Consider the following 57,671-nt stretch of genomic DNA (forward strand, 5'->3'; position numbering starts at 1 on the left):
TTCCTTCTGGTTCAACTGTCTTAGATTTATGTTCAGGATGTGGTGCAATTGGTTTATCAATCGCTAAACGTCGTCCAGATTTAAATGTTGTTTGCGTAGAATACGATACGGTGGCCTTTCAATATTTAGTAAGAAATATTAATAGATTATCTAGTTTATCTATAAAGGCCCAAGCATTTCAAACTGATTTACGTGATCTTCAATCACTGGATAAATTTAAAGAGTCAGTCTCATTAATTGTAGCTAATCCGCCATACGTACCAGAAAAATACTCAATATTACCAGAATGGGAGAAACATCATCCTTATGTTTCCGTATATTCTGGAGATGATGGACTGGATTTAATTCGTTTGATCATAATTCAATCTAAGCAATCTCTTAAAGCAAATGGATGGTTGGTTATTGAACACCAAGAAAATCAACAAGATGTTATAAGAAATCTATTTTTAAAGGAAGGTTTTTCCCAAGTTAGAACGATTATTGATAATAATTTTTCAGACACAACTGGTCTTTCAGTTATTACTATTGGTATAAATAACTTTTAATCTTCAGTAGTTAATCTAGTGAATAACAAATTACAGGAGTAACACAAATGAATCAGAGAAATGAACAAGATTGGATGACAATACGTAAATCACGTACAACTGGCATTTTGAATCAAGCTATTAAAGAAGATTTAACCGGTTTCACAGTAACGAAGCGTATTGACAAAAAAATCACAACAGATAAAGGTAAAACTTTTACTGAATTTGTTTCATGCTCTTATTTAGGTTTAGAAAACCACCCCGCTTTAATAGAAGCAGCTAAACAAGCAATGAGCAAAACTGGAATTCATCTATCATCATCTCGTGGAGCTATGCGCCCACAATATCTACAACAATTAGAAGAATTATTATCAGAGATTTACAGAGGGAATTCAGTTGTAGTTTTTACATCTACCAGTAATGTTCATCTTGGTGTACTACCATTATTAGGAAGTGGTTCTTTACCAAGTTATGCTATTACTCGCCCTGTACATTGGTTAATAGACAAAACAGCACATGCTTCTATGCAAATTTTACGCGGCATCCTTGAACAATTTGGATTAGTATCAAGAATTGATAGTAGTGATGAAGAATCTATACAACAAGCTTTACAAGACTGTAAAAGAAACAATCACACTCCTATTCTATTGATTGATGGGATTGGTTCTATGACAGGAGTACTTCCGGTAGCAGAATTATCTAATAAGTTATCAGCTGCTGGAGGATATGTATACGTAGATGACGCTCATGGTATTTCTATAGTTGGAAATCATGGTTCAGGTTATTGTTTCTCTTCCTTAGATCATCAATTACCAGAGAATCTTATAATTGCAAGCTCATTATCCAAAGCTTTTGGAGGCTCTGGTGGTTTTGTCGTAGTTAAAGATACAAAAGACGTTGAAGTGATCACTACATTAGCAAATACTTTAGTTTTTGGTCATTCAATTATGGTTCCTATGCTAGCGGCTAATGTTGCTTCAGCAAAAATTCATCTTACAACTGAAATACAAACCAGACAAAAAAAATTATGGGAAAACATTAAGTTATTTGACTCATTAAGCCAAAATAGTCTAATGAATGCTGGTGCTATATCTCCAATTCGTGGCGCTATGTTTGAAAATGAAGCAGATGGTTTTGAAGCTGCACGTATACTACATAACAAGGGTATATTATTATTTCCCGTGTTTTATCCATTTATATCTGAAGGTAAAGCCATGCTTCGATTCGCCTTCTCTTGTGAACATAAAGAAAGCGAAATAATACAACTATCCGAATCTCTGATTGAAATAAAAGATAGAGGGTTAAGTTGGCTAAAACCAGAAGGAATTATTCCACAAGTTTAAAAAAACTGATTTAAAAGCAAACCCATATAAAAAGGAATACTAATATTCATGAATAAATTAACAAAGACAAACCATCAAAATATATTACAACCATATAGGGATTCATTAGATATTATTAATACTAAAATCCTTACTCTTCTTTCTGAGCGCATGAGTATCTGCATGAAAATAGCGAAAATAAAGGCAGAAAAAAATATTCCAATGATGCAACCTCAACGCATAAATTCATTAATGAAACTATTAAAAGAAAGATCTCAAGAATTCAAGTTAAGAGAAGAGTATACAAAATCAATATTTGATTTAATTATTAAGGAAACATGTTATCAAGAAAGTATCTTGATAGAAAACTTTTTAAACAATAAAGATAAATAAAGATGAAAATACTACTTATTGATAATTACGACTCTTTTACACAAAATATCGCTCAATACTTATACGAAGTTACTGGAGTGGAACCCGCTGTAGTGGCTAACTCTGTATCTTATGACGAGTTATTTATAAATAACTATGATGCAGTAGTTATTTCACCAGGCCCTGGTCATCCATCTATATTCAATGATTTTGGGGTTTGCTCTAAAGTAATTCAAAATTCTAATATTCCTTTGTTAGGGATTTGTCTTGGTCATCAAGGAATTGTTTTATCCTTTGGTGGTTCTGTAAACCATGCACCTAAACCAGTGCATGGCTATCGCGACAGAATAAATCATACAAAAGATGGTTTATTTTACAACTTACCTAAACGTTTTGAAGTTGTTAGGTATCACTCTTTAATATGCAATAACTTACCAGATGATTTAAAATGTTCAGCTTGGACTGATGATGGTTTAGTCATGGCAGTAGAACACAAAACAAAACCTATTTTTGGAGTCCAATTTCATCCTGAATCCATTTATTCCGAATATGGACATGAAATACTGAAAAACTTCATTGAAATAGCCAAAAAATATAATGAAAAAAGTAAAAAAAAACCTTGTTCAGTAATTGAATCCTATTTACTGATAGGGGGTAAAATTCATTATACTTTAAATGCCCGTGAATATGAAACAAAAATAGATCCTGAACTATTTTTTATGCATAATTATGGTGATGAAAATTACGCCTTTTGGCTTGACAGTGAAAAATCCGATAATCCAAAATCTCGATTTTCAATAATGGGTGGTAATGATTCTTCGCAATCCATTATTATACGGTACAGCGTTCAAACAGAAACATTAAATATGATCGGCCCAGATGGTGAAACCTGTATTCAAGGTGATTTTTTTTCACAATTATCTATTTTATTAGAAAAAATTGAAATATCTTCACCTAAAGAGCTTCCTTTTGGATTCAAAGGAGGCTTTATTGGTTATCTAGGGTATGAACTAAAATCACTAACAATAGGAGAAAAAAAACACAACTCAGAATACCCAGATTCTTTATTGATATTCACTCCCCATTTTTTTGTTTTCGATCATTTTACAGAAAAAATTTACGAATGTATTTTACTACCTTATGGAGATATTCCCAAATGGTCAACAAAAAACATTCCTATACACAATAAAGAAATAAGGAAAAACATCCCTAACTTTTCTCCTGGGCCTGTAGAATACAATAAAATAGACCTTAAAGACTCTCGAGAAAAATATATAAATAAAATAGAAAAAACACTTCAGTATATTAAAGATGGAGAGTCTTATGAAGTATGCTTAACTAACAGAGCAAAAATGAGTTATACCTATCCACCTTTTTATGCTTATAAAAGAATGCGTCATATAAGCCCGGTTCCTTATGGTGCATATTTATCATGCGGTGATTTTTATATACTAAGTTCTTCTCCAGAAACATTTTTATCTATTGATTCTGCTAGAAATATTGAATCTAGACCTATAAAAGGAACAAGGGCAAGAGGAAGAACAAAAGGTGAAGATCAATTACTATGGAATAATTTGAATAATTCTAAAAAAGATAGGGCTGAAAATTTAATGATTGTTGACCTTGTACGTCATGATCTCAATCATGTATGTACCCCGGGAAGTGTACATGTTCCTGAACTATTCAAAATTGAAAGTTTTTCTTCTGTCCATCAATTAGTTTCAACAATACGTGGTCAATTGAGAGATAATATGCCTGTAATGGAAGCTGTTCGTGCCTGCTTTCCTGGAGGCTCAATGACTGGAGCACCGAAGAAGCGTACAATGGAAATTATCGATTCTTTAGAATCTTCAGCTAGAGGAATTTATTCTGGAGCTCTTGGGTGGTTTTCTTTTAGCGGCGAAGTAGAATTAAGCATTATTATACGTACAGCAGTATTACGCGGTAAATGTGCAGAATTTGGTATAGGCGGTGCTATTGTCGCTGATTCTGATCCTTATGGAGAGTTCGAAGAAACATTGGTTAAAGCTAGTGTGCCACACTTTTGTTTTAGTGATATTAAGGAGAATATGTGAATAACCTTAAGATAGTAATTCTAGGTAGTAACGGTGCTATAGGTTCTTTTTTGGGACGTATTTTTTCTACTTCTGGTCATACTGTACATGGAATAGATAAACAGCTTTCAGGAAATTATACATATTATTCCCAAATAGACTTATTAGATCCTACTTCAAATATTGATGAAATATTCAATGAAGCAGATGTAATAATATTTGCGTTACCTGAAACAGTTGCAATTAAAGCACTGCCATGGGTTTTATCAGCTATCAACGATAATGTATTGATAGTGTCAACCTGCTCTGTTCAAGAACCTTTTTACTCTTCATTAAAAACTATTTCTCCTCAACAACCTTTTATTGGTATTAACCCCATGTTTTCTCCCTCCCTACAGGAGAAGAATCGTCCCGCAGTTTTAATTATCGAAGATATGCATAATGAACATGGCTGGATTGAATTAGTATTGACAAAGTTTCAAATGCGTATTACTAAAATGCGACCAAAAGAGCATGATAAAGTCATGGCGTTATGTCAAGTGTTACCCCATGCACTTATACTAGCATTTGGTTTGGCATTAAAATCGAATTCAATTGATATAAATGTGTTATATAATATCACCCCACCTCCAATGCGTACAATGTTAGCTTTATTGTCAAGACTCTTGGTTAATCCAAAGGAAATTTATTGGGATATTCAATATGAAAATTATATGGCTGTAGAAATTCGTAAAAATATATTAGATGAATTATCTTTGTTAGATTCAATGGTTCAGTCTGGAGATAAGGTGGAATTTAATCATTCCTTAGATGAAATTAAAATAAAATTAGGGGAATGGCTCTATACTAGCTATACTGATTGTCAACACATTTTTCAAAGTTTAAATGAAGATAAGTAAGAAGGAGTGAAAGTGATGTCATTTAGTGGCACTACCAAAACCAATGAGCAAGCGGGACTTCGTAATTGGCTAGGATTATTGATATTAATGCTACCTGTTTTATTAGTAACAGTAGACAATACTATTTTAGGTTTCGCTTTGCCAAAAATAGCAAGTGCACTGGAACCAAGTGCAAACCAACAATTATGGATAATTGACGCTTATGCATTGGTATTAGCAGGACTTTTAGTTTCTATGGGGAGCATTGGTGATCGTATTGGCCACCGTTTTTTATTATTATTTGGTTCATTGGGATTCACAGTTGTTTCAGTTTTGACAGCATTGTCTACATCCCCAGAGCAATTGATTATAGGGAGAGCTGCACTTGGTTTTTTCGGTGCAATGTTGATGCCATCAACTTTAGCATTAATCAGTTCTCTTTTTAAAAATCGTGAACAACGTCGTTTAGCTGTCGCAATTTGGGCAACAACATTAACTGTCGGTTCTGCTCTTGGTCCTGTTGTGGGCGGTATTTTGTTACAATATTTTGATTGGAATTCAATTTTCTTATTAGCAGTACCTGTATTAATACCTTTATTAATTTTTGGTACTATTCTATTACCTGAATCTGATAAAAAGAATACGGGAATTATCGATGTCTATAGCATTTTATTATCAATAATAGCAATGACTGGAATTGTGTATGCGATTAAACAGTTAGCGAGTAATGGATTCGAAATCAGTGTAGTTTTAGAATTTATCATTGGTTTTATTGCTGGAGTTCTTTTTGTCCGTCGACAAAAAAAGCTATTAACTCCTTTGATGGATATATCTCTATTTAGTAATGGCGTATTTACTGGTTCAATCATAGTTAATTTACTCAGTTTAGGTTTACTAATTGGCTTTGTATTTTTTGCTACTCAATTTTTACAAATTGTGCTTGATATGAAACCAATATCTGCCAGTCTTGCTCTAGTTCCTGGTCAAATTCTTGCAATTTTTGTTGGAATTTTAATTGTACCTGTTGCACAAAGAGTCCCTACATATTGGCTAGTACCCGTTTTGTTGGCACTAGCGGGTTCTGCATTTTTCTTAATTGCCTGTATAGGTAGTTATTTAACTTCAATAGTTATCGCTTTTGCATTATTGAACATAGGCGTAGGTGCAATCGCTTCAGTTTCTAATGACTTAGTTCTTTCATCTGTGCCTTCTTCCAAAGCCGGAGCAGCATCGGCAATCAGTGAAACAGCTTACGAGGTTGGTGTAGTTCTTGGAACAACAATTTTAGGGGGATTAATCACCGCTTTTTATCGTTTAAACTTGACATTGCCAGATGGAGTTTCTCTAGAACAAACAGGATTAGCTTTAGAAACTTTAGCTGGAGCTTATGTAGTCGCAGATTCACTGACAGAAAGTCAGGGGCGCCAATTAATTGAATCAGCCTCATATTCTTTTACAAACGCCATTAATACTACTAGTTGGTTAACATCAGTATTAACTATAATAGTAGTCTTTATTTCCTGGAATCTACTGAAAACATCGAAGACAAAGTAAATATTTTTGAAACATAACAATGTAATTATGTTAGCTTAAAAGCAGCATTAAATTTTTTAACTTAATGCTGCTTTATGAAAAACTAATTTCAAATGTAAATTAATATTTAATTTTCCGTTTTCAAAGGATTTAAATTTCATTTAAAAATTACTCACCATCATTAACAAATATATTTTCAATCGATATACCTGGAAAATAATTTAAATTTTATCAAACCCACCATAATATTCTAAAGGGAACTATTATGTTTAATTTAACAGGAAAAATAGCTCTTATTTCAGGGGGAACAAAAGGTATAGGGAAAGGAATCGCAAAAGTGTTAAAAAAATCAGGTGCAATTCCTATTATTTCTGGGACTAATAGTATTAATGGACAAAAAGTAGCAGAAGAGCTTGAAGTTGATTTCATTCCACTTGATGTATCGAACCAAATTGCGTGCAAAAATGCTGTCGACCATATTGTAAAAAAATATAGTCGACTAGATATTTTGTGTTCAAATGCAGGGGTTTTTCCACAACATCATATAAAAAAAATGACTGTTGAAGATTGGGACTATGTCCTAAACATCAATCTTAAAGGAACATTTTTTTTAGTGCAAGCAGCCCTAAACGTCATGGAAAAACAAAATAATGGAAGAATCATTATTACTTCATCAATTACGGGAGAGAAACTGGGAATTTCAGGTTCTAGTCATTATGGTGCGAGTAAAGCAGGACAATTGGGTTTTATGAAAAGTGCAGCTCTTGAATATGCGGAAAAAAACATAACCATTAATGCCATTATGCCTGGTTATATTCTAACGGAAGGATTGCAAGAATTCGGTAACGATTATTTAAAACAGTTTATAAATGAAATACCAATGTGCAAACTGGGAACTCCTGAAGATATTGGTTACACAGTTTGTTTCCTAGCATCAAATGAAGCAAAATATATTACTGGACAAACTATTGTAGTCGATGGAGGAGTGATAATATCATAATTTTAAAACATCACAATAATATATATTATACGTTGAGATTAATGGCATATTTATAGAATATAATTGCTGATAGATTAAAAAACACGTTATGTGATAATTATTGAAACATCTATGCCTCAAAATACCATTTGACATAATGAATGCTATACTTTCACAACAGACACTTATAAATTACTATACATAATTTATGTTACCGTAAAGCAATTACCTCCATTGATAAACAATGGCAACCATTAAATTTTATTGTAAAACGATCTGGAGTATATATGAACGACTTGAAAGGAAAGATAGTTTTAATTACGGGAGCAGCTCGTGGTATCGGACGGGGCATTGCATTAAGATTAGCCAGAGAAGGATGCCACCTTTCTCTAGTTGACCTGAATGTAGATGAACTAAAAAAAGTCAAAGAAGAAGTTGATAAATTAGGTTGTAAATCGGAAATTATAGTTTCTGACATTAGTCAAAGGAATGAAGTATATCAGGCTATTGAATATACATCTGATAAATTAGGAGGCCTTGATGTAATGATTAATAATGCGGGAATATCTCAAGTAAAAAAAATAGCAGATGTACTACCCGAAGATTTAAATAAAATATTAGATATTAATATTGGTGGTGTCATTTGGGGGATTCAAGCTGCTGCCGAACAGTTTAAGAAATCAAATAAAAAAGGAAAAATAATTAATGCAGCTTCTATTGCTGCTCATGACGGATTTGCCATGCTAGGCGTCTATTCTGCGACTAAATTCGCAGTTAGAGCACTAACTCAAGCTGCTGCCAAAGAATACGCCAGTTTCGGCATTACTATAAATGCGTATTGCCCAGGAATTGTGGGAACTGATATGTGGATAGAGATTGACGAGCGTTTTTCAGAGATTACAGGAGTCCCAAAAGGCGAAACATATAAAAAATTCATAGATGAAATTGCATTAGGAAGAGCGCAAACTCCAGATGATGTTGCAGCGTTAGTTGCTTTTCTTTCTAGTAACGATTCTGACTATATTACAGGGCAATCAATTATTACTGATGGTGGTATTATTTATCGATAAATTTTGCAGGAGAGGTTTTAAGTTGAGAATAATGCTGCCAACAAGGCAGCATTCTTATTTCTTAGCAATCAAGGAGACTCAATAATCCCGCTCGGAGGCATAAAGAGACCAGATACGACGAACATGTACGGTGATCTCTTCACGATCGTGGTACAGGTGTTTCGCCTGAATCTGCGCATTCACACCATTTTCTTTCAATTGCTGTTCTATCTTTCGCAAAATATGCGCCACTTCCTCATAACGCTTTTTCATCGGCAACTTAAGATTGAAGATCGCCTCACGACACCAGCTTTGCACCAGCCAATCCGTCATCAGTTGGGCAACCTTGGCGGGTTTTTCAACCATATCACACACCAGCCAGTAAATGTTTTTCGCCGGCGGTTCAAATTTAAAGCCATCCGCGCGGTGATGCTTCACTTGCCCGGTATCCATCAAGCTATCCGCCATCGGCCCGTTATCTACCGCATGAACCAACATACTGCGTTTCACGAGCTGGTAAGTCCATCCGCCCGGACAAGCACCGAGATCCACGGCATGAAGGCCACTGTCCAGCCGCTCTTCCCATTCGTCATAAGGAATGAAAACATGAAAGGCTTCTTCCAGTTTCAATGTTGAACGGCTTGGCGCATCGGAAGGGAATTTCAGGCGAGGAATGCCCATATAAAAACGGGAGTTATTGTTGCTGTAGGAATACCCGACATAGCAGCAACCCGGTGCGATAAAAAAGACATGGATCACAGGGCGATTGTGACTTTCCTTCGCCAGCAACAGTTTTTCCTGCCGCAGGGCATTACGCAGCGGAACCGTAAACTTACGGCAAAATTTCATCAACTCCTTGCCTTCATTGGTATCCGGCACTTCCACGCGCAGCTCGCCCGCCCGTTCAACGACCCCCATCAACATGCCGGTAATCGGCGTAATGCGATCTTCCTGCGGCAAATTTTTCAGCAATTCTCCCACCACCAACATTTGACGGGCAAAAATCAATTCACTGAACGGAATTTCACGGATCAGGCGATCCGCATCATCCGGCTGATAACACTCAAACAGCACATATCCGCTGTTCTCTTTCACACGGGCAAAACCGTAAACTTCTTTTTTACCCGCTTTATCGGTAATTTCTGCCGCACACTCTTTTTCAAAACCCGGGCGGCAATATAAAACAACTTTATTCATGGCTAGGCGCCGATTTCCTTAGACGCAGAGCGCCAATTAATACACATAACCAACCAATAAGAAAACTGAACCCACCGATTGGCGTCAAATAAACCAGAAATTTTAGCGGTAAAAAGGCCAGACAATAAAGACTGCCGCTAAACAGCACGATGCCTGCTGCGAAAAAAATCCCACTCCAACCCCATGGCGTGACGGGCTGGCGCATCGATAAAACGGCCAGCGCCATCATGGCGAGGGTATGCAGCCCTTGATATTGCAGGCCGGTATGTATCCATTCCATCTGACGCGGTGTCAAGACAGGTGCCAACAGATGTGCCCCCATCGCGCCCAATGCCACGTAAAAAAAGCCACTGATCGCAACAAAAATCAGCATGGTTCGACTGCTCATCACACAGCTCCTGTTTATCCGCTATTGGCGATAGCCATTAAGTGTGTTGGGTGATAAACCCTAACCTTTCTTGCTCCGTCGCCGCCTGAGTCAGTATCCATTTACGGAAAGCGGCGATCTTGCCCAATTCTGCCTGATTATCGTGACAAACCAAATAAAATGCGTTCTTACTGACCAAAACATCATTGAATGGGCAAACCAGCCGCCCTGCATCAATTTCATTCTGTGCCATCACATTATTCGCCAGAGCCACGCCTTGACCGTGTACAGCCGCTTGGATCACCATCGCACTATGGCTGAATATCGGCCCCTGCTGCACATTGATCTGCTGCTGCATATCAAGCTGGCGGATATAGGCTTGCCAATCCCGCCGGGATGAATCGTGCAACAAAGTATGCCTGGCGAGATCGGAGGGCGTTTTCAAGGGGCGATCTCCCGTCAACAGTGAAGGAGAACAAACCGGCAACAGGTATTCCGGATACAGGCGATCCGTCCGCAACCCCGGCCAATTGCCCCGGCCATAAAAAATCGCGACATCGACATCATCCGCCAGTTTATCTTCTTCCCGATCCACCGCCTGAATGCGGACATCAATCCCCGGAAAACTCTGGTTAAAACCAGAAAGCCGGGGCACCAGCCACTGAATGGCAAAACTGGGGGATAAGCTGACCGTTAGCGCACCCTTGGCACTGCGCGCCTGAAGTTTACGGGTCGCGTCATTAATGGCGGTAAAAATTTCCTTGATATCGAGATAGTAACTTTGCCCATCTTCCGTTAACAACAGCGACCGGTTACGGCGACGAAAAAGTTTCAATCCCAGAAAATCTTCCAGACTTTTCATTTGGTGACTCACGGCGGCCTGAGTCACAAATAATTCTTCTGCCGCTTTAGTAAAACTTAAATGACGGGCGGCGGCATCAAAAACGCGTAACGCATTGAGTGGAGGCAAACGTTTAGACATGTTCGTTTCTTATGTGATAGTGACGATACCGGTAACTCTTTTCATTCAGATATTAGTTTTTATAATCCGAATCATTATAATTTGTCCATTGATGATATACCAGCAAATCCCTATAGTGTGCGCACTTCCTAAGCCGGAACGAAAAGTCTCTTTGTAGCGATACTCTGAAACTTTTGGCTTTGTGGTTGTGATGTTGTGTTTGCAAGTTGTCTGGAAAACCAGACTTTGTAGCATAAGCTACTGTTTTTTTTCACTTCCTGTACATTTACCCTGTCTGTCCATAGTGATTTTTTTATGCACCGCAATTGCGGTGCTTTTTTTCCTGACGTTCTCCTGTAAAATTCCGCTTCTCTTGGTTAAAGAAAAGAGTGAAAGAAAAATTTATTCTTTATTACACAACGATTAAATTAGCGCCGTTTATGAAAGCTTTTGACTCCGCAAAATTCCGCCAGCAATTTCCCGCCCTGCAACAATCCACCACATTTCTGGACAGTGCAGCCACAGCATTAAAGCCGGCATGTATGATTGAAGCAACTGAACACTATTACCAAAACCACAGTGCAACCGTACATCGCAGCCAACATGCCACCGCGCAGGCCATCACTGCCCGTTATGAGCAAGCTCGTTCACTGGCGGCGGAACTGATCCATGCGCCATTACCCGAAGATATCATCTGGACGAAAGGGACAACGGAGTCGATCAATCTGGTCGCCCAAAGCTACTTTCGCCCTCGCCTGCATGTTGGTGATGAAATCATTGTCAGCGAGCAGGAACACCATGCTAACCTGCTGCCGTGGCTGATTCTGGCTGAACAGACGGGTGCTAAAATCGTTAAATGGCCGCTTGGCAATCAACGCCAGCCAGAAATCGCGACTCTCGCAAACCTGCTGAATCAGAACAGCCGCCTGGTCGCCATCAGCCAAATGTCTAACGTGACGGGTGCCGCCGTCGATTTGGCGCAAGTCACGGCACTCGCCCATCAATATGATTGCCGCGTTCTGGTCGATGGTGCCCAGGGTATCGTGCACGCGCCTGTCAATGTGCAGCAACTGGATATCGATTTTTACGCCTTCTCCGCCCATAAACTGTATGGGCCAAATGGCGTGGGGGTATTGTATGGCAAAAGTGAATGTCTGAATGCGATGTCTCCGTGGCACGGCGGCGGCAAGATGCTGACCCATGTCTCATTTGACGGTTTCACACCGGAAGCCGCCCCTTATCGTTTTGAGGCAGGAACCCCCAATGTTGCCGGAGTGGTCGGCTTTGCCGCAACCCTGGAATGGCTGAAAACCCTTGATATCCCGCTGGCTGAATCCCATGCCATTGCCCTGACGGATTACACCGAACAACAACTCAGCAAGCTGGCAGGTTTTACCAGTTACCGGGCGGCGGGTTCCAGCTTGCTGGCCTTCAATATCGCCGGCATACACCACAGTGATTTAGCCACGCTGATTGCAGAACAAAATATCGCCCTGCGCTCCGGCCAACACTGCGCCCAACCCTTGCTGGACGCCCTTGGCATCAGCGGCTGCCTGCGCGCTTCGTTTATGCCTTATAACAACCAGCAAGATGCGGACAGATTGATCAGCGCCGTCACGTTTGCGCTGTCGTTGTTGGGGGAGTGATAGTGACTGGCTTTTGTACCTCATCCCTCATACGGCATTCTTGCGGTACTTGTTCCTGAGCAGGAACTTAAGATCAATCAGGCTATCGGCCTCAAGGCTGACAACTTCCAGCTTTTGCAGGGTGCCGAAAGGGCGGGTTTTGTCGGCTTGGGTATCCGGCGCATGACCGATTCACAGGTAAATTGCTGCATGATTTGTTTGTTCAGTTCGGGAATAACGGTATAGCCACCCTCGGACAGCACGCCCGTAGACAAGGCGCGGGTCTCTCCGGTCACGATATAGTGACGCAGTTCGTCGAACTGTTTGGCTTCATCGGCATTGAGTGAACACTTTTCGTTTTCGGCTTTGGTAAGCAGGATGCGCATCTGGGTAGCTAAATCGGCTTTTTGCTGGCGTAATTCAAGTAGCTTTTTATGGTGTTTTATGGTTGGTTATTCTGCTTAAGACACTATTTAACATCATAAAAAATGATAAAAAAGCCCCTGACATTCAGAGGCTAAACTTGCGAAAACATGAGGACGGAATATTTACAAAGATTTTCATTTTAAATGACGGTATAAACCACTATTCTGCTAAACTTACTATTCTTTGACTTTTATTATGTAGGTTTTATTAAACTCCCTGCTCCCTGAAAACATTGTTCCTCTAACTCCTCCTCCTACTGAGATATGTATCTCCCCTACTTTTGATGGTTTGCCGATTATCATTAACTTGTTGTAATTATTTGATATTTTTTCCTTGCCATCAAGTGTAAATTTCTCTTTATGAGGACTCCATTTTATTCCTGAATCAGGTGGTTCTATAATAATTGGTGTTTTGGAATATACACCACCGCCTTCTATAAGAATAGAAACATGATATTCCTTGCCTACAGTGGCATCCGGCAGATAGTTTCCTTCGGGATAAACAGATACCGATGTTGAGCTACATGATGATGTAAAAATAATAAAAAGTAACAATATTATTTTTCTCATTTTTATTTCATTGGTTTAAAAACCAACCCTCCAAAAGTATGTTCAATAAAATAATCGTACGAAGTATTTATTTTTACCCACGGCTTAACCTCTCCCCATGAAAACAATGTAATATCAACATTGTTTTCATGTTTTTTTACTTTATCTTTCCAAACAATCCAGTGGTTTTTTCCAGATGTTTCTTTCATATTCTTTAACATGCCAGCAGAAATTAAAGAAATCACATGATAACCTTGTTCAATATAATTATTCAGTTCTTCGATACCCTCTTTATTACTATGCATTAAACTAATATTACTAAACACTTTTTCATAACCCGCTTTTTCAAACCATTCTGTCAATTTTCCCCACATTGTAATACCAGCCACTTCATCATCAACCTCATCATAACTCATAATCATATTTTCTGAATCTCTTAAGCTTGCCAATGTCAACCAATCTAACCCAGATATTCTTTCACCATATTAATTATAAAAAGTACCTTTAGGATGTCGGCAACCCTCACCCGGTTTAATTTCCAGTTGACCAATTTTAGTTTTGCCATATTTCCATAATTCGCGAGCAGCTTGCTCATAAATATCCGGTCTGTCTATTTGCAGGCAATAAAAAAAAGCAGCAGGGCCACATAAACTTGCTCCATTTTGATCCGGATAAGTTCTTTTAGACAACCTATCCTGAATTTGTGATTCAATTTTACGTTTTTCAAACGGATCGTGTGGGTGACCAACTGGATATTCTTTAGCAATAAAAGGTCTTTCAGGAACAGTAATCTTTAGTTCAACGGTATTATCCCCATCGCTGACAGGTTTTGTTTCAATCGTACTTTCAAAATAACAGGCATTCTCCCGTTTTTTATCCGAGCAAGCTTTACCTGATACAAACTCACCAAGTGTATACATCTTTTTAAACGGGGCTTGCAATGCCTGAATTGTATTTGAACCATGCTTACGGTAAAGCATCATTTGCATAATATAAATCACGGAAAGAGAGTCATCTGTTACCTGCGTGACATGCTGTTGTGTTGCATAATTACTCTGTAGTTTCTCCCGAAAAACATCGAGTAATATATGGAAATTACCTTTTGCATCCTGACGATAAATGGTTAAATCGTAAAGTAGGTTTTCCGCAGGAACATTGGATTCTATCTTTGTCTGAACGGTATAGGTCGGCATGGTATTAATCCTTTAAAATGTGAAAACTCAGGTTCTTTTTGTCATCAGTGAGATGCCATTGGGTAAAACCCTGCTTATCTGTCACGCCTTCTTTTATCTGACCATCCGGCAGGCAAACCCGATATTTACGCTGAATTAAAAGGTTGCCTTCGTCATCCGTACAGCGATAGCGGGCATGATGGCGCGAATCTTTCACCGGAGTTTCCTCAACCAACGGTTTAATATTAGAAAATCCAGACAAAAGCGGCCTTTCTTCTTCACGTCCCTGCAACTGCGATATCGCATAGCCTGTTGTCCCTGCCGCGCGATGCGTGAATGATATCGACTTATAATCAAGCTGTACCGTTTCATACGGGATCTGGTCATTGTCATCTATCGAATGCGGGTAGTGACAGGAAAAATCAACGATGGTTGCGCCTGTCAGTTTGATCTCATAAAAAAATTCCAACTGTCCGGCAAGGTTTACGCGGTAACACTTAAAAAGGGCATCCAGCAACTCGTTCTTGTCTATCGCCAATCCCAGCAACGGAGAAGATTTATCAATGGGTTTGGTAAAGCTGACCGGGAGATGATTAACATTCTGATCACGTGTCATCATATGGCTGAGGTGTAATACCTGTATTTCATCTTCCCGCCCGGCCTGATAGCGGTTGCCGATAGATTCGGGGGTTGAACACCCCGCCGAGATTAAGCCTTGTTTCTTGCCCTTTAACGACAAGTAAATAAGATAGGACATTCCTGTCTCCTGTCATCTGATTTTCAATGGATGCTCATTACAGCATCAATTAAACAGGATATAATAGTAATACTTATCTATTCCAGCGTGAATAAAAGATCGCCAGTAAAATTGTGATTAATCTCTATTCTTAAATAAAATCAGATAATTACATAATTTAAATTTCAGATAGCACCCTAATAAAAAAACAAATTGATATACTAAATTTATCTTCTTAGATTCATCCGGCTTTTATTTTCCTGCCAGAAGCCATTCTTCGGCCTCTTCGGAGATCCCCTTTTGTTTTATTTTGAAACTGTGTTTGATTGAGAGGAAAAATCTAAAATTTATTATTTCAATGAAAATTAGATTTAAATCACACTTCTTCCGAAAAGGTTGTTTTTTCCACGACCTTAAGGGAAATTAATTCGATGAAAATTCCAACGTATTATAATGATGATAGCTATTCACCCTTCCTTGCATTGTCATTTTCCGTATCAATAACTTTCGTTTAAAAGTATAGCTGCTATGATCCTCAAATCTTATCCAAGGATAATCAGCAACAAACACACAACAAGATAAACACCCCATGACACAACGCACAGACGCTCTCCTTGCTCCGCATCCTTTTGGCACCGAAATCACGGAGCAACAACTTATTGAAAACTTTCAGCAATGCACATTGTGGGAAGATCGTTATCGGCAGCTCATCGGTCTGGCCAGAAAGCTGCCGCCGTTGGCGGATGAGCTAAAACAACCCAATATCGAAAGATCCGGCTGTGAAAATCGGGTTTGGCTGGGGTATCAACGGCTGGCAGACGGCCGATTGCATTTTTATGGTGATAGCGAAGGCCGCATTGTCAAAGGCTTATTGGCCATTCTGCTGACCGCTGTGGAAAGCAAAACCCCCGAACAGGTTTTGCAAACACCGTTAACCGGGCTATTCCAACAACTCGGCCTTGAGCAGCAACTCAGTGGCTCAAGGCTCAATGGGGTGAGATCCCTGATAAATACCATTCAGGAAATTGCTCACACCAACGTTCATTAGGTTCGTTTACAGCGTATTTTCCCGTTCAGCTTTTGCCACCATTTTTTTCAAGGCGTGGGAGACAGCAACAAAACCAAAGGTCGCCGTGACCATCGTTGCGGCACCAAAACCGGAAGCACAATCCATGCGTTTGGAACCCTCCGCGGTACGCTTGGCCGCACAAACTGTACCGTCAGATTGCGGATAAACTAACTGTTCGGTGGAAAAAACACAGTCAATGCCCAATTTACCCTTGCCGTTTTTCACGACGCGGTAATCGGATTTCAAGCGCTCTTTCAATTTCGCCGCTAAGGGATCTTGCACCGTTTTCGCCAAATCCACCACTTGAATCTGGGTAGGATCAAGCTGCCCGCCTGCTCCGCCCGTCGTCACAACTGGGATCTTATCGCGGCGGCAATAGGCCAACAACGCCGCTTTGGGTCGAACACTATCAATGGCATCAATCACATAACTGAAACCTGTAGACATCAATTCCGCCACATTATCTGGGGTGACGAAATCATCAATACAAGTGACCTGGCACTCAGGATTGATAGCGCGTATCCGCTGGGCGATAACTTCCGTTTTTGGCAAGCCCACATTCTGTACTAAAGTATGCAACTGACGGTTGGTATTGGTGATACAAACATCATCCATGTCAATCAGCGTAATCGCACCGATACCGGTACGCGCCAGAGCTTCTGCCGCCCATGACCCCACGCCGCCAATGCCCACCACACAAACATGTGAATGGGCAAATAATGAAAGCGCTTTTTGACCATATAACCGAGCTGTACCCGCGAAACGCTGAAGATAAGCGTCAGAGAGAGAAAATTGCATGGCTAACTAAATCCCGCATAAAACCGATATCCCTATTGAGACAGGCTATCGATTGATTGTTTAAATTGGCGGGGATCTTACTGGTTTGCCGCCAAAAAACCAGATGGGGCTTTCTTTAATACCCAAACCCGACCATAGTGATTATAAAAACCTGCCATTTCCCCTGCTTTCTCACCAACACCATGATAAATATCGAAATGATGTCCTTTAATCGCGCCACCGACATCCAGCGCCACCATCAGACGCATCCGGTACTGGCCGGTAAATTTCCCCATCTCATCCAGTACAGGGACTTCCGCCAGCAATGCGCTTCCGGGAGGGATCAATGACTTGTCAGACGCGACCGACGCTTTTGCCACCAAAGGCACCGCACTGGCTCCCCTGACGAGGGTATGGGGTTCTGGTTTAAAGAAAACAAATGACGGGTTCTGCTCCAGCAGTTCTTTCACTTCGGCTTCACTGTGCTGCTCACCCCACTGACGAATCGCTTTCATGGACATTTTCCCACTCGGTACTTCGCCACGGTCGATCAGCACCTTGCCAATGCTGCGATAGGGATGGCCATTTTTCCCCCCATAGCCGAAAAAGGTTAACGGACGTCCATCGCCAAAATCAACATAACCGCTCCCCTGCACTTCCATCATAAAATTATCCATCAGAGAATTACTGTATCCGATAATAAATTTCGGGTTCAGGGCACCGCGGTATATCGCGGCGCGACTTGGCAAACGGGAACGTGAGTGAGCCGGCATGCGATACAGCGGATATTTAAATTCACCTTGCCTGATATGTCGTGCCTGCAAAACCGGCGTGTAATAACCGGTAAATTTCACGTTGCCGTAATTATCTTCCCCTTCCATCTGATAGGCCTGCAAACCGAACCCGGTTAAATCACGGGTATCACCACCGGACAGCATCCAGCTCTCAATCGCATCAAACAGTTCACGGTTATTGCGATAAAGACGAGGGGAGGATTCACTGATATAGTTAATTTGTGTGACAAAATCCCTGGCATTCACCGGAGAACCTTCGGCATTAGGGGTATTAACCCATTGGAGGTTTTGGATAATTCGCCCATCTTTATACTGCTGTGCCTGATCAGTGGGTCGAAGATGACATCCCGCTAATAACGAAATAACAAACCCAACTAAAAGATATTTACCCCAAACTCTCATACTAATGCCTTAATCTCTCGCTATCACTTATTCGGAGCTGGAACAATACCAAACACGCATAAATAAGAAAATGTAGTTAAAGAAAATGTAGTTAAAGAAAATGTAGTTAAAGAAAATGGTTAGAGAAAATAGTTTAGCGTTTCGACCCTGCCTATCGAGTAAAAACAAAACAATCAGGCTATTTTGAAATCAAAAAACAAATAAATTCAGTAAATATCAATAAAAAAACTTGCAACTGCGCCGTTCCAGAGTATAGTGTGCCGACATCGAACGCGGGGTGGAGCAGCCTGGTAGCTCGTCGGGCTCATAACCCGAAGGTCGTCGGTTCAAATCCGGCCCCCGCAACCAGTTCGATTGATAATCAAGTTTGCAGATAGACGGACGCGGGGTGGAGCAGCCTGGTAGCTCGTCGGGCTCATAACCCGAAGGTCGTCGGTTCAAATCCGGCCCCCGCAACCAATGCAATTGATAATCAAGCTTTATAGATAGACGGACGCGGGGTGGAGCAGCCTGGTAGCTCGTCGGGCTCATAACCCGAAGGTCGTCGGTTCAAATCCGGCCCCCGCAACCAATATTATTTTCTTATCCCTTCTATTTTTTCCTGATTTTCACTGTCCAGACTATTATCTCATTTCCGCTTATCTTATAACCTGATTTCCGCTTATTTTAAAATTTGCATTTTAATATTATTTAAAACCTGTTGATAAATGAAGGCGGATATTTCACCGCCGCGCCAATTCTGCCCCATTTTTGAAATACGCTTTAATACTGGCAAAAATAGATTCCGCCACTTGTTGCTGGAATTTCGCTGTCTTAAGTTTGCGCTCTTCTTCCAGATTACTGATAAATGCCGTTTCTACCAAAATGGAAGGAATATCGGGTGCTTTCAATACCGCAAACCCCGCCTGATCAACGCTATTTTTATGCAGTCTATTGATTTTGCCCATTCGTTTGAGCACTTCGTTAGCGAATTTCAGACTATCATTGATCGTCGCGGTTTGAACCAAATCCAACATGGTATGATCCAAATATTTATCGCCACTTTTGCTGACGCCCCCAATCAAGTCAGCCTCGTTTTGAGTCTGAGCGAGAAAACGGGCGGTATTACTGGTCGCTCCCTTAGTCGAAAGCGCAAACACAGATGATCCCCTGGCAGAACGATTTGTAAAAGCATCGGCATGAATAGAAACAAAGAGATCAGCCCGCATCTTACGGGCTTTCGCCACTCTTACCGTCAAAGGAATGAACACATCTTCATTACGCGTCATGTAAACTTTCATGCCCGGCTCACGCTTGATAAGCGCCTGTAAACGACGGGCAATTTGCAACACGATATCTTTTTCACGGGTTTTATATTTCCCAATCGCCCCAGAATCCTCACCGCCATGACCGGGATCGAGCATAATGACAATCGGCCGGTCTTTGCCCGCCTTGCCAGATTTGCGGGTGTCTGCCGGCAGATTCTGTTCCAGATCCCCACTGTTGTACTCTTCGAGCAGAGCCAGTAAAGGGTCATCAGTCGCATTAACGGCTTTTTTGGGATACAGATCGAGTACCAGACGGTGTTTAAACCTGGCAATTGGCGGCAATGTAAAAATATGCGGAGCGACCGGCTTTTTGATTTCAAACACTAAACGCACTGTTTTAGGGTTAAATTGCCCTGCCCGTACCAATTTCAAATAGGGATCACGTCGCTGAACCTGCGCCCCCATGCTCTTCAAAATGCTATTAAGCTGAACACCCTGCAAATCAATGACAATACGATTAGGGTGGGTAAGCGAAAACTGACGATACTTAAGTAGAATATCAGACTCCAGCGTCACTCTGGTATAGCTTGAGGCAGGCCAAATACGCACAGCAATGACTTTTGCAGTCGCTGCATAACCTATCGGACTGATACTTAACAACAATACAGCAGCTGCTCCTTTCAGCAGATGACGACGTGAAGCATTATGGTCTGAATGACTCATCGGTTATTCCATTTAAAAACAACTAAACGCAGTAATCTTTACCCAACATAATCGCTCGGCGGGGGGAGACTCTAATTAATTAGCGAACATCTGTCATCAAAAAACGCATTTTTTGATCTTCTGGTGATTTATACCAATATAAATAGTAACGTTATTTTTATCCATATTTCCCCTTGCCATTTCCCCTCAAAAACCATAAAAATACAAAAAATACGAATAAATATTCAATCAGAGAGGGTTTCATGAAAGAACGCAGTACCGAATTGGTTGAAGTCTTCCGTCACTCAGTTCCGTATATCAATGCACATCGAGGCAAAACTTTTGTCATTATGCTCGGCGGTGAAGCCATCGCCCATGATAATTTCGCCAATATCGTCAACGATATTGGATTACTGCATCATCTGGGGATTCGTTTAATTGTCGTTTATGGCGCACGTCCACAAATTGAACAGAATATTGCCGAACATCACTACTCATCGGTTTACCACAAGCACACCCGAGTCACCGATGCCAAGACACTGGATTTAGTCAAACAGGCAGCCGGCTTATTACAGCTGGAGATTACGGCGCGTCTTTCCATGAGCTTAAACAAGACCCCATTACAAGGTGCCAATATTAATGTTGTCAGCGGAAATTTTGTTATTGCCCAACCATTGGGCATCGATGACGGCGTCGATTACTACCATAGTGGCAGAGTTCGCCGGATTGATGAGAAAGCCGTCAACCAACAATTAGATAATGGTGCTATCGTGCTGATTGGCCCCGTTGCCGTATCTGTGACAGGAGAAAGTTTCAATCTCACTTCCGAAGAAATTGCAGCGCAATTGTCGATCAAATTAAAAGCCGAAAAATTAATTGGCTTTTGTTCATCTCAGGGCGTTCTTGACGTTGAAGGCAATACGTTATCAGAGATGTTTCCCAATGAAGGTGAAGTTTACCTGCACGCATTGGAAAGCGCCGGTGATTATCATTCAGGAACCGTGCGTTTCTTAAGGGGGGCAATCAAAGCCTGCCGCCGCGGTGTTCGCCGCAGCCATTTGATCAGTTATCAAGAAAATGGTTCGTTGGTACAAGAATTATTTTCCCGCGAAGGCATCGGTACACAAATAGTGATGGAGCGTTCCGAACAGATACGCCGTGCCAATATCAATGATATCGGCGGCATTCTGGCGCTTATTCGCCCATTGGAGCAACAAGGCATTTTGGTACGCCGTTCACGTGAACAACTGGAAATGGAAATTGATAACTTCACCCTGATAGAACTCGATAACGTCACTATCGCCTGCGCTGCGCTATATTCCTATCCTGATGAAAAAATCGGAGAAATGGCCTGCGTTGCTGTGCACCCAGACTACCGAAGCTCTTCCCGCGGCGAAATACTGCTCAATGCCATTTCCGGTCAGGCTAAACAGGGAGGATTAGAAAAACTTTTCGTGCTCACGACACGCAGTATTCACTGGTTTCAGGAGAAAGGTTTTGAGCCAGCAGAAATAGCGATGTTGCCCGTGGAAAAACAGGCGCTGTATAACTACCAGCGCCGTTCCAAGATCTTGATGCTGACTTTATAGGCTTATCTGTCTTAGCCACTTTGCCTGGTTATTGCGGGTTGAGCCACTCGGCCAGCCCGCTTCGCCGCTGTGTTACTGTTGCCACGGCCTTATCCAAAACGGGCTTATGGGCATAAATCGTCAATTTTTCCCGCGCCCGCGTCAGTGCGGTATAGACCAATTCCCGACTGACTATCGGCGAGTATTGAGTCGGTAATACCAAGGCCGTATGTTCAAATTCAGATCCTTGAGATTTATGCACTGTCATCACATAAGCCGTCTCATGTTGAGGTAACCGGCTCGGCTGAAAGCCTTTAATCTGCCCATCAGACAACTGGAAATAGGCTTTCAGCTCATTATCCTGATTTTTGAGCATAATCCCGATATCGCCATTAAACAGCCCAAGCGTACTGTCATTACGCAATATCATCACCGGACGCCCGACATAACTCCGGCTCTCCACATTTTTGGGCAGCGTAATCAGGCCCTTTCTGTGCAGTAATTGTTCTACTCGCTGATTCAGCCCTGCCACACCAAACGGGCCTTCCCTTAATGCGCACAACAACCGGAAACGGTTAAATTCGGCCAAAATGGCGTTTTCCGCTACCCGCTCATTTACCATTGCCAGATATGAGTAGTAACCCGCAGCGGTTTCAGCCAACAGACGTTGATAATCGTCATCCTCTGAAAGCGGATAAAAAGTGACATCAGGAAAAGAGTGGCTTAGTACCATTGCGACACCCGCGCGATCGCCTTGATTCACAGCAAAGGCCAATTGCCCAATACCGGAAGCGGAGTTGAAGCGATAACTTTTACGCAGCAGACACAGGCAATCCCGCACGGCAGGCGCATTGTCACCGGAAGTGGAATAAGAGGTTAACGGGCATCCGGTCAATCGCCCCAATTGTTCAGCACGTTTAGCGCTATAACCCTGTTCAGCGAAACGACAGATATCCCCCAATACCGCTCCGGCTTCAACCGAGGCAAGCTGGTCTTTATCCCCCAAGAAAATCACTTTCGCCTGCGACGGCAAAGCCTCAATCAAGTGAGCCATCATCGGTAAATCCACCATTGAGGCTTCATCAATGATCAAAATATCCAGGGATAGCGGATTATCACGACCGTAACGCAATTTCTGGCTATCAGGTTGTGCACCCAGTAAACGATGGAGAGTTTGCGCCTGTTCTGGAATGCTGCGCCACTGTTCTGGCGTCAAATCAAGTTGCCTGACCGCCTCCCTCAGCGATTCAGTCAACCTGGCCGCCGCCTTGCCGGTTGGTGCCGCCAATTGAATGCTTAATTTTTGCCCTTCATGCAATTTAATCAAGGCAACCAATAACTTCGCCACTGTCGTGGTTTTTCCGGTTCCCGGCCCGCCAGAGATCACTGAAATGCGGCTGGTGACCGCCACTGCCGCCGCCACTTTCTGCCAATCGATTTCCCCTCCAGCAGTAACACCAAAAAGGTCATCCAGAATGCAACGCAGCTGGATTTCATCACGCGTGGTTTGATCAGGCGTTTGCGCAGCAGATGGATCAGAAGATTGTTCAAAAGCCTCAGTCAACGCCACAGCAGCAAAAAAATGAGCCACACGCCGTTCACTTTGCCACATGCGTTGTAAATAGAGGCGGTAACCGGCTTCCCCTTGATAAGTCAGGATTATCGGCGCAGGAGACGCTCCCGTACTCACCGCCGGACATGCCTGCAAAATCGCCAGAATCTGCGCTTCCCCAGGTTTCCCGACCAGAGACCAAAGCGATGCCGCTAATTCAGGCTGCCTGCCGTCAAAAAAATATTTCGGCGCAATCCGTTCCAATGGCAAACAGACATGCCCCGCGCCTGATTCAGCACTTAGCAGCACCGTAATTAACAGTAACAGCGGGTTTTCATCTTCGATCATCGCATAAGCAAACTGCACGTCCAAAGGGCGCAATAGCTTCAGGCTCACCGCGTGTTGCAATAATGACATCATGGCATTCATACGCTTTATTCCTCAGTCGCAGCACTAAAAAGCCTATCCAGTTCGTCAATAAATTCGAAGGGAGGTAAATAGTGATAAATGCCATGCCCAGGATTATCTTTATCAATGCCACGCAAAAACAGATAGATCACGCCACCAAAATGCTGACGGTAATCATAATGAGCCAGCCGATGACGCAAATAACGATGCAGAGCCAGAGTATAAAGCTGATACTGAAAATCGTAACGGTGCTCGATCATGGCGTTTACCATTGCTTCTTGTGTATATGACCGGCTGTTCTCCCCTAGCCAGTTTGATTTGTAATCCACGACGTAAAACTTCTCTTGCCAGCAAAAAACCAAGTCAATAAAACCTTTTAACATGCCCTTGACTTGATGAAAGGACAACGGTGCACATTGCGCAGACAGGGGATCATAACGACGAATCAGCTTATCCATTTCCTTTGCATGCAATAATTTATCCACGGGCAGGTAAAACTGCATTTCACTTTGCTGGAGATGGCGAGGCACACGGGCAAGTTGCATTCCCTGCTCATTGAGCGGCGCACACAGGATATCCTCCATCCACTGTGCCAATACGGGCGCCCAATTTTCATCGAATCCTGACGCAGTCAGTTTTTCTGCCAACCACGCCGGATCCGGAGGATGAGCGAAATCCCGATCTTCCAGAAGACTGTGCAGGAAGGTGCCCGCCGATGCCCCACGAGGAAAAGTATGTGGCGTCATCTGTAATGCCTGTTCTTCCCGCTTTTCACCACGCGCATCAATATCCAGCTTCGGAGAAATAGACTGTACAATCACCTCGACTGACTCGCCCAATGCTCCTGCATAAGCAGGGGAAGTCACGTGAGAAGCGGAATGTTGTAACCCCGAATAACTCGTCACCCGCCACTCATCCCGTACGAAACGCCGCAATTTTCTGGCTTCCAGCGACAGAATATTTTCACCTTGTGCGCGCCATTGTGAATCCGTAGTCTCTTCTGCTTGCTTGATTTCTATGCTGTTATCGACGCTGTCATCGGCAAGCGCTTTCAAGCTGTTAACCAATAGCGCTGCATCACCTTGCTGCCCCTTTTGCAGCAGGTAGCCAAGGGCAGACAGGTGCAAATCCGTATCGCCGGCTTTCCCTCGATTCCCTTTGATAAGCGGAGCCACACCAACGCTACAGTGATAAACTGACCGCGTTAATGCCACATAGAGCAAACGTAAATCCTCCGCCAGACGCTCTTCATCTGCGAGTTCCAGAGCCTCTTTCAGCGTTTCATCGTCATGGGAAATATTGAGGTGCGCCTCAAAGTGATGGCGATCATGATAAACAGCGTGCTTCTGCTTTCTGTAACCACAAATAAAAGGCAAGCAAACCAATGGGTATTCCAGCCCCTTAGACTTATGGATGGTACAGATTTGCACCAGATGCCGATCACTTTCCAGTCTCAGTTGCTGGTTTTCTGATTGTGGGTCAGGGCGTGAAATCTGTTGTCCCAGCCAGCGAACCACGGCGTGTTCACTGTCTAGTTGCTGAGAGATCTCCTGCAATAATTCACTCATGTGCATCACATCGGTGAGCCGACGTTCGCCATCATCACCTGCCAGCAGATTTTCTGCTATCCGGTATTTCACCATAACCGCCCGCAGCATCGGTAATACGCCGCGGGTACGCCATAAACGGGCATAACCATCAAATTCATCAACCAAACGATCCCATGCTGTTTCGTCGTGATTCAACTGATCAATTTGTTGTGCATTCAAACCAAATAAGCTGCTGGCTAATGCACTTCTCAATTCACGCGCTTTTTCCGGCGCCAGTACGGCCTGTAACAACCACAACAGATCTTTCGCTTCTGGCGTATCAAACACACTTTCTCGATTGGAAAGATAAACCGAAGGTATCTTCAGTGTATTCAGTTCCTTACGTATCAAGGAAGCTTCCCTGCGATTACGCACCAGCACCGTAATATCTGCTGCCATAACCGGACGCTGTTTATCTTTGGCCTGATATAAAAGCGCCTTCCCTTCTTGCCCTGCTTGCAACCAATCCCGTATTTGGGCGGCACACTGCCGAGCCATGTGCTGTTCATATTCCCCTTTGGAAACACCTTCACCCGGCTGTAACCAAAATCGCAAGGCAGTTTGATCTTCCCCATGCAGGGAAAATTTCAGACCATGATTTTTTTCTGTGGCATTCACGTGAATAAATGGGATCTGTTCAAACAAAAATGGATGTTTTGGGCGAGCAAACAACGTATTGACTGCTTGCACCATTGAGGCAGAAGAACGCCAGTTCGTTTCCAGCGTGTAATGAGCTTTAACGTTCGAACGGGCGCGAATATAGGTAAAAATATCTGCCCCACGAAACGCATAAATTGCCTGTTTGGGATCGCCAATAAACAGCAAGCCATTCTCTGATGATGAATGCCGATAGATGGCCTGAAAAATGCGATATTGTTGCGGGTCAGTATCCTGAAACTCATCGATCATGGCGACGGGATAACGCTGGCGGATGGTTGCCGCAAGCTGCTCGCCGCCTGCACGCTGCAAGGCACTGTCCAGACGGGTCAGCAGATCATCAAATCCCATGTAACCACGTATCAGTTTCTCTTGATTCACGGACTGACGAACTTCCACGATCGCTTTGGTGATAATGATATCTTTCAATGTCAGCGGTTGTTGATATAAACCATCAATCGCCTCAAACAGAGGATGCCGCGGCGCTTCTCCTTTTTTGGTCTTTTCTGACAAGCGAGACTGACAAAATTTATCCAATTCTTTCGGTAACAGGTAATCTTCGGTTGGCGATTTAGCCCACTGAGAAACACGACGCAACCAATCAGGCAAATACTTTTTACTGTAGCTACGCTTATCAACACCGGAATTAGCGATAAGTTCCTCTAATTCAGCCGCGGCATCATTCCACTGACCTTTTAGCGACTCAATCTGTTCAATGATTTTCTGATGACGGCTAAACAGCGTTTCGTCACTATCAGGGGCATTGACAATATACGGCATATCCCCGTGTAAATAGTCCGAGATATCTTTCAACAAAGCTTCTGGCCCACGCCATATCCGGCTGATTTCTGCCGCGATGGGTAATGGCAGGGGATAACAGTGACGCCGCCAAAAATCGGCACAGCCCTGTTTGCGTAACTGACTTTCATCCTGAATTAACGTTTGATCAAACAAGACACCAGACTCAAACGCATTGTGTACCAACATACGCTGGCAAAAACCATGAATGGTATAAATTGCCGCCTCATCCATCTGACGTTCTGCGACTAATAACCAACTGGCCGCACTTGCCTTGTCAGGAATTTCATTCAGCAATTGCTGATAGAGCGGATCGCTAACAACCGTTTCTTCCCGAATACAAGCCAAGCGGAGTTGGTGGATGTTTTCGCGGATACGTCCACGTAACTCATCCGTCGCCGCTTCCGTAAAAGTCACCACCAGAATCTCTTCGACATTCAGCGGACGGGAAAAGGCGGCAGAGCCGCCCAATCCCAGTAGCAGACGAAGATACAACACGCCTATCGTATAGGTCTTTCCCGTCCCAGCTGAAGCCTCGATCAGCCGCTGACCATACAGCGGCAGTGTTAACGGGTTAAGTTTATCTTTGCTCACAGAGCATTCACCTTAACCGGCAATTGCTTCTGGAAATCTGACACATAATCATAAGTTTTCCAGCCCTTCAGTTCTGCATATTGATGAGCCGTGCCTTTTTTTCCGATAACTTGAGAAATCAGCGCCAATCCTTGACGTTTAATCACCGCTTTTTCATAAAACGCAATGAGCTGCGCTTTAGTGACGTTCTCCATCGCGGCGATGGTTTTATCACGGGTATCAAATTTGAAGTTATTAAGTCCAAAATCTCCCTCATAGCGCGCCACTTCTGCATAGAAAGTCTGTGGGGGTTCATGCATTTCTGTTAACAGTGATTTTTTATACTGCTGGAACTCAGCATCAGACATCGCTTTCAGCTTTTTATCCGCCTGTTGATAAAAGTGCTGATAACGTTGATGCAGGTAATCCGGTTGTTGACTGTTACTTTGCACCAGAAAACCCAGTCCAAATTGTTCGCCTATTCCTGAGCTGGAGGCCGAAACCACGTAGCCAAGCTGTTCTTTTGTCCGCAATTGGTCAAAGAACCACGGTGACAAAATACGACTCAACATATTGGCGTAAACATATCCCGTGATACGGTCATACCCCGTTGGAATATAGATTTCTGCCAGCGCATTATCCGTGCTGCTCGCTGTTCTTTTAAAATTAACCGCATAATTACGGTCAATAACAACGTGTTCGCCCGTCCACCATACAGTCCCTTGATTCGCAAGCTGCTTTTGTGCGGCTTGAATGATATCAATCCCCTGTTGCTCAGTGAAATTACCGAAAACCATCGCCTGTAAGGCTGCCTGTTGGATCATTTTTTGGCGATATCTCACAATATCGTCAATAGTGATGGTATCCAGCACGTTCAGTCTTTCAGACTGTTCGAAGTAAGGCACATTCGCCAGTTGCGAAACGGGCTGTGCGGCCATCTGGAACGCCTTGCTGTTATTGGCAACTTCAATTTGTTCCCGATACCACGATTTCGCCTGTTCCAGTTTCTCCTGAGTCGGCACAAATGAGAGGTACTGTTCTATGGCTGAAGTTAGCAATTCGGGTAAATGTTGCGTAAAACCCCCTGCCATTATCCTCAGCCCCTCAGCATAATCCGTTGAGACCCACATTCCCGCGACAGATGCCTGATAATTCAGTCGATCAAGAGCAGCGGCAGATAAATAAGCAAACAATGCATCGGCAAGCTGATCCTTAATGGTTTTCATCCCATCAGGATTACGCATCTCCAATATGATGCTTCCCTTCGGTTCATCCGCAAAATCTTGGCTTGGCATATACAGCAAGCGAACATTGGGCTTTTCCAACAGCATGTTAGGCTGTTTTTGGCTACCCGATGTTTTCACCAAGGATAAATCATCAGGAATATAGGGGTTCAACTCCGGCAAAGAGAATACATCTTCTGTTGCGAGTTTTTTCCATTCAGCCAATTGTTTTGGCGTAATTTTATTGACTTGATACGGCGCCTGCACAAAGTAGGCTTCTTTGTTATGCGGCTCTGCTGGGCTAATAAACCAGATACGCGCATTTTCCGGCGTTAATTCATTCAGACGGCTGGCTATCGCTTTTGGATCGAAGGCATCTGCAACATAACCTGCATCCAAGACATGGGAAACAGGTAATTGCAACATGGCATCGGATAACCCTTCAATATAGTTCATATTCCGCACGATTGACGCATACTGGAATGACAAATTAAAGACATTTGTCATTTCATCGAAATAATGCTTATTGATGCCCTGTTTTTTTAGCAGCTTGATGTAGGAAAAGATGGCGGCGATAACTTGATCGCGCTGTTCAAGCCCCTTATCAGTGAGCGAAACATAAATATCAAATGTACCGGAGTTACCGTCAGTCTTGGGATTTGCCCCCGCGGTGATACTTTCGATTAATCCTTGCTTGAGTAACCAACCCGATAAGGTATTTTGACTGTTATTACTGCCAATTAAATACCCGACATAGGCGTCTGTTTTACTGCGAAAATCAGCACTGTTATCCGCAATACTAAATTCCAGCCGCAATGTTTTATGCGGTTGTGCCGGCACATAATGGATAATGATGCCTTTTTCTTTATCAGTGATGGCCGGAACTGTAATGGCCGACACAAAAGCATGTCGATTCGGAATGCGCCCAAACGTTTCTGCCGCAATCTGCGCCAGTTTATCGATGGATTGATTGCCATACACCACGCCTTTCATCACATTGGCGGAGTAATAACGCTGGTAAAAATCAACCAGTGTTGTCTGTAATTGGCTGTCAGGTTTGTCTTTGAGTGTTTCCAGATTTCCGCCAGCAAAACGCGCATTAGGGTGAGCCGGATTGATGGTTTCGGAGCGAACCTGCCACATTCGATGCCCTTCCCCCGCACGAGCGATGGTCATTTCATTGTCAACCGCATGACGTTCACGATCAGCATTAACAGGATCCAGCAAAGGTTCAGCCAGTGCATCCGCAAGGCGATCCACCGCGTCTGCTAAAGCGCCATTTTCAACTTCCAGATAGAATGCAGTACGGTTGGCCGTTGTGCTGGCGTTATAACTTCCCCCATTTTTTTGCAAAAATTCAGCAAATCCTGCCGACTGCGGGTAGCGCCTGGAACCCATTAATACCATGTGTTCAAGATAGTGAGCCAGCCCAAGCTGATTATCTGGATTTTCCATATGACCCACCGGAAGAGAGACGGCAGACAAGGATTTAATGGCTTTCTCATCAGAAACCAGCAGAACTGTCATCCCATTTTGCAATTGAATGGCTTTATATTGACGAGGATCGCGATCACTTTTGTGGATCGTATCGGGTAATGGCTGCCAAGACGATTGTGCGTATGCTGTCGCCCCAAAAAACAGCCCAAAGAGCATCATCGTGATGCGGATAAGGTATTTAGGCATAACCTAATATTCTCCCTGATTATTTAAATAATGATCCATTGGAATAACGAACCATCGGTAGTAAATAGCGCTGAACTTCACGCTTCATTCGCTCCAAAAGTGATTGTTCAACCTGCCGGAAGGTACGTTGTACATAGTGATCCGCACCTTCTCCTTTTCTGTCATGTGTTCCCAGCCACTGTTCCATTAATTTATTTTCAGCATGTTGTTGACGCTTTTCGCTAAAATCAATGTCCCCCGTTTCCTGATCAAAACAGTCAACCAGCCATGCCCAACCGCTTCGGCAAAACAGGGGGAGAGGCTCAGACATGCCTTGAAAATAGCCCTCGATCATCTGGTTCAGATAGTGTTTCGCTTCATCCGGTTCCAGTGGCAAGAAGCGATATTCTGAAACCTTTTTATCTCCCTTCTCTTGTTTCCCTTTTTTACCCGTTCCATACATGCGGCTTTCACTGGTTACACCGGAAAGACAAGCGGCAAGATGTTCAATCCATAGTTGGATACCATCATTGGCCGTTAAGTTCGCTGGTCGCCAACGTAAAATTCCATCAGGCTGCATCTGATTCATTCTGCCGGTCAATATCACAGCATCTAATTTCTCATACAGGTCAATGGAAAAAGACTCGGTTCTCTCTTCACGTACCCTGTCGGCTAAGGGCTGCATAGATTCCAATTGTTCCATCCAATAAACTTCACCAAAGGCGCCATAGGGTAACCCTCCCGACGCACGGAGGTGGGAGAACAAAGATTCAGGTGCTCCCTGTTCTATCAGGATGCTCAACAGTAGTTGGTTAAATTGGTAGCGTTGCAGATTATCCAGGACAAAAGGTTCTTCTTCCGGCAGCTCCATCTCTTCAATGATAAAATGCACCTTCAACCGTTGCTGAAAAAAAGCCCGGACGGGATGTCGATAGAAGCGGATCAATGCATCCAGAGCCACTTCTTTGACTTCGCTGCGATCAAAATCAATCGGCTGACAAAAATCCGTGGCTGAAACACCCTGCTGTGTCGCCGCGGGCAGCCATTCTGCGGCATAACTTTGTAAATGGTGGTTGGGTAAGAAATTTTCCGACGCAAAAGGTACACGAGTATGTTGTACCCGCAAATGCTTTCTGACATTTCTGGCACTGTCATCAACATTGCGCATTTCATCACCGGATAAGCAAAAACTCTGGCAAATATAATCCATTAATTCGTTAACCAATACGGATGGATTGCATTTCGTATCATCACGAATCGATTTACCGATATAGCTAATGTAAAGAAATTGTTCCGCCGAAACTAACGCTTCCAGAAACAGATAGCGGTCATCGTCACGCCGTTTCCTGTCCCCCCGCTGAGTTTTTTCTGCCATAAGATCAAACCCAAGAGGCGGGATGGTACGCGGATAAACCCCGTCATTCATCCCCAACAGGCAAACCACCTTAAAAGGAATAGAGCGCATCGGCATCAGGGTACAAAAATTGAGGGCACCGGCAAGAAAGCGCTGGCTGATCTTCTCATCATCAAAACGCAGCGCCAGCTCATCGCGTAGCAGCACCAAAGGAATGCTTTCGTCATAATGCGCATTCAGGCCATCATCAATCACTTTTTGCCATTGCTGCGTAATCAGCGCCAAAACCAGTTCAATTTCATCATCGGTGTCGAAAAAAGTGTCTAACAGTTGCGGACATACCGCTAACCAATCTGTCAACCGCTGTTCTTCGCTCAAAATCTTACGCCAGCGATTCAGTGCCATTAAAAATTCCGCCAGTTGTCCGGCCAATTCAGCTGCGAGGCCACTGGATTCATCATAAGGCAATACATCATTCCACGGGCCGGCATGGCTATCCATCGCATAACCCAATAGCATGCGTGTCAGACCAAAGCGCCAAGTATTCTGCCCTGTGGCAGGCAAAGATAAGGCAGCAATATTGTCATCATCAAGCCCCCAGCAAATGCCGGATTCTTTTACCCAACGCCGCAATAAACGTAGCCCGTCCTCCTGAATCGCGAATTTATTGGCTAAGGCAGGGACTTCCAATAATGCCAACACCTGTTCTGCCGTAAACCGACTCTGCGGCAAATCCAGCAGGCTAATGAATGCCTGTAAGACAGGATGCGCCTGGCCAACCTTACGATCAGAGATAGCAAAAGGGATATAACGATCATCGGGGGCATTGCCAAAAACCGCCTGAATATAGGGAGCATAGTTATCGATATCTGCCATCATCACAATGATATCCCTCGGCATCAGCGAGGGGTCATCATCCAACCAATGCAGGAGTTGATCCTGCAATACTTCGACCTCTCTTTGCGGGCTATGACATGAATGAAAAGTCAGAGAGCGATCAGCATCATTAAATGGGCGCTTCTTGAGACTATGTTTAAAGGTATTTTCTGTCGAACCAATCTGGGCATGATCTTCAAGATTAAGGATATCTTGTTGGATTTGGTGCAAGACAGAATCAGGTTCTAAGTCAACAAAAGCATGAATATCAGAATCTGGCTCTAATTGTGACAACAGATAAAGGTGATCCCGTCCTAATTTTCCCCAAGATGCCAGCAAGGGATTATTCAGCGCCTGCTCCCCTTCTTCATTAAAGAGCGATGGGACATTTTCTGGATCTTTAAATCTTTCCAGCAATTGATGGCTTTTATAATGTTTTGGCTTACGGCTCGCTAATTTGGCAAGAAAAGTATAACTTTGAATATCTCCCCAATAATATTGGCATGGGTTAGTGAACATAAGATGAATATCAATATAGTTACCCAATACCTTGAGTACTTGCAGGTAAGCAGGAGGTAATACCGAAATACCGCAGATGAAAATGCGCGAAGGAAGCTCTTTCAATGGAAAATTCCCTTCTTCCAACGTCATGATAAATCGCTGGTACAAATTAGCGCGGTGCCACAAAGGTTGTTGCAGCTGACGGGTATAGGCGGTCAGTTCAAGCCAGAGTCTTTTTTGCCATAACTGGCTGCTGCTCAAGCCATCAATTAATTGCCCATTCTCCCAGTTTTCTAACCACTGTGGGCGATAAACCAGGTATTGGTCAAACAGATCGGCAATTCTGCCCGCTAACTGGTGGATCTTGCGTTTATCAATATCCTGATCAAGATAGTGGCTGAGTGCTGAAAACTCCGGTTCCGCCAATAAATCAGGCAGCAGGGTCATTAACTTCCATTTCATTGCCCCCTTACTGAAAGCACTTTCTTTGGGAATATCAGGCAACACGTGAGTAAATATCTGCCAGATAAACGTGGCCGGCAGCGGGAACACCATATTCGCGGCAATACCCAGTTTTTCTGCCAACTGAATTTGCAACCACTGTGACATCCCTGGGCTTTGCACCAAAATCACTTCTTTGCCAAATGGGTCAGGCAGGGGATCCTCCCCGATCAATTTCGCCATCAACTCTTTGAGAATATCGAGCTGATTTGAATGATAAACTCTAAACATCAATGCTCCCACTTGCACAAAACCAACGTTCTAATTTACTGGGTTTATTGTAATGCACTGTCAGCTTAATCGTTACCTGATAGCATCCCCAAGCGTGAAATTCTCGTTGAGATTCCATTTTCCAGCCCCGCGGTATCGCTTTCTCATCCGCTTTCTGCAAATCAATCTGGCCTGCCAAACGTTCGTATTGTTCTAACTGGTCATGAGCATATCGCACCGCTTTAAGCTGCTCCCAATAGTGTTGGAAATTGGCTGACAAGGCTTGATGGTAACGCATTAAACCCAATAAAGAGATCGCAAATACGGCAGATGCAAGCATAACTTCAGGTAAACTCATCCCTTCTTGTCGTCCCTGTCGCCCAAGTAAGTTAAATATTTTCATAAACAAAATTCAGCCTGAGAGACAGGACAAAAATCCAGCCAACCGCTTTCAATAGGAATCAGTTCACCAGAAATAAGTGTATCTTGATTTAAGGGTTTCATCTGTTTAATCCATTGATAAAGTTCAAGTTTTTCTCCTGATGTGAATTGAGCAACCCCTTTTAATAAGAAAAGATTGCCTGAATAGTGTTTGAGGCAACTGGTCAGGTGAAATTCCGTTTGTTGCAGACAAAACCAGGTTTCTGCTTCTTGCTGATGGAGCGGCCATGATTGCGCCTTTCCCCATACCAGTGATGATTCAGCCCGCCCAAAAGCCTGCAAATAATTTTGTTCATCCATCATCATAAGCATTGCGCTTTCCTGTTGATAATGGAGTGCTTTCAGCATCATTAAACTCAGTGCCAATAGCATCATGATCGATACCAGTAGAATATTCCCCTGTTGCTTATCTGCCATAGGTTTTTTCCCTGATATTGCGCAGCCGGATTGTCGCTTGATAGCGATATACAATTGATGAGGATTTCAACCAATGGGCATCAATAGACAAAGTGACAAAAATCACGCCTTCTTTTGCCCGTGATTTCTCAAGCTGAAAGCGATCAATAACCACTTCTTTGGGATCAAATAACCTTTCCCAACCATTTTCCTGACAATTTCCCGCCCCTCTTTTCCACTCAAGGAAACGGTTATTTAAGCGATAACCAAAAAATTCAGCGTCAATATGATCAGGTTTTTCCCATCGATTATTTAAATTGAGATCAAAAGCAACTATAAAACAGGAATTCATAGCTTCCGTATTTTTATTTTGAATGATCAATGGATCACCTTTACACTGCTCCCTATCCCGACAATAACCTGCCCGGCGGATATCTTTCTCCATCAAATGGGCGGTTCTATCCACCAGATAATGCAATCGATATTTTCGATAGAGATCAAGAACCTGCCCTGACAGAACCGGATAGGTTTTCGTCATAGCAACAAAAATCACGCTACTGATTAACAGGGCGACCATGATTTCCAACAAGGAAAATCCTGCCTGTTTTGGCTTGTCATAAACACGAGTCGGCATCACGGGTTCTTTATTCCCTCACAATGAGGAAGCGGGTTAATTGTATTACTGCATGTCCTGATCCTCCCACGTCCTGAAATGACGACACTCATTTCACCTGCCGGGTTTGCCAGGGTGAAACTGGCTGGCACTGCTGTATTTCTGATGCCATAAAAATCAATGCGATCAGTCGTGGACGAGGATAAAAACACCGCTTCATGAGGAGAGTTCACCCGTTCCCCATCCCCTTCATCGCAAGCCGCTATTTGGGTTACCGACGATACCAGACACCAAGGCGACCCCATCACTAACCATAAGGTACGATCCTGATTTAAAGAGTTTGCCAAAGCCTGCTGCCTTTCCATAAAAGACAGCACGTTATGCACTGCTGATTGCAAATGCAGGCGACTTTGATATTTCCCCCAATAATACAATCCCCAAGACAAGCTAATCGAAATAATGAGCATGGCTATCATCAATTCTAACAATGTAAATCCATTTTTCTGGTGAATACATTTATATTCCATCATTTCCTGATTTCTCTACCCTGCACAATATTGATCAAGAGGAATATCGACGATAAGCAACCAAATAAACAGAGCCACGATTTGATTATGCGAAGAGGTTTAAAGAAAAAACAGGTATTTTGTCTTGTTACATTTTAATTGCGTAACTGTCCACAAAATAAAATTCAGTTTTCATAGTAAAAACAAAGAAGAGTGGAATAATAATTCACTAAAATATATTTTCCATCCTCATGTTTGAGGATGGAAGAAGAGGATTAAATGGCAACCGGGGCTTTAATACCGGGATGTGGATCATAATCCACAATCTCAAAATCTTCGAATCGATAATCAAACAGTGAATCGGGTTTCCGCTTCATCACTAACTGAGGTAACGCGCGGGGTTCACGGCTTAATTGCAGTTTAGTCTGTTCCAGGTGATTGCTGTAAAGATGAGTATCTCCCCCCGTCCAAACAAAATCACCCACGTCAAGATCACACTGTTGAGCCATCATATGTACTAATAGCGCGTAGCTGGCGATGTTGAACGGCAAGCCTAAAAACACGTCACAAGAGCGCTGGTAAAGCTGGCAGGAAAGTTTACCGTCTGCGACGTAGAACTGGAAAAAAGCATGGCATGGCGCCAATGCCATTTTATCTAATTCCCCGACGTTCCATGCGGAAACGATGATCCGACGCGAATCAGGATCACTTTTCAACTGCTCAATAACCTGCGTCAATTGATCGATTTGACGGCCATCCGCAGCGCCCCAGGCACGCCATTGTTTACCGTAAACCGGCCCTAAATCGCCATTTTCATCAGCCCATTCATCCCAAATGGACACCCCATTATCATGCAGGTATTGGGTATTGGTATCGCCATTTAAGAACCAGAGTAATTCATGGATAATCGAGCGAATATGACAACGCTTGGTGGTGACCAGTGGGAATCCTTCTTGCAAATTGAAACGCATCTGATGACCAAAGATAGAGAGTGTTCCCGTTCCTGTACGGTCATCTTTTGCTGTGCCCTCTTCCAGCACTTTTTTCATTAAATCCAGATACTGTTTCATTTTGCCTCTTGTACCTTGTTATTACGAGTTTTGTTGCCGGGGTATTTATATGCCCATATCATCATCAGTATTCCCGCTAAAATCATCGGGATAGAAAGGATTTGCCCCATACTTATTCCTTCAAACAGCCCAAGCTGTGCGTCAGGCTGGCGGAAGAATTCGACGATGATGCGAAATGCACCGTAACCAATCAGGAATAGGCCTGAAACGCTCCCCATCGGGCGCGGTTTACGGATAAATAAATTGAGGATGATAAATAATACGATGCCTTCGAGCACCATTTCATATAATTGTGAGGGATGGCGGGGCAGGACACCGTATTGCTCCAGAATCGGCCATAACGAAGGATTGGCGCTGGCGATGGCAATATCTTCACTGCGGGAACCCGGAAATAACATTGCCCACGGCGTATCAAGCGTAACCCGCCCCCATAATTCGCCATTGATAAAGTTACCGATACGCCCCATGCCCAAACCAAAAGGCACTAAGGGAGCGACAAAATCCGCGACCTGTAAGAAATGGCGCTTGGTGCGGCGCGAAAACCACCACATGGCGCAAACAACGCCGACCAGTCCGCCGTGGAAAGACATTCCCCCATCCCAGACTTTAAACAGATAAAGCGGGTTATCCAGGAACATTGGGAGATTATAGAACAAAACATAACCGAGGCGTCCACCGACGAAAACCCCGACAAACCCTGCATACAGTAAGTTCTCAACTTCGTTTTTGTCCCAGCCACTGTTTGGTTTTGCTGCCCGGCGATTTGCCAGCCACATGGCGAAAACAAAACCGACCAGATACATAAAACCATACCAATGGAGGGATACCGGCCCGATTGAAAAGATGACAGGGTCAATATTAGGAAATGCCAGATAGCTAGTGCTCATCGTTCCCCACTAAAAATCATGTTGTGTGAATGAATGATATTGTGAATAAATGATCTTGTGCGAATAAATTATATGACTTGAATAGGTTAAGACAAATAATCGCGGATAATAACACAGGCAAGTGACTTGCTCACCACTAAACGGCATGTGGTTGCAAGCATGAAAATGCTGAAAGTTGAAAAATGCTATTCCATTTTTTCTTTACAACTTTCCTGAGGCAGTCAGTGCAAGATGGATAGTTTTGAACGGTAATAACAGAGATAAAGGGGCATCTAATAACGAGACAGCGCCAAAACTCTCATACCATTTTGCAACCTGTTGATTCTTAGCATCAATCAGAAAAGCAACACCACCCGCTTGCATAGCAACCAAAAGACAGCGTCGTCCTGCTGCAAGTAATAATTGCCCTCCAAGACCTCGATTCTGTGCTGAAACATCAACTGCCAAGCGGCCAAGTCGAAAAACTGGCACTTCATGCCGCGCCAAACCACGCTTAATCACGTCAGGTGCACGTTCGTAAGCTATAGAAGCTGGGCTAAGGGTATAATATCCAAGTATTTTCTTACTGATGTCATCAGTCACAGCAAGATAAGTTTTTGCACCGCCTTTCTCATGGCTCTGCCTTGCATGGCGATATAAAAATTGATTCAACGCATAGTCACCACAGTCGAAAGAGGCACGATCATGATGCTTACTGATAGGCTCTTCGCGCCAGATCGGTAACGTCATGGTAACCTCTTTGGTAAGGCAAATGCTGCAGCCATTAACTTATCGTTAGGTGTCGGCGGGTTATCCAAAAGATCCAGTACACGCAAACTGTCTCTCTCGGTGAGTTCCAATCGTTCATTTTCTTCGATGATCTTTCGTGCTACTGACACCACATTGCGGACGACGAACTCGGTTAAGTTAGTGTGTTGCAGGGCGGCTGCACGCATCAACAATAACTTATCGTCTGAAGCAATTCGTAAGGACATACGGTCATTGGTTTCTACTGGAATCTGAGGCATAACTGTGCCCTCCCATTTTGTACACATTTAAATTGTACAATAGGGTCAAGTGATTCACAATAGACACTACTTACCACCCCGAATCAAGCCGCCCAAGCCCTGTGATTCCATAAATTCGGTGGACAGCGCTTTTACCTCATGGCTGGTTTCGGCTTTCAGTATCAATTCAATAAGGTGCTCAAGCTCCTTGGCATCCAACTGCCGCAGCAAATACTTGGTACGCGGAACGCTGCGGCCACTCACGCTCAGGCTGCGATAGCCTAAACCAAGCAATATTAATGTTCCCATTGGCAGACCGGCCATTTCTCCGCATACGCTGATAGGGAGATCAAGGCGTTGGCATTCATCAAAGGCCAGTTTCAGGGCGCGGATCACCGCAGGATGTAAATTGTCATACAGCGAAGCGACGTGGGTATTATTGCGATCCACTGCAAGCAAGTACTGGGTCAAGTCATTCGTACCAACAGAAACAAAATCAATCCGTTGCTTTAATTGAGGCAGCAAAAAAAGCGTAGAGGGAACTTCAAGCATCATGCCAATTTGGGGCATGGTAATGGTATCGGCTAATGCCTGCTCTACTTCAGCTTTCGCTCGCTCAATCAATTTGCGAACTTCATCAATTTCTTCAATACTTGTCACCATCGGCAAGAGTATTTTTAAATTGCCCGTCTGTGCATTGGCTTTTAGCATCGCCCGAAGCTGGATCAGGAATATTTCCGGTTGATCGAGTGTAATGCGAATTCCCCGCCATCCCAGACAAGGATTTTCTTCATGGATAGGCATATAGGGAAGTTGTTTGTCAGCACCAATATCCAATGTTCTCAACGTTACTGGCTTATCAGGAAAAAGTTCCAGCATCTCTTGGTAGCGATTTTTCTGCTCATCTTCTGATGGAAAACCGCTGTGCAACATAAAAGGGATTTCTGTGCGGTACAGCCCAATACCATCAATACTGTCTTCTATCTGCTGTTCATGTTTCAAATTCAGGCCAGCGTTGAGCTGCACCAGAATGCGTTCGCCGCTTTTTAAACGCGCTTGTTTTTGCTGTTCACATTCCGCCAGCTTGCTGAGAACCTGTTCTTCCTCAATGATTTGTTGGTATTCCTGAGCAACCAGCAGCTCTGGTTCAATTAAAATTTCGCCGCGATAACCATCAAGGATAAGCGTCCGGTTGTGTAATAGCGCAGGCTGGATATCCGCCCCCATGATAGCGGGAATGCCCATCGCCCGAACCAATATGGCAGAATGGGAGTGAGTTGCGCCATCTCGCACAATCACGCCAACCAATTGATCTTGCGGCAATTCAGCCAACAAATTGGCATTGAGTTCATCAGCAACCAGAATAAAGCGCTCCGGCCATTGCTTTGTTCCCGTGAAGGAATCATTCAGATGGAACAGCACCCGTTGACCAAGCGCCCGCAGATCCGATGCCCTCTCTCTCATGTAAGGATCTTGCAAGCTGGCAAACTGTCCGGCATATTTTTCAATCACCGTCTTGACCGCCCACTCCGCCACAAAACCGTTATCAACAGAATAAAACAGATCTTGTTTGAGCTGGGGATCATTTAAGAGATGAGAATAGAGATCAAAAATAGCTGCGCTTTCTTTTTGTGAACTGGCAGTAAAACGCTTACTGATACGGCGGCATTCAGCGGTGGCTGCTTCAAGGGCCAACGTCAGCCTTGAGCGTTCCGCCTGATAATTCAGCGTTAATGCTTCTGTGATTTGCTCTAATAAAGGTTGGGAGCAATCTTGCCATCCCTGCGCCATCACAATGCCGTCAGAAATGGCGAGCGCCTGAATACGGGTCTGACGATATCGGCCGAATAATCCTTTTACTTGCGCCTGGGCGAGAACAGCAGCAAGCTGCATCGCCAATGTCACCATGAAAGATTCTTCACTTTCATTAAATAGCCGTCGCTCATGCTGTTGAACAACTAATATTCCCTGCAACTGGCGACGATAAATCATCGGTACACCTAAAAAAGCCCGCAGACTTTCTTCTTTCACTTGGGGAATATATTTAAAACTGGGATGGTCACGGACATCCGCAAGATTAATTAATTCAGACAAACGCCCAACTTGCCCTACAACGCCTTCATCAAAGGCCAGACTGATTGTTTTCCCTCTAGGTTTGCTCAACCCTTTAGTGGCCATCAGGTAATAACATTGCCGCTGATGATCGGCCAAATAGATAGAACAGACATCCGTGTTCATTGCCTGACAGGTTTCATTGACCAGTAGCTCAAGCGCTTCAGATAAATGGGTTGCCATCGCAACCTTTTCAACAATTTCCCGTAAGCGCATGAGCATAGCAATGACCTAACTTCTTCTACGACGATGTAAATAAGGTGAAGGTAATAATGAAGCAGGCTCCTGCGTTGACATCACAATAGAAGAGAATTCTTTCATCACGCGGCGATAGACATCTCGTTTAAAAGAAACGACTTGTCGGACAGGATACCAGTAACTGACCCAACGCCAGCCATCAAACTCCGGCGTTTTACTGCGCTGCACATTAATATCTGCTTCATTACATAACAATTGCAATAAAAACCAACGTTGCTTTTGCCCAATACAAACGGGCTTTGTATCCCAACGCACCAAACGCTTGGGTAATTTGTAACGCAACCAGCTCCGGGTCGAGGCGAGAACCCGTACATCTTTGCGATTTAAACCAACTTCTTCGAACAACTCGCGATACATCGCTTGTTCTGGTGATTCCCCCGGATTGATGCCCCCTTGAGGAAACTGCCAGGAATGCTGCCCATAACGGCGGGCCCACAAAACCTGCCCTTGGCGATTACAAATTACAATTCCTACATTCGGGCGGTAGCCATCATCATCGATCACCAGACTACCTCTCGGTATAACAAATTTAAAAAGATAGCTAATTGTTTCACACTCATCCCAAGCGGTAAACCTCTATGATTAGACTTTGCAGACGCAACCGAAGTCTCTACAATACCGCTATCTCAACGGGGTGCGGCTGTCATAAAACAGTACTGCTGAGAACAAACCCGTCGAACCTGAACCGGTTAGTACCGTCGTAGGGATTTGAGACGCTAATCATTGATATAACAGATGTCATTTTCATTTAGCACCTTCTCAGATCCTTTTCTGTCTACTACTGACAAACATTAATTATTAATGTTTATAACCATCAATATTATTAACTATTGATGTTGCAACCGTTAATCCGTTGCAACGACAGGAGAGCAAAGTGTTTAAGAAATTATTTTCCCGTTTTATGACTATCGCTATCGGTCTGCTGTCTATTTCTGCCAGTCTCTTTGCTCAGACAGCTCAGGCGAAACCAACACTGACCGTTTACACTTATGATTCCTTTGCCTCTGAATGGGGGCCGGGGCCTGCCATCAAAAAAGCCTTCGAAGCAGAATGTGGTTGTGAACTGAAACTGGTTGCGCTGGAAGACGGGGTATCTTTGCTGAACCGTTTGCGGATGGAAGGCAAAAAAACACCAGCGGATATTATACTGGGGTTAGATAACAATCTGATCCAAGCCGCCCAACATACAGGGTTATTCACACCGAGTCACGTTGATACCTCAAAACTGACATTACCCATCACATGGAACAATACGACATTTATTCCGTATGATTACGGTTATTTTGCCTTTATTTACAACAAAAACACCCTGCCTCATCCACCAAAAAGTATGGATGAATTAATCAATAGCCGCCAGAATTGGAAAATTATTTATCAAGATCCGCGCACCAGCACGCCGGGACTGGGGTTACTGCTCTGGATGCAGGAGCTTTATGGCGACAAGGCCGCACAGGAGTGGCAGAAAGTAGCCAAAAAGACACTCACCGTCACTAAGGGCTGGAGTGAAGCCTATGGCCTGTTTCTGAAAGGTGAAGGGGATATGGTACTGAGCTATACCACGTCACCCGGCTATCACATTATGTCAGAGAAAAAAGATAATTATGCCGCTGCCCTTTTCAAGGAAGGACACTACTTGCAGATTGAAGTGGCGGCTCAGGTAGCCTCCAGCAAACAGCCGGAACTGGCGCAGAAGTTCATGAAATTCATGATCTCGCCGACATTCCAGCAAGCCCTGCCAACCACGCAATGGATGTATCCCGTCATTGATATTCCTTTGCCGGATGTTTTCAGGCAACTTCCTGTTCCTGAGAAATCGCTGCAATTTAACGCAGATGATGTGGCAAAATACCGTACAAAATGGATCCGTACATGGCAAAGCGCTGTCAGCCGTTAATCGCGGGTTGGTTATTGCCGGGGGTCGTTGCCTCCGGCCTGTTGGTGATTGTTGCCCTGTCAGCATTCGGGACGCTGTGGTTCAATGCGCCGGAAAACCATTGGCAGACGTTCTTGAGTGACAGCTATCTCTGGCATGTCATTCGATTCACGTTCTGGCAGGCATTTCTTTCTGCCGTCTTCTCGGTCACACCGGCGATTTTTCTGGCACGGGCACTTTACCGACGCCATTTTCCCGGAAAAAGGTTATTTCTGCGCTTATGCGCCATGACGCTGATTCTGCCTGTTCTGGTGGCGCTGTTCGGGCTTCTCACCGTGTATGGTCAGACCGGCTGGCTGGCCAATCTTTGCCAATGGCTGGGCATGGAATATCGGTTTACACCTTACGGGCTGCAAGGCATTTTGCTGGCACATATTTTCTTTAATATGCCGATGGCAACACGGTTATTGCTGCAATCTCTGGAAAATATTGCCATTGAGCAGCGGCAACTTGCCGCCCAGCTTGGTATGAATGAATGGCAGCATTTTCGTTTTATCGAATGGCCTTATCTGCGCCGCCAAATTTTACCGACCGGTGCCCTGATTTTCATGCTGTGCTTTGCCAGTTTTGCTACCGTGCTTGCACTGGGTGGTGGCCCTGCCGCAACCACGATCGAACTGGCGATTTATCAGGCGCTCAGTTACGACTACGATCTGGGTCACGCCGCCCTGCTTGCCTTGATCCAACTTTTTTGCTGCCTCGGTCTGGTACTTCTCAGCCAAAAACTTAAAGGGGCACTTTCCGTGGGTTACGGGCATCAACAACAGTGGCGTAATCCACAGGATTCATGGCTGAGAAAATTATCTGATGGTTTACTGATTGGCGTCGCGTTACTGCTGTTGCTTCCCCCTTTATTGGCAGTCATCGTTGATGGCCTGAACCGTGATATTGTTGTTGTCTTAAGCCAACCAGCTTTATGGCAAGCCCTGAAAACCTCCATTATCATTGCGTTGGGTGCGGGATTATTGTGTGTCATCCTGACCATGATGCTGCTCTGGAGCAGCCGCGAATTACGTTTACGTCATTCCCCCCGCTGGGGACAGGTAATGGAAACCAGCGGATTGTTGATCCTTGCCATGCCGGGCATTGTGCTTGCGACCGGCTTTTTTCTCCTGCTGAACACCACTATTGGCCTACCCCAATCACCTTACGGGTTGATTATTCTGACCAACGCCTTGATGGCGATCCCCTACGCGCTAAAAGTATTGGAAAATCCCATGCGTGATTTGGCCGTGCGTTACAACCCCTTATGCCATTCCCTCAATATTCAGGGAATTCATCGTTTGTGTTGGATCGAATTTAAGGCATTAAAAATGTCCTTGGCACAAGCACTGGCTTTCGCCTGTGTATTATCGATTGGCGATTTTGGTGTGGTCGCGTTATTTGGCAATGAAGATTTCCGCACCCTGCCTTATTACCTTTATCAACAAATTGGAGCCTATCGCAGTCAGGATGGTGCCGTGACCGCATTCCTGCTGCTGCTACTGTGTTTTATATTATTCACTGTGATTGAACGCCTGCCGAGCCGACGCCATGATTAAACTTGAAAATGTCACTTACATTTATGAACACCTTGCCATGTATTTTAATGTCAGCGTAAAGGCCGGAGAGCGCATTGCCATCCTCGGCCCAAGCGGGGCGGGTAAAAGCACATTGTTAAGTTTAATGGCCGGTTTCCAGTTTCCAGAACAAGGTAATATCTGGCTGGATGGCGAAAATCATACGGATACCCCACCTTCCAGACGCCCTGTTTCGATGCTGTTTCAGGAAAATAACCTGTTTTCCCATCTGACCATTGCGCAAAATATTGGTTTGGGATTGCACCCTGGATTGCGGTTAAGCACCGGGCAAAAGAAAACGCTGCAACAGATTGCCGCTCAAGTGTCACTGGAGGCGTGTTTATCTCGCCTGCCGGCTCAACTTTCTGGCGGGCAGCGCCAACGGGCGGCACTGGCGCGTTGCTTAGTCCGCCACCAGCCGATTTTATTGCTGGATGAACCCTTTTCGGCACTTGATCCCGCTTTGCGTAATGAAATGCTGGAATTGCTCGATCAGATATGCAATGAGCGACAAATGACTTTACTGATGGTGTCTCACAATCTTCACGATGCCGCGAAAATCGCCCCGCGTTCCCTGCTGATTGTGGATGGAAAAATTCATTATGATGGAGAAACGAAGAAGCTGGTGAATGGCGAGGTGGATGAGGCGGGGGTTTTGGGGATAGGTTGATGTGATTTGTCTTGCAAATCTGTCTTAAATCCTTTTAAGACGCTGGAAGTGTCTCACCATGAGTCGGGCATGGCAGAAAGCTATTCCTTGTATTCTGATATCATATGATGAATATCAATCCTCAGGAGAAACAGCTTACTTTTGCGTTCTCCTGCTAATGCTCGTCATTTAATGGATTCAATCGATTTTCTTGGACTTGCTTTATTTGGTTGGTTTTGAAAGTAACAGAAAATCAGTTAGACTGAATGCTCTTTTTAATATGCTATCTTCGTTTCGATAGCGTAACTATAATCTTCTGGATATATGTCAAATACTTCTTTCCATTCCACATCAGGAGCGATCGACGTGACGTCATTTCCTGATAATAATAATTGTGTTGTCAAATGGGGATAGTGCTTGCAATACATATCCCATGACGTGGCATATTTCTTTCGCACTGATCCTGTGTAATTATCATTTTTTGACCCGATATACATGTTATTAACATGTTCTATTTCGGGTAATATAAACCACTTTAAATTCGTACTCTCGATTAATTCAGAAGGTATCGGAAAACCACATGAACCATACATTTCAATGTCATCTAAGCATTGAGTGACATAAACAAAGTCGTAATTTTCATTAAATTCTCGATATTTAAATATTTCACAATGGTGAGATATTTTTTTATCTATAAATAACCCGATAGCTTTCAATTCCTTTTCGGAATGATAAGCATCAATCAATGCGTTTCCGTAAAAACATGGTGTGCCATTTATTTCGTAGTGAGTGAAATCGCCATACGTAATGATTGCGCGAAAATAAACTTCTCTTTTCATGAGCCTATACATAAGATCTCTTACAAACTCACACATAAACATAATTAGATACCTAGCATCTTCTGGGGTATCTCCGCCATCTACGTTGTAGACAACAATTGTGTCAGAAAAAACAATAACCTTAAATATATCATGGTTATGAACATTTAGGCTAGCAATGACTTCATACAAATCATCAATCTTTTCACTTCCTTGTCTTACTAATTCAGTAAAACCAAGTATATCTAAATAGAGAAAGAATCTTTCGTTCATAAGCATCCTGAGGAACTGATAATTGAAGGGAAGGCGCTGCACCTGCGTATTAAAGGCTTTTCCGCCTTCCTCCATAATTTTTGCTGACAGATCGAGCAATGGCTAATACAAACACATCAGGCAGTGGCCATTTAATCGGCCACTCATCTCATGCTTTCTATTAAAAGAACTTTTATCACCCAACCCAATCTTCTTATAAACCACTAAATTCTCACGATCCCGGTGTGCCCGGTGCCCATGCCAAAATAACTCCATCCCTTCAGGCGCTGGTGCTATCTCTTCGGACAAGATAATCAACCAATCACATTTTTCAGGCGCTTCAAACGTATTCTGTTGTTGATGCAGGACATGAGCAAAATAATAAAGCATCGGCGCTTCGGATTCGCCAATATTGTACGATGCCATGCAGTGGTGATCTTGATATACCCCCGCCAGCGTCTGTTTTAAATCAAGAAACGTTTCTTTATACCCTTTGGTGTAATCAATCCAGCCAACAAATAACGTAAAGACTAATCCCCAGACTGTAGCAATCCCCAAAACCCAATTTTGGGCAGCGCGTAAGGCCGGCGATTTAGCAAGGAGCCAGCTTTTCGCTATCCATATCGCCGTGATCAAGGCAGCAATAGCCACAATCAATCCCGAGAAATTCATCTGATAACTCATTGGCAACCATCGGCTAAACGGCATTAACCAATGTTTATAATCAGTGGAAAGGGATAAAAAATAACAAATCCATAAAAAGATAATTATCCCAGACCAAAATAGGGAAGAAAATATGGTGAAATATTTATAGATGATCTTAGGCAGTTTAATAAAGCTCTCTGTCGCCAAGATTGCCATTGGGGCAATAAAAGGCAGTAAATATAATGCACGGCCAGAGGCCGAGATTTGCAATAACACCACACCTAATACAACAAAGGCAGCACAAAGGAAATAATGTTCGTCTGACAGAATTTTAATTGGGTTCATCAAGATAAAGATAAAAGCCAATATTCCCGCTGGCAAGGCAAACAACAGGACGGCCTCAGGGATCATAGTCGGATTTCCCCTTGCGCCGAGATCTTCAACCGAAAAACCGAAAAAGCGACCAATATTGTTATCCCAAAGCCAGATTTTAAATAAATCAGGATGTTCAATAAATAACATCACTGGCCACGGCAGGATGAAAACCAGTGCAATAATTCCTGATAATAACGCACTGAGCCAATATTGTTTGGTTCGGCACTGTTTCAGGAAAACGGGTGCCAGAATAAGACAAATCCATAACAACCCAGGAATAAATACCCCTTTTGATAAGAGTGTTACCGCCGTACCCATGGTCAACCACAAACAGGAATAAGCTGTTTTTTCGTTTTTGATTAATCCCAGTAAGCCATATAACCCGATCGTTGTGCCGGCCATCAATGAGGTATCAGTAAACATATCGTGGCTATGGCGAACCAAGCCGGGCGCACTGGCATACAAAGCAAAAGCTATCCATATTCGGCTGTCCGTAAAGTTTTTGATATCAATACACGACGAGCTAATAGAATAAAAAAGGAGAAATTGGTCACTGAAAAAAATAAAGAGGCTGTTCTGGCTGCATCGTGCATTGGCAGCCAAGGCGATAGCAAATGAATAAATGACGTTGCTGTCCAATAATACAGGGGCGGCTTTTCCATAAAAGGTTGCCCCGCATTTATGGTGACCAACCAATTCCCGGTCTCATACATCGTGTGAATAATGCCAAAACTGTAATTTTCATCTTGTTTCCATGGTGTATGTCCATAAACACCGGGTAACAAATACAGCAGGATAAAAGCGAAAAATAAGAGTAAGGCTCTGATATCTGTTTGCGTCAGTTGATTGGGTTTATTCATCAATATTTACCAGATTCAATTAATTTTTTATTTTTTCAGTAAAAAACGTTGGAATGTCACCCAATTAATCATAGTAACAAAAGGTAAATAAAACAGCCTGTTTAAATCACATTTCAAAATGAAAAGATTACAAACATTCACTATTATGAAAACCTATTTAATTAGATGAGAAAAAATAAGTCATCTCTCTGATAATTTAAAGTAGTTAATATCTCTCTGGTAAAAATAAATTCATTATAAATACTCTTTTTATTAATTAATAAAATAATAAATCACAATAACTATAAAAACGTATTCCCCTGTCAAATTCCCAGCAAAAAACACTGTATAAATAACCATAATTAATGCTATGATTGAAATGGCCTCCGTGAAATGAAATAGGGTTTATTTCTCACAAGATAAAATATTATGCAGATAAATCACGTTGAACAAGGTTTTATCCTGACCCGCCATTGGAAAGAGACACCATTAGGTATCGAGTTGGTGTATTGGCTGGCGACGGAGGCGGGTGCACGCCGTATTACGATCCCGCACCAAAAAGCGGTGGCCTTTATTCCTCAACACGATCTGCCTAAAGTAACACCGTTGTTGGCACAAGAGCGGGGCTGCGAACTGAAAGCTTTGCCATTGAAAGATTTTAGTCGCCAACCGGTCTCTGCCTTATATTGCCTGCAATATCGCCAGTTACAACAACTGGAAAAAGTGTTTAAAGAGCAAGATATCCCGCTCTATGAAACCGATATTCGTCCCCCCGATAGGTTTATGATGGAGCGCTTTATTACTGCTCCCGTTTGGTTCAGCCAGAAACCCAACGGCAGTTATCAAATGAAACCTAATCCCGCTTATCGGCCACATTTGAAATGGGTGTCACTGGATATCGAAACCAGCCAACATGGGGAGCTGTATTCTATTGGCTTGGCCGGATGCGGTGAGAAAACGGTATTTATGTTGGGAGCAGCAAAGGATAACCGACAGGATCTCGATTTCAAACTGGAGTATGTTGCCAGTCGTCCGCTGATGCTGGAAAAACTCAATGAGTGGCTGGCTGATTATGATCCTGATGCCATTATTGGCTGGAATCTGGTTCAGTTCGATTTGCGGGTGTTGCAGCAACATGCTGAACGCTATCACGTGCCGTTAAAATTCGGGCGCAATCAGGCGGTACTCGAATGGCGGGAACATGGTTTTAAACCAGGGCACTTTTTCGCTTCGGCAGAAGGCCGTCTGATCATTGATGGCATTGATGCCCTGAAAACCGCCACGTGGAATTTTCCCTCTTTCAGTCTTGAGTACGTCGCGCGCGAACTGTTAGGGGAAGGGAAAGCCGTCGATAATCCTTATGATCGCATGGATGAGATCAATCGTCGCTTTCAAGAAGATAAGCCCGCCCTCGCCCGCTATAATTTGCAGGATTGCCTTCTGGTCAATCGTATTTTTGAAAAGACGGATTTGATGGCTTTCCTGTTGGAGCGCGCCACGGTAACAGGATTGGCGGTGGATCGCAGCGGAGGATCTGTCGCGGCATTCACCCATCTTTATCTGCCAAGAATGCACCGTATTGGTTATGTGGCTCCCGTTCTGCCAACGTATTTCGATGACAACAGTCCCGGTGGCTTCGTGATGGATTCGTTCCCCGGATTATACGATTCGGTGTTGGTGCTGGATTACAAAAGCCTCTATCCTTCGATTATTCGCACGTTTTTAATTGATCCGGTCGGGCTGGTTGAGGGTCTCGCCAACCCTGATAGCCAACAGGCCGTGCCCGGTTTTCGTCAGGCATTTTTCTCCCGCACACAGCACTGTTTGCCGGATATTGTCACCCAAATCTGGCATGAACGTGAAAAGGCCAAAAAGCAACAGAATGCGCCGCTTTCCCAAGCGCTGAAAATTATTATGAATGCGTTTTATGGTGTACTTGGCGCTTCCGGCTGCCATTTTTTTGATCCTCGCCTGACCTCATCCATTACGCTGCGTGGTCACAAAATCATGCACCAAACCCGTGAGTTAATCGAATCACAAGGCTATCAGGTGATTTATGGTGATACGGATTCCACTTTTGTCTGGCTAAAACAACCTCATTCCGAGGAGGAAGCCTGCCAAATCGGGCATTCCCTGACACAATTTGTCAACCAATGGTGGCGGGATCACCTTAAGGCTGAATTCAATCTTGAAAGTGTGCTGGAGCTGGAGTTTGAAACTCACTATCGGCGTTTCCTAATGCCAACGGTACGCGGCGCAGAGCAAGGCAGTAAAAAACGTTATGCCGGGTTAAGCGGTGATAAGGTGATTTTCAAGGGGCTGGAAACGGTCAGGAGTGACTGGACGCCGCTGGCACAAATATTCCAGAAAGAGCTGTATAGCCTGATTTTTCATCAACAACCGCATCAGCATTATATTCGGCAATATATCGCCAAAACACTGGCAGGTGAGTTTGATGATCGTCTGGTGTACCGTAAGCGATTACGCCGCAAGTTGTCTGATTATCAGCGTAATGTGCCGCCCCATGTGCGGGCAGCACGTTTGGCGGATGAATATAATCAACAGCATCATCGTCCGTTACAGTATCAAAATGGCGGTTGGATCAACTACGTCATGACCCAAGCAGGCCCTGAACCTTTAGAGAATCCAACCTCGGCGCCCGATTATGAACACTATATCAACAAGCAACTGAAACCGATTGCCGATGCCATCCTGCCATTTATTCAGGACGACTTTATGCCCCTGCTGACCGGGCAAATGAGCATCTCTTTCGAATAATGGCTATTTTTGCAGGTGACGGCTTGCCCGGCTTCAATTAACATAGCGCCCCTCCAATGGGCAACTGCACTTTTGTGATCCCGTTATCAAAACCTATAACAATCGATATCCAAAACAATCGATATCCAACAAAAGCAGCCATCCTGCAACCATAAATAATATTGTCTAACAGAAAACTGAGCCAAAATTTATGCCATTTACTCTTGGTCAACGCTGGATAAGCGATACAGAAAGCGAACTTGGATTAGGAACCGTCGTGGCGCTTGATGCGCGCATGGTGACGTTACTTTTCCCTGCCAGCGGAGAAAACCGCCTTTACGCACGCAATGACTCCCCCATCACCCGCGTTATGTTTAATGTGGACGATACCGTGACCAGTCACGAAGGCTGGAAACTCAAGATCAATGATGTCCAACTCGATAATGGCCTGTTGACCTATGTGGGTACGCGTCTGGATACGGAAGAAGAAAACATCTGCTTGCGGGAAGTTTTTCTGGATAGCAAGCTGACATTTAACAAGCCACAGGATCGCCTGTTTGCCGGTCAAATTGACCGCATGGATCGCTTTGCCTTGCGTTTTCGCGCCCGTAAACACCAAAGCGAGCAGTCCCGTCTGGCCGAAAGTGGGCTGCGCGGTATTCGTGCCAGTTTGATCCCTCATCAGCTACACATTGCCAATGAGGTAGGCAAGCGTCACGCACCGCGTGTATTACTGGCGGATGAAGTTGGTCTGGGCAAGACCATTGAAGCCGGTATGATTATCCATCAGCAATTGATGGCCGGGCGTGCCGAACGTGTGTTAATCATTGTGCCAGACAGCCTGCAACACCAGTGGCTGGTCGAAATGCTGCGCCGTTTCAATCTGCGTTTTTCCCTGTTTGATGATAGCCGGTACAGCGAAGCGCTGCATGACAGCGATAATCCGTTTGAAACTGAACAGTTGATTATCTGTTCGCTGGATTTTGTTCGCCGCAATAAGCAGCGTTTTGAACTGCTGCTGGAAGCCAGTTGGGATTTAATGGTGGTGGATGAAGCGCACCATCTGGCCTGGAGCGAAAATTCCCCCAGCCGCGAATATCATGCTATCGAACAATTGGCAGAGCAAATTCCGTCGGTCTTACTGTTAACGGCAACCCCAGAGCAGTTGGGGCAAGAGAGTCACTTTGCCCGCTTGCGCCTGCTGGACCCGAATCGTTTCCACGATTATCAGGCGTTCATTGATGAGCAACAGAAATACCGCCCGGTCGCGGATGCGGTGACATTACTGTTGTCCAGTGAATCCCTGAATAATGACCAGCAAAATGTCATCGTCGAATTGATCAGCGAGCAGGATATTGAACCGCTGCTGAAAGCCGCCAACAGTCATCAGGATGAAGAGAGCGAAAACGCGCGCCGCGAACTGATCACCATGTTGATGGATCGCCACGGCACCAGCCGACTGCTGTTCCGTAATACCCGTGGTGGTGTGAAAGGCTTTCCGCATCGTGAATTGCACGAGATCAAATTACCTTTGCCGGCTCAATATCAGACGGCGATCAAGGTTTCTGAAATCATGGGTGCCAAAAAGTCGGTGGAGGCTCGCGCCAAAGATATGCTCTATCCTGAACGGATCTATCAGGAATTCGAAGGGGAAAACGCCACCTGGTGGAATTTCGATCCCCGCGTAGAATGGCTGATGGGTTTCTTGATGGCAAATCGCGACGAAAAAGTGCTGGTGATCTGTGCCAAAGCAGAAACGGCGCTGCAACTGGAGCAAGTGTTGCGTGAACGCGAAGGCATCCGCAGTGCGGTGTTCCACGAAGGCCTGTCCTTGCTGGAACGTGACCGTGCCGCCGCTTACTTTGCTTCCCAAGAAGAGGGCGCGCAAGTGCTGCTCTGTTCTGAAATTGGCTCAGAAGGGCGTAACTTCCAGTTTGCCAATCAGCTTGTCATGTTTGATTTACCCTTCAATCCTGATTTGCTGGAACAACGTATCGGTCGTCTGGATCGTATCGGCCAAAACCGCGATATCAAAATCAGTGTGCCTTATCTGGAAAATACGGCGCAATCCATTCTCCTGCGCTGGTATCACGAAGGTCTGGACGCTTTTGAGCACACCTGTCCAACCGGCCGTTCCATCTATGACAAGTATTATGAAACGCTGGTGAATTTCCTCGCCAAGCCAAATGAGCAAACGGGCTTCAATGAATTTATTGCACAATGTCGCGAGCATCATGAGAAGCTGAAACAGCAACTGGAACAGGGGCGTGACCGTCTGCTGGAGATGAACTCCAACGGCGGCGAGCAAGGCCAGAAACTGGCAGAGAAAATTGCGGCGCAGGATAAAGATACCGATCTGGTGAATTTTGCCCTGAATCTGTTTGATATCATCGGCATCAATCAGGAAGATCGCTGCGACAATATTATTGCCCTGCATCCCTCCGATCATATGCTGGTGCCGGATTTCCCCGGCTTACCTCAAGATGGCTGCTCGATTACGTTTGACCGTGAAAAAGCCCTGTCCCGCGAAGATACTCAGTTCCTGAGCTGGGAACACCCCATCATTCGCAACGGGCTGGATTTAATCCTGTCAGGCGATACCGGCAGTTGTGCGGTTTCCATCCTGAAAAACAAGGCACTGCCGGTCGGTACGCTGTTAGTTGAGTTGATTTACGTTGTGGAAGCCCAGGCGCCGAAGCACCTGCAATTGACCCGTTTCTTGCCGCCAACACCTGTGCGCCTCCTGCTGGATCTGAAAGGCACCAATCTGGCGCCTCAGGTTGAGTTTGAAAGCTTCAACCGTCAGCTCAATGCCATCAACCGCCATAACGCCAGCAAGCTGGTGAATGCAGTACAGAAAGAGGTTCATGCGATTTTGCAACAATCTGAACCGCTGGTTGAAGCACAAGCACATGGGTTGATCGCGAAGGCGAAGAAAGAAGCGGATGAAGCGCTGTTGACCGAATTGTCACGCATGGAAGCCCTGAAAGCGGTTAACCCGAATATCCGTGATGATGAGCTGGAGGCGATTAGATCTGAGCATAAACATCTGCTGCTCAATCTTGATCAGGCCAACTGGCGTCTGGATGCGATTCGTTTGGTGGTGGTTTCTCATCAGTAAGAAAACAAAGGCGATTGGTTAACGGTAAACTCAGGGGTATTTTCGACAACATGCCCCTGAGTTTTATCTCACATGCGTTTTATCTCACATATGTTTTATCTCACATAGTCAGCCATATCCTGATAGAATGCGCCCCGTCATTTTTTCGACCCGATTATTTCCCAACTCGATTATTTTCCAAACCCATTTTTCGACCCATTGGAGCCACTATGCTGGAGTCTTATCTTCCCCCGACCGATCCTTGGTTACATGTGTTGTATCAAGATGAGCACATTATGGTTGTCAATAAACCCAGTGGCTTACTTTCTGTGCCGGGGAGAGCAGAGGAGCACAAGGACAGTATTATGACGCGGATACAAGCGGAATTTCCCTGCGCCGAATCCGTCCATCGATTGGATATGGCGACCAGCGGGATTATGGTTGTCGCACTGACTAAGGCCGCCGAGCGTGAGTTAAAACGGCAGTTCCGTGAGCGTGAACCGAAAAAAGTCTATATCGCGCGGGTATGGGGAAAGATGGTGCAGGAAAAAGGAAGGGTGGATCTGCCCTTAATCTGCGACTGGCCAAATCGCCCGAAACAAAAAGTCTGTTTTGAAACGGGCAAGTCAGCACAAACTGAATATCAGGTTCTGGAATATGAAGCGCAGGCAACGCGGGTCCGGCTGGCGCCGATCACTGGGCGTTCTCATCAGCTTCGCGTACATATGCTGGCACTTGGCCATCCTATTTTGGGGGATAAGTTCTACGCTCACACGTCAGCAAGAGAACGGGCATCTCGCCTGCAATTACATGCTCAAGAGCTATTTATCACCCACCCCGCTTATGGCACGCCAATGCATTTTGAGTGCAAAGCTGATTTTTAACAAATACTTTAACAAATACACAGCGACAAGCGTTATTTAAAACCTTTCTCTTTTTTGATCAAATCATAGGCGGCCTGGATAGACTGCGCTTTTTGTTTCGCCAGTTCCATCATCTCTGGTGGTAAACCTTTTGCCACCAGCTTATCGGGATGATGCTCACTCATCAGTTTTCGATAAGCGCGTTTAATGGTTGTGGCATCATCCTGTTCCTTGACACCCAGTACCTTACAGGCATCTTCCAGTGTCGCACGCTGCGGTCTGTGGCCGTGATAATGTCCATGCTGCTGGTATTGCCCACCATATTGGTGCCCCTCGAAATGGCGCCCCCCTTCCATCATGGCAAGAAATTGCTCAAATTGAAGGCGGGAAATCCCTAATTCTTCCGCGATAACAAACAGTACCTTTCTTTCATTGGGATGCAGTTCACCATCTGCAAATGCGGCTTGTAGCTGAATTTCCAGAAACATGCGGATCAGGTCAAAACGACCAAAACAAGCACGGCGTAATTGTCGCAAGGTTTCACGCAAGGGAAATTGAGGCTGCTTGCCTTCACGGAATGCCTGCTGTGCAGAAAGCCGGGCTTCACCATGCAGTTGCATTCTGTTCATCAGTTGGCTGGCCAGTTGGATATCCGTTTCGGTTACCCGCCCTTTTGCTTTGGTCAGGTGCCCCAATACCTGAAAAGTACTGCGGAAAAACAGCGCCTGCCGGGTGGGGCCTTTAGGCGTTCTGCCCAATTTCTGCATCCTGATTTTGTCAAGCAGGTGACCCAGCAGCAAGCCAATCACGATCCCCCAAAAACCCGCACCCGACGCGATCCCAAATATCAATCCGAATAATTTTCCCCAATACTGCATATACTCTTCAATTCCCCAATGCCCTGAGCGCAATTTTGCATTATCATACTCTCCATTAAGCTCTGTGCCTAACAACAAGATTAGCAAAGTTAAACTTTATTCTGGCGCCTATCTCTCAACTACGTTAGTCTCTGAGCGTTTGCCGGCACGATGCCACTGATGACGGAACCGCATAAACATCTATGAATAAATGTTATCCTACCCTGCTGGCCACAATGGTATGGGCAGCACTTTACAGTCAGCAGGCACATGCTGACCTTGCAGCGCAATGTATGTTGGGTGTCCCTGTTTACGATAAGCCGATTATCACAGGCGATCCAAATAAGCTGCCGATTTATATTAAGTCCGATGATACTCACGGTGAATATCCCAATGCGGTTGAGTTTATTGGTAATGTTGATATCCAACAGGGCAATAAAACCCTGACAGCCGATAAAGTCCGGCTCGAACAGACACAAGCTAAAGAACCTGTCCGCACGGTAACCGCCGTCGGTAATGTCAGCTATGATGACCCTCAGATCATCTTGAAAGGGCCACGCGCGTGGGCCAATCTGAACAATAAAGATACCGACGTAGAACAAGGCAGATACCAGATGGTTGGCCGTCAAGGACGCGGTAGTGCAGATAAAATGATGCTGCGTGATGAAAATCGCTATACCATCTTGAATAACGGGATATTTACTTCCTGCCTGCCCGGTAATGATAGCTGGAGCGTTGTGGGTTCTGAGGTGATCCTTGACCGTGAAGAAGAAGTCGCTGAAATCTGGAATGCCCGCTTTCGCGTTGCCAATGTGCCGGTGTTTTACAGTCCCTATTTGCAATTGCCTATTGGAGACAAACGCCGTTCTGGTTTTTTGATCCCCAACGCCAGTTTTTCCAATAAAGACGGTTTCCAATTCCTGCTGCCCTATTACTGGAACATTGCCCCCAACTATGATGCCACCATTACCCCGCATCTCATCACGATGCGTGGTTTGAAGCTGGATAATGAGTTCCGTTATTTAACCCAAGCGGGTTCAGGTACAGTGGCTCTGGATTGGATTGGGCGCGACCGTCTGTATGAAGAGGACAAAAGGCTCAATATCAAGCCTGAGCGGGATAGTAACAGCCGTTGGTTGTTCTACTGGAATCACAGTGGCGTCATGAATCAGGTTTGGCGTTTTAGTGCTGATTATACCAAAGTCAGTGATCCAACCTATTTCAGTGACTTCACGTCACAATACGGTTCCAGTACTGATGGTTATGCCACCCAGAAATTCAGTATTGGCTATGCCCAGAAAAACTGGAATACCACATTGACCACCAAACAGTTCCAAATCTTTACCCCAAGTGAAAGCAGAAAAGCCTATCGTGCTGAACCTCAGTTGGATTTCAATTACTATAAAAATGCGCTAGGGCCATTTGATTTTCATACCTATGCCCAGATAGCGAAATTTACCAGTGTGGGTAATCAGTGGCCAAATGCAACCCGTTGGCATCTTGAACCTGCCATTAACTTACCGCTTTCTAATGGCTGGGCGAGCATCAA

At 44.2% G+C, this 57,671-nt stretch carries 45 protein-coding genes, 3 tRNA genes, 3 pseudogenes and 1 riboswitch (2 of these 52 cut by a window edge); of the genes and pseudogenes, 22 read left to right on the forward strand and 29 right to left on the reverse strand.

Features of this window, described 5'->3' with window-relative positions; translation table 11 throughout:
• The 8 genes from PSI15_RS00260 to PSI15_RS00295 all read left to right on the forward strand — a co-directional run.
• Positions 1-545, forward strand: the 3' portion of a protein-coding gene (locus tag PSI15_RS00260; protein ID WP_273581800.1) for a N5-glutamine methyltransferase family protein. 307 nt of this gene lie to the left of the window's left edge; only the last 545 of its 852 coding nucleotides appear in the window; its start codon lies beyond the left edge, outside the window; it ends in the stop codon at positions 543-545.
• 47 nt (positions 546-592) lie between these two features.
• Positions 593-1,867: an aminotransferase class I/II-fold pyridoxal phosphate-dependent enzyme gene (locus PSI15_RS00265; RefSeq protein ID WP_273581801.1), complete on the forward strand. Its 1,275-nt coding sequence runs from the start codon at positions 593-595 to the stop codon at positions 1,865-1,867.
• Positions 1,868-1,915: 48 nt separating this feature from the next.
• Entirely contained in the window at positions 1,916-2,239 is a 324-nt protein-coding gene (locus PSI15_RS00270; RefSeq protein WP_273581802.1) for a chorismate mutase, read from the forward strand.
• Between the two features lie 2 nt (positions 2,240-2,241).
• Positions 2,242-4,293, forward strand: coding sequence for an aminodeoxychorismate synthase component I (gene pabB, locus PSI15_RS00275; RefSeq protein WP_273581803.1), 2,052 nt, complete (start codon positions 2,242-2,244; stop codon positions 4,291-4,293).
• Positions 4,290-5,171, forward strand: a complete 882-nt coding sequence (locus PSI15_RS00280; protein WP_273581804.1) for a prephenate dehydrogenase dimerization domain-containing protein — start codon at positions 4,290-4,292, stop codon at positions 5,169-5,171. Before pabB ends, PSI15_RS00280 begins: the two co-directional genes overlap by 4 nt.
• A gap of 15 nt (positions 5,172-5,186) precedes the next feature.
• Complete coding sequence (locus tag PSI15_RS00285) at positions 5,187-6,704, forward strand: MFS transporter (protein WP_273581805.1); 1,518 nt, start codon at positions 5,187-5,189, stop codon at positions 6,702-6,704.
• A gap of 244 nt (positions 6,705-6,948) precedes the next feature.
• Entirely contained in the window at positions 6,949-7,683 is a 735-nt protein-coding gene (locus PSI15_RS00290; protein ID WP_273581806.1) for an SDR family NAD(P)-dependent oxidoreductase, read from the forward strand.
• Between the two features lie 266 nt (positions 7,684-7,949).
• Entirely contained in the window at positions 7,950-8,732 is a 783-nt protein-coding gene (locus PSI15_RS00295; RefSeq protein ID WP_273581807.1) for an acetoin reductase, read from the forward strand.
• 78 nt (positions 8,733-8,810) lie between these two features.
• Here the strand turns inward: PSI15_RS00295 and rlmM are convergent, their stop codons facing one another.
• From rlmM to PSI15_RS00310, 3 genes are read right to left on the reverse strand one after another with little or no spacing between them, the layout of a single operon-like run.
• Positions 8,811-9,908, reverse strand: coding sequence for a 23S rRNA (cytidine(2498)-2'-O)-methyltransferase RlmM (gene rlmM / locus PSI15_RS00300; protein WP_273581808.1), 1,098 nt, complete (start codon positions 9,906-9,908; stop codon positions 8,811-8,813).
• A complete protein-coding gene (locus tag PSI15_RS00305; RefSeq protein ID WP_273581809.1) occupies positions 9,901-10,296 on the reverse strand; it encodes a DUF423 domain-containing protein in 396 nt (131 codons plus the stop codon). The genes rlmM and PSI15_RS00305 overlap by 8 nt, the downstream gene beginning before the upstream one ends.
• Positions 10,297-10,333: 37 nt before the next feature.
• Complete coding sequence (locus tag PSI15_RS00310) at positions 10,334-11,257, reverse strand: transcriptional regulator GcvA (RefSeq protein WP_273581810.1); 924 nt, start codon at positions 11,255-11,257, stop codon at positions 10,334-10,336.
• Positions 11,258-11,676: 419 nt separating this feature from the next.
• Here PSI15_RS00310 and csdA point away from each other — a divergent pair, with 419 nt between their 5' ends.
• Positions 11,677-12,882 carry a cysteine desulfurase CsdA gene (gene csdA / locus PSI15_RS00315; RefSeq protein WP_273581811.1) on the forward strand — a complete coding sequence of 402 codons (1,206 nt, stop codon included), beginning with the start codon at positions 11,677-11,679 and terminating at the stop codon, positions 12,880-12,882.
• 152 nt (positions 12,883-13,034) lie between these two features.
• Here the strand turns inward: csdA and PSI15_RS18510 are convergent.
• The 5 genes and pseudogenes from PSI15_RS18510 to PSI15_RS18450 all read right to left on the reverse strand — a co-directional run.
• Positions 13,035-13,247, reverse strand: a pseudogene (locus tag PSI15_RS18510) (phage major capsid protein); the annotation flags it as partial.
• Positions 13,248-13,463: 216 nt separating this feature from the next.
• Positions 13,464-13,856, reverse strand: a complete 393-nt coding sequence (locus PSI15_RS00325) for a hypothetical protein (protein ID WP_045972566.1) — start codon at positions 13,854-13,856, stop codon at positions 13,464-13,466.
• Positions 13,857-13,858: 2 nt separating this feature from the next.
• The gene (locus tag PSI15_RS00330; protein ID WP_273581812.1) at positions 13,859-14,257 is read right to left on the reverse strand and encodes a hypothetical protein; all 399 of its coding nucleotides are present in this window, start codon (positions 14,255-14,257) and stop codon (positions 13,859-13,861) included.
• A 63-nt stretch (positions 14,258-14,320) separates the two neighbouring features.
• Entirely contained in the window at positions 14,321-15,028 is a 708-nt protein-coding gene (locus PSI15_RS00335) for a hypothetical protein (RefSeq protein ID WP_273581813.1), read from the reverse strand.
• A 277-nt stretch (positions 15,029-15,305) separates the two neighbouring features.
• Positions 15,306-15,764: pseudogene (locus tag PSI15_RS18450) on the reverse strand (Hcp family type VI secretion system effector); the annotation flags it as partial.
• 568 nt (positions 15,765-16,332) lie between these two features.
• On the opposite strand from PSI15_RS18450, the gene csdE reads away from it, so the two are divergent.
• Positions 16,333-16,791: a cysteine desulfurase sulfur acceptor subunit CsdE gene (csdE, locus tag PSI15_RS00345; RefSeq protein WP_273581815.1), complete on the forward strand. Its 459-nt coding sequence runs from the start codon at positions 16,333-16,335 to the stop codon at positions 16,789-16,791.
• Positions 16,792-16,797: 6 nt separating this feature from the next.
• Here csdE and tcdA read toward each other — a convergent pair whose 3' ends face one another.
• Together tcdA and mltA are read right to left on the reverse strand one after the other, a co-directional pair.
• A complete protein-coding gene (gene tcdA / locus PSI15_RS00350) occupies positions 16,798-17,610 on the reverse strand; it encodes a tRNA cyclic N6-threonylcarbamoyladenosine(37) synthase TcdA (RefSeq protein ID WP_273581816.1) in 813 nt (270 codons plus the stop codon).
• Positions 17,611-17,687: 77 nt separating this feature from the next.
• Entirely contained in the window at positions 17,688-18,785 is a 1,098-nt protein-coding gene (gene mltA / locus PSI15_RS00355) for a murein transglycosylase A (protein ID WP_273581817.1), read from the reverse strand.
• Positions 18,786-19,056: 271 nt separating this feature from the next.
• On the opposite strand from mltA, the gene PSI15_RS00360 reads away from it, so the two are divergent.
• The 3 genes from PSI15_RS00360 to PSI15_RS00370 all read left to right on the forward strand — a co-directional run bounded on the left by PSI15_RS00360 (position 19,057) and on the right by PSI15_RS00370 (position 19,356).
• Positions 19,057-19,133 (forward strand) — tRNA-Met (locus tag PSI15_RS00360).
• 34 nt (positions 19,134-19,167) lie between these two features.
• Positions 19,168-19,244: transfer RNA gene (locus PSI15_RS00365), tRNA-Met, on the forward strand.
• 35 nt (positions 19,245-19,279) lie between these two features.
• Positions 19,280-19,356: transfer RNA gene (locus PSI15_RS00370), tRNA-Met, on the forward strand.
• 151 nt (positions 19,357-19,507) lie between these two features.
• Here the strand turns inward: PSI15_RS00370 and amiC are convergent.
• Positions 19,508-20,755, reverse strand: a complete 1,248-nt coding sequence (gene amiC, locus PSI15_RS00375) for an N-acetylmuramoyl-L-alanine amidase AmiC (protein ID WP_273581818.1) — start codon at positions 20,753-20,755, stop codon at positions 19,508-19,510.
• A gap of 242 nt (positions 20,756-20,997) precedes the next feature.
• Between amiC and argA the strand changes: the two genes are divergently transcribed.
• The gene (gene argA / locus PSI15_RS00380; protein ID WP_273581819.1) at positions 20,998-22,323 is read left to right on the forward strand and encodes an amino-acid N-acetyltransferase; all 1,326 of its coding nucleotides are present in this window, start codon (positions 20,998-21,000) and stop codon (positions 22,321-22,323) included.
• A gap of 28 nt (positions 22,324-22,351) precedes the next feature.
• Here argA and recD read toward each other — a convergent pair whose 3' ends face one another.
• From recD to rppH, 14 genes are all read right to left on the reverse strand, one after another.
• On the reverse strand, positions 22,352-24,274 hold the full coding sequence (recD, locus tag PSI15_RS00385) for an exodeoxyribonuclease V subunit alpha (RefSeq protein WP_273581867.1): 1,923 nt from the start codon (positions 24,272-24,274) through the stop codon (positions 22,352-22,354).
• Between the two features lie 14 nt (positions 24,275-24,288).
• Complete coding sequence (gene recB, locus PSI15_RS00390; protein ID WP_273581820.1) at positions 24,289-27,900, reverse strand: exodeoxyribonuclease V subunit beta; 3,612 nt, start codon at positions 27,898-27,900, stop codon at positions 24,289-24,291.
• Positions 27,897-30,785, reverse strand: a complete 2,889-nt coding sequence (gene ptrA / locus PSI15_RS00395) for a pitrilysin (protein WP_273581821.1) — start codon at positions 30,783-30,785, stop codon at positions 27,897-27,899. The genes recB and ptrA overlap by 4 nt, the downstream gene beginning before the upstream one ends.
• 19 nt (positions 30,786-30,804) lie before the next feature.
• Complete coding sequence (gene recC / locus PSI15_RS00400) at positions 30,805-34,227, reverse strand: exodeoxyribonuclease V subunit gamma (protein WP_273581822.1); 3,423 nt, start codon at positions 34,225-34,227, stop codon at positions 30,805-30,807.
• On the reverse strand, positions 34,220-34,609 hold the full coding sequence (locus PSI15_RS00405) for a prepilin-type N-terminal cleavage/methylation domain-containing protein (RefSeq protein WP_273581823.1): 390 nt from the start codon (positions 34,607-34,609) through the stop codon (positions 34,220-34,222). The genes recC and PSI15_RS00405 overlap by 8 nt, the downstream gene beginning before the upstream one ends.
• The gene (locus PSI15_RS00410; RefSeq protein WP_273581824.1) at positions 34,606-35,064 is read right to left on the reverse strand and encodes a YgdB family protein; all 459 of its coding nucleotides are present in this window, start codon (positions 35,062-35,064) and stop codon (positions 34,606-34,608) included. The genes PSI15_RS00405 and PSI15_RS00410 overlap by 4 nt, the downstream gene beginning before the upstream one ends.
• A complete protein-coding gene (locus PSI15_RS00415; RefSeq protein ID WP_273581825.1) occupies positions 35,054-35,677 on the reverse strand; it encodes a prepilin peptidase-dependent protein in 624 nt (207 codons plus the stop codon). Before PSI15_RS00415 ends, PSI15_RS00410 begins: the two co-directional genes overlap by 11 nt.
• Positions 35,677-36,186 (reverse strand): prepilin peptidase-dependent protein, encoded by a 510-nt coding sequence (locus tag PSI15_RS00420; RefSeq protein WP_273581826.1) that lies wholly within the window; start codon positions 36,184-36,186, stop codon positions 35,677-35,679. The genes PSI15_RS00415 and PSI15_RS00420 overlap by 1 nt, the downstream gene beginning before the upstream one ends.
• Before the next feature lie 251 nt (positions 36,187-36,437).
• Positions 36,438-37,232 (reverse strand): thymidylate synthase, encoded by a 795-nt coding sequence (gene thyA, locus PSI15_RS00425; RefSeq protein ID WP_273581827.1) that lies wholly within the window; start codon positions 37,230-37,232, stop codon positions 36,438-36,440.
• Positions 37,229-38,119: a prolipoprotein diacylglyceryl transferase gene (lgt, locus tag PSI15_RS00430; RefSeq protein ID WP_273581828.1), complete on the reverse strand. Its 891-nt coding sequence runs from the start codon at positions 38,117-38,119 to the stop codon at positions 37,229-37,231. The genes thyA and lgt overlap by 4 nt, the downstream gene beginning before the upstream one ends.
• A 201-nt stretch (positions 38,120-38,320) precedes the next feature.
• Entirely contained in the window at positions 38,321-38,848 is a 528-nt protein-coding gene (locus PSI15_RS00435; protein ID WP_273581829.1) for a GNAT family N-acetyltransferase, read from the reverse strand.
• Complete coding sequence (locus PSI15_RS00440) at positions 38,845-39,126, reverse strand: type II toxin-antitoxin system TacA family antitoxin (protein WP_273581830.1); 282 nt, start codon at positions 39,124-39,126, stop codon at positions 38,845-38,847. The genes PSI15_RS00435 and PSI15_RS00440 overlap by 4 nt, the downstream gene beginning before the upstream one ends.
• A gap of 66 nt (positions 39,127-39,192) precedes the next feature.
• On the reverse strand, positions 39,193-41,439 hold the full coding sequence (ptsP, locus tag PSI15_RS00445) for a phosphoenolpyruvate--protein phosphotransferase (RefSeq protein ID WP_273581831.1): 2,247 nt from the start codon (positions 41,437-41,439) through the stop codon (positions 39,193-39,195).
• A gap of 9 nt (positions 41,440-41,448) precedes the next feature.
• Positions 41,449-41,979 carry an RNA pyrophosphohydrolase gene (rppH, locus tag PSI15_RS00450; RefSeq protein ID WP_273581832.1) on the reverse strand — a complete coding sequence of 177 codons (531 nt, stop codon included), beginning with the start codon at positions 41,977-41,979 and terminating at the stop codon, positions 41,449-41,451.
• Between the two features lie 116 nt (positions 41,980-42,095).
• Positions 42,096-42,200, forward strand: a riboswitch (TPP riboswitch).
• A gap of 149 nt (positions 42,201-42,349) precedes the next feature.
• Between rppH and thiB the strand changes: the two genes are divergently transcribed.
• The 4 genes and pseudogenes from thiB to PSI15_RS00470 all read left to right on the forward strand — a co-directional run.
• Positions 42,350-43,369, forward strand: a complete 1,020-nt coding sequence (gene thiB / locus PSI15_RS00455) for a thiamine ABC transporter substrate binding subunit (protein ID WP_273581833.1) — start codon at positions 42,350-42,352, stop codon at positions 43,367-43,369.
• Positions 43,345-44,949 carry a thiamine/thiamine pyrophosphate ABC transporter permease ThiP gene (thiP, locus tag PSI15_RS00460; RefSeq protein WP_273581834.1) on the forward strand — a complete coding sequence of 535 codons (1,605 nt, stop codon included), beginning with the start codon at positions 43,345-43,347 and terminating at the stop codon, positions 44,947-44,949. Before thiB ends, thiP begins: the two co-directional genes overlap by 25 nt.
• Complete coding sequence (thiQ, locus tag PSI15_RS00465; RefSeq protein ID WP_273581835.1) at positions 44,942-45,637, forward strand: thiamine ABC transporter ATP-binding protein ThiQ; 696 nt, start codon at positions 44,942-44,944, stop codon at positions 45,635-45,637. The genes thiP and thiQ overlap by 8 nt, the downstream gene beginning before the upstream one ends.
• Positions 45,638-45,725: 88 nt before the next feature.
• Positions 45,726-45,856: pseudogene (locus PSI15_RS00470) on the forward strand (hypothetical protein); the annotation flags it as partial.
• Positions 45,857-45,891: 35 nt separating this feature from the next.
• Here PSI15_RS00470 and PSI15_RS00475 read toward each other — a convergent pair.
• The 3 genes from PSI15_RS00475 to PSI15_RS18455 are packed head-to-tail and all read right to left on the reverse strand — an operon-like array spanning position 45,892 to position 48,566.
• Entirely contained in the window at positions 45,892-46,782 is an 891-nt protein-coding gene (locus PSI15_RS00475) for a hypothetical protein (protein ID WP_273581836.1), read from the reverse strand.
• A 27-nt stretch (positions 46,783-46,809) separates the two neighbouring features.
• The gene (locus PSI15_RS00480) at positions 46,810-48,171 is read right to left on the reverse strand and encodes an ArnT family glycosyltransferase (RefSeq protein WP_337928430.1); all 1,362 of its coding nucleotides are present in this window, start codon (positions 48,169-48,171) and stop codon (positions 46,810-46,812) included.
• A gap of 8 nt (positions 48,172-48,179) precedes the next feature.
• On the reverse strand, positions 48,180-48,566 hold the full coding sequence (locus PSI15_RS18455) for an ArnT family glycosyltransferase (RefSeq protein ID WP_337928431.1): 387 nt from the start codon (positions 48,564-48,566) through the stop codon (positions 48,180-48,182).
• A gap of 414 nt (positions 48,567-48,980) precedes the next feature.
• On the opposite strand from PSI15_RS18455, the gene PSI15_RS00485 reads away from it, so the two are divergent.
• The 3 genes from PSI15_RS00485 to rluA all read left to right on the forward strand — a co-directional run bounded on the left by PSI15_RS00485 (position 48,981) and on the right by rluA (position 55,286).
• Complete coding sequence (locus PSI15_RS00485) at positions 48,981-51,323, forward strand: DNA polymerase II (protein ID WP_443256050.1); 2,343 nt, start codon at positions 48,981-48,983, stop codon at positions 51,321-51,323.
• Positions 51,324-51,513: 190 nt separating this feature from the next.
• A complete protein-coding gene (gene rapA, locus PSI15_RS00490) occupies positions 51,514-54,423 on the forward strand; it encodes an RNA polymerase-associated protein RapA (protein WP_273581838.1) in 2,910 nt (969 codons plus the stop codon).
• Positions 54,424-54,632: 209 nt separating this feature from the next.
• Complete coding sequence (rluA, locus tag PSI15_RS00495) at positions 54,633-55,286, forward strand: bifunctional tRNA pseudouridine(32) synthase/23S rRNA pseudouridine(746) synthase RluA (RefSeq protein ID WP_273581839.1); 654 nt, start codon at positions 54,633-54,635, stop codon at positions 55,284-55,286.
• Between the two features lie 32 nt (positions 55,287-55,318).
• Here the strand turns inward: rluA and djlA are convergent, their stop codons facing one another.
• Complete coding sequence (gene djlA, locus PSI15_RS00500; protein WP_273581868.1) at positions 55,319-56,143, reverse strand: co-chaperone DjlA; 825 nt, start codon at positions 56,141-56,143, stop codon at positions 55,319-55,321.
• Positions 56,144-56,325: 182 nt separating this feature from the next.
• On the opposite strand from djlA, the gene lptD reads away from it, so the two are divergent.
• On the forward strand, positions 56,326-57,671 hold the 5' portion of the coding sequence (gene lptD / locus PSI15_RS00505; protein WP_273581840.1) for an LPS assembly protein LptD. Its footprint extends 1,012 nt past the window's final position; 1,346 of the gene's 2,358 nt are visible here — the first part of the coding sequence; its start codon is at positions 56,326-56,328; its stop codon lies beyond the right edge, outside the window.

The organism is Xenorhabdus sp. PR6a (genome assembly GCF_028599065.1).
Taxonomy (GTDB): Bacteria; Pseudomonadota; Gammaproteobacteria; order Enterobacterales; family Enterobacteriaceae; genus Xenorhabdus; species Xenorhabdus doucetiae.

Coding starts and splice junctions, on each gene's coding strand:
- PSI15_RS00265 (WP_273581801.1), top strand. CDS start 593: ATGAATCAGAGAAATGAACAAGATTGGATGACAATACGTAAATCACGT.
- PSI15_RS00270 (WP_273581802.1), top strand. CDS start 1,916: ATGAATAAATTAACAAAGACAAACCATCAAAATATATTACAACCATAT.
- pabB (WP_273581803.1), top strand. CDS start 2,242: ATGAAAATACTACTTATTGATAATTACGACTCTTTTACACAAAATATC.
- PSI15_RS00285 (WP_273581805.1), top strand. CDS start 5,187: ATGTCATTTAGTGGCACTACCAAAACCAATGAGCAAGCGGGACTTCGT.
- PSI15_RS00290 (WP_273581806.1), top strand. CDS start 6,949: ATGTTTAATTTAACAGGAAAAATAGCTCTTATTTCAGGGGGAACAAAA.
- PSI15_RS00295 (WP_273581807.1), top strand. CDS start 7,950: ATGAACGACTTGAAAGGAAAGATAGTTTTAATTACGGGAGCAGCTCGT.
- rlmM (WP_273581808.1), bottom strand. CDS start 9,908: ATGAATAAAGTTGTTTTATATTGCCGCCCGGGTTTTGAAAAAGAGTGT.
- PSI15_RS00305 (WP_273581809.1), bottom strand. CDS start 10,296: ATGAGCAGTCGAACCATGCTGATTTTTGTTGCGATCAGTGGCTTTTTT.
- PSI15_RS00310 (WP_273581810.1), bottom strand. CDS start 11,257: ATGTCTAAACGTTTGCCTCCACTCAATGCGTTACGCGTTTTTGATGCC.
- csdA (WP_273581811.1), top strand. CDS start 11,677: ATGAAAGCTTTTGACTCCGCAAAATTCCGCCAGCAATTTCCCGCCCTG.
- PSI15_RS00325 (WP_045972566.1), bottom strand. CDS start 13,856: ATGAGAAAAATAATATTGTTACTTTTTATTATTTTTACATCATCATGT.
- PSI15_RS00330 (WP_273581812.1), bottom strand. CDS start 14,257: ATGATTATGAGTTATGATGAGGTTGATGATGAAGTGGCTGGTATTACA.
- PSI15_RS00335 (WP_273581813.1), bottom strand. CDS start 15,028: ATGCCGACCTATACCGTTCAGACAAAGATAGAATCCAATGTTCCTGCG.
- csdE (WP_273581815.1), top strand. CDS start 16,333: ATGACACAACGCACAGACGCTCTCCTTGCTCCGCATCCTTTTGGCACC.
- tcdA (WP_273581816.1), bottom strand. CDS start 17,610: ATGCAATTTTCTCTCTCTGACGCTTATCTTCAGCGTTTCGCGGGTACA.
- mltA (WP_273581817.1), bottom strand. CDS start 18,785: ATGAGAGTTTGGGGTAAATATCTTTTAGTTGGGTTTGTTATTTCGTTA.
- amiC (WP_273581818.1), bottom strand. CDS start 20,755: ATGAGTCATTCAGACCATAATGCTTCACGTCGTCATCTGCTGAAAGGA.
- argA (WP_273581819.1), top strand. CDS start 20,998: ATGAAAGAACGCAGTACCGAATTGGTTGAAGTCTTCCGTCACTCAGTT.
- recD (WP_273581867.1), bottom strand. CDS start 24,274: ATGATGTCATTATTGCAACACGCGGTGAGCCTGAAGCTATTGCGCCCT.
- ptrA (WP_273581821.1), bottom strand. CDS start 30,785: ATGCCTAAATACCTTATCCGCATCACGATGATGCTCTTTGGGCTGTTT.
- recC (WP_273581822.1), bottom strand. CDS start 34,227: ATGTTTAGAGTTTATCATTCAAATCAGCTCGATATTCTCAAAGAGTTG.
- PSI15_RS00405 (WP_273581823.1), bottom strand. CDS start 34,609: ATGAAAATATTTAACTTACTTGGGCGACAGGGACGACAAGAAGGGATG.
- PSI15_RS00410 (WP_273581824.1), bottom strand. CDS start 35,064: ATGGCAGATAAGCAACAGGGGAATATTCTACTGGTATCGATCATGATG.
- PSI15_RS00415 (WP_273581825.1), bottom strand. CDS start 35,677: ATGCCGACTCGTGTTTATGACAAGCCAAAACAGGCAGGATTTTCCTTG.
- PSI15_RS00420 (WP_273581826.1), bottom strand. CDS start 36,186: ATGATGGAATATAAATGTATTCACCAGAAAAATGGATTTACATTGTTA.
- thyA (WP_273581827.1), bottom strand. CDS start 37,232: ATGAAACAGTATCTGGATTTAATGAAAAAAGTGCTGGAAGAGGGCACA.
- lgt (WP_273581828.1), bottom strand. CDS start 38,119: ATGAGCACTAGCTATCTGGCATTTCCTAATATTGACCCTGTCATCTTT.
- PSI15_RS00435 (WP_273581829.1), bottom strand. CDS start 38,848: ATGACGTTACCGATCTGGCGCGAAGAGCCTATCAGTAAGCATCATGAT.
- PSI15_RS00440 (WP_273581830.1), bottom strand. CDS start 39,126: ATGCCTCAGATTCCAGTAGAAACCAATGACCGTATGTCCTTACGAATT.
- ptsP (WP_273581831.1), bottom strand. CDS start 41,439: ATGCTCATGCGCTTACGGGAAATTGTTGAAAAGGTTGCGATGGCAACC.
- thiP (WP_273581834.1), top strand. CDS start 43,345: ATGGCAAAGCGCTGTCAGCCGTTAATCGCGGGTTGGTTATTGCCGGGG.
- thiQ (WP_273581835.1), top strand. CDS start 44,942: ATGATTAAACTTGAAAATGTCACTTACATTTATGAACACCTTGCCATG.
- PSI15_RS00475 (WP_273581836.1), bottom strand. CDS start 46,782: ATGGAGGAAGGCGGAAAAGCCTTTAATACGCAGGTGCAGCGCCTTCCC.
- PSI15_RS18455 (WP_337928431.1), bottom strand. CDS start 48,566: ATGAATAAACCCAATCAACTGACGCAAACAGATATCAGAGCCTTACTC.
- rapA (WP_273581838.1), top strand. CDS start 51,514: ATGCCATTTACTCTTGGTCAACGCTGGATAAGCGATACAGAAAGCGAA.
- rluA (WP_273581839.1), top strand. CDS start 54,633: ATGCTGGAGTCTTATCTTCCCCCGACCGATCCTTGGTTACATGTGTTG.
- djlA (WP_273581868.1), bottom strand. CDS start 56,143: ATGCAGTATTGGGGAAAATTATTCGGATTGATATTTGGGATCGCGTCG.